At 60.7% G+C, this 57,213-nt stretch carries 52 protein-coding genes, 1 pseudogene and 1 riboswitch (1 of these 54 only partly in view); of the genes and pseudogenes, 27 read left to right on the forward strand and 26 right to left on the reverse strand.

Annotated elements, in window-relative coordinates; translation table 11 throughout:
* The first annotated feature begins 68 nt into the window (after positions 1-68).
* Positions 69-965: a GlxA family transcriptional regulator gene (locus M5B44_RS12755; RefSeq protein WP_170931599.1), complete on the forward strand. Its 897-nt coding sequence runs from the start codon at positions 69-71 to the stop codon at positions 963-965.
* 62 nt (positions 966-1,027) lie between these two features.
* Here M5B44_RS12755 and zapE read toward each other — a convergent pair whose 3' ends face one another.
* The 3 genes from zapE to M5B44_RS12770 all read right to left on the reverse strand — a co-directional run bounded on the left by zapE (position 1,028) and on the right by M5B44_RS12770 (position 4,222).
* The gene (gene zapE / locus M5B44_RS12760) at positions 1,028-2,122 is read right to left on the reverse strand and encodes a cell division protein ZapE (protein WP_045121816.1); all 1,095 of its coding nucleotides are present in this window, start codon (positions 2,120-2,122) and stop codon (positions 1,028-1,030) included.
* A 90-nt stretch (positions 2,123-2,212) separates the two neighbouring features.
* Complete coding sequence (locus tag M5B44_RS12765; RefSeq protein ID WP_248739352.1) at positions 2,213-3,568, reverse strand: tryptophan--tRNA ligase; 1,356 nt, start codon at positions 3,566-3,568, stop codon at positions 2,213-2,215.
* Between the two features lie 24 nt (positions 3,569-3,592).
* Positions 3,593-4,222 (reverse strand): alpha/beta hydrolase, encoded by a 630-nt coding sequence (locus M5B44_RS12770; protein ID WP_248739412.1) that lies wholly within the window; start codon positions 4,220-4,222, stop codon positions 3,593-3,595.
* A gap of 144 nt (positions 4,223-4,366) precedes the next feature.
* Here M5B44_RS12770 and M5B44_RS12775 point away from each other — a divergent pair, with 144 nt between their 5' ends.
* Complete coding sequence (locus M5B44_RS12775) at positions 4,367-4,801, forward strand: YhcB family protein (protein ID WP_085709336.1); 435 nt, start codon at positions 4,367-4,369, stop codon at positions 4,799-4,801.
* Positions 4,802-4,868: 67 nt separating this feature from the next.
* On the opposite strand, the gene M5B44_RS12780 is transcribed toward M5B44_RS12775, so the two are convergent.
* Positions 4,869-5,606, reverse strand: coding sequence for an OmpA family protein (locus tag M5B44_RS12780; protein ID WP_085709335.1), 738 nt, complete (start codon positions 5,604-5,606; stop codon positions 4,869-4,871).
* Positions 5,607-5,723: 117 nt separating this feature from the next.
* Positions 5,724-6,368 (reverse strand): MBL fold metallo-hydrolase, encoded by a 645-nt coding sequence (locus tag M5B44_RS12785; protein ID WP_248739353.1) that lies wholly within the window; start codon positions 6,366-6,368, stop codon positions 5,724-5,726.
* 338 nt (positions 6,369-6,706) lie between these two features.
* Here M5B44_RS12785 and M5B44_RS12790 point away from each other — a divergent pair, with 338 nt between their 5' ends.
* On the forward strand, positions 6,707-15,172 hold the full coding sequence (locus M5B44_RS12790; RefSeq protein WP_248739354.1) for a M10 family metallopeptidase C-terminal domain-containing protein: 8,466 nt from the start codon (positions 6,707-6,709) through the stop codon (positions 15,170-15,172).
* A 105-nt stretch (positions 15,173-15,277) separates the two neighbouring features.
* On the opposite strand, the gene M5B44_RS12795 is transcribed toward M5B44_RS12790, so the two are convergent.
* From M5B44_RS12795 to M5B44_RS12815, 5 genes are all read right to left on the reverse strand, one after another.
* Positions 15,278-18,013, reverse strand: a complete 2,736-nt coding sequence (locus tag M5B44_RS12795) for a LuxR C-terminal-related transcriptional regulator (RefSeq protein WP_248739355.1) — start codon at positions 18,011-18,013, stop codon at positions 15,278-15,280.
* 169 nt (positions 18,014-18,182) lie between these two features.
* Positions 18,183-19,547, reverse strand: a complete 1,365-nt coding sequence (locus M5B44_RS12800; RefSeq protein WP_248739356.1) for a DUF1329 domain-containing protein — start codon at positions 19,545-19,547, stop codon at positions 18,183-18,185.
* Between the two features lie 28 nt (positions 19,548-19,575).
* Positions 19,576-21,465, reverse strand: coding sequence for a DUF1302 domain-containing protein (locus M5B44_RS12805; protein WP_119426442.1), 1,890 nt, complete (start codon positions 21,463-21,465; stop codon positions 19,576-19,578).
* A gap of 336 nt (positions 21,466-21,801) precedes the next feature.
* A complete protein-coding gene (locus M5B44_RS12810) occupies positions 21,802-23,484 on the reverse strand; it encodes a fatty acid--CoA ligase (protein WP_114885447.1) in 1,683 nt (560 codons plus the stop codon).
* Positions 23,485-23,631: 147 nt separating this feature from the next.
* Complete coding sequence (locus M5B44_RS12815; RefSeq protein WP_248739357.1) at positions 23,632-24,816, reverse strand: MFS transporter; 1,185 nt, start codon at positions 24,814-24,816, stop codon at positions 23,632-23,634.
* A 98-nt stretch (positions 24,817-24,914) separates the two neighbouring features.
* Here M5B44_RS12815 and M5B44_RS12820 point away from each other — a divergent pair, with 98 nt between their 5' ends.
* Positions 24,915-25,688: an AraC family transcriptional regulator gene (locus tag M5B44_RS12820; RefSeq protein WP_248739358.1), complete on the forward strand. Its 774-nt coding sequence runs from the start codon at positions 24,915-24,917 to the stop codon at positions 25,686-25,688.
* Here M5B44_RS12820 and M5B44_RS12825 read toward each other — a convergent pair.
* The gene (locus tag M5B44_RS12825) at positions 25,672-26,301 is read right to left on the reverse strand and encodes a LysE family translocator (RefSeq protein WP_114885453.1); all 630 of its coding nucleotides are present in this window, start codon (positions 26,299-26,301) and stop codon (positions 25,672-25,674) included. The two genes, M5B44_RS12820 and M5B44_RS12825, sit on opposite strands and share 17 nt — an antisense overlap.
* A 179-nt stretch (positions 26,302-26,480) precedes the next feature.
* On the opposite strand from M5B44_RS12825, the gene M5B44_RS12830 reads away from it, so the two are divergent.
* From M5B44_RS12830 to M5B44_RS12840, 3 genes are all read left to right on the forward strand, one after another.
* Positions 26,481-27,446: a 2-hydroxyacid dehydrogenase gene (locus M5B44_RS12830; protein WP_248739359.1), complete on the forward strand. Its 966-nt coding sequence runs from the start codon at positions 26,481-26,483 to the stop codon at positions 27,444-27,446.
* A 33-nt stretch (positions 27,447-27,479) separates the two neighbouring features.
* Positions 27,480-28,478 (forward strand): class I SAM-dependent methyltransferase, encoded by a 999-nt coding sequence (locus tag M5B44_RS12835; RefSeq protein WP_085709324.1) that lies wholly within the window; start codon positions 27,480-27,482, stop codon positions 28,476-28,478.
* 40 nt (positions 28,479-28,518) lie between these two features.
* Positions 28,519-28,641: riboswitch (yybP-ykoY riboswitch) on the forward strand.
* Between the two features lie 88 nt (positions 28,642-28,729).
* The gene (locus tag M5B44_RS12840) at positions 28,730-29,314 is read left to right on the forward strand and encodes a TMEM165/GDT1 family protein (protein ID WP_085709323.1); all 585 of its coding nucleotides are present in this window, start codon (positions 28,730-28,732) and stop codon (positions 29,312-29,314) included.
* A gap of 44 nt (positions 29,315-29,358) precedes the next feature.
* Here the strand turns inward: M5B44_RS12840 and M5B44_RS12845 are convergent, their stop codons facing one another.
* A complete protein-coding gene (locus M5B44_RS12845) occupies positions 29,359-30,177 on the reverse strand; it encodes a M48 family metallopeptidase (RefSeq protein ID WP_096822780.1) in 819 nt (272 codons plus the stop codon).
* Between the two features lie 1,352 nt (positions 30,178-31,529).
* On the opposite strand from M5B44_RS12845, the pseudogene M5B44_RS29045 reads away from it, so the two are divergent.
* Positions 31,530-31,727, forward strand: a pseudogene (locus tag M5B44_RS29045) (HAMP domain-containing protein); the annotation flags it as partial.
* A gap of 111 nt (positions 31,728-31,838) precedes the next feature.
* Positions 31,839-32,582, forward strand: coding sequence for a methyl-accepting chemotaxis protein (locus M5B44_RS29050; protein ID WP_371320924.1), 744 nt, complete (start codon positions 31,839-31,841; stop codon positions 32,580-32,582).
* A 4-nt stretch (positions 32,583-32,586) separates the two neighbouring features.
* Here M5B44_RS29050 and M5B44_RS12855 read toward each other — a convergent pair whose 3' ends face one another.
* From M5B44_RS12855 to M5B44_RS12865, 3 genes are read right to left on the reverse strand one after another with little or no spacing between them, the layout of a single operon-like run.
* Entirely contained in the window at positions 32,587-33,210 is a 624-nt protein-coding gene (locus M5B44_RS12855) for an SOS response-associated peptidase (protein WP_248739361.1), read from the reverse strand.
* A 36-nt stretch (positions 33,211-33,246) separates the two neighbouring features.
* Entirely contained in the window at positions 33,247-33,507 is a 261-nt protein-coding gene (locus M5B44_RS12860) for a putative signal transducing protein (protein ID WP_085709319.1), read from the reverse strand.
* Between the two features lie 9 nt (positions 33,508-33,516).
* Positions 33,517-33,699, reverse strand: a complete 183-nt coding sequence (locus tag M5B44_RS12865; protein ID WP_085709318.1) for a CPXCG motif-containing cysteine-rich protein — start codon at positions 33,697-33,699, stop codon at positions 33,517-33,519.
* Positions 33,700-33,841: 142 nt separating this feature from the next.
* Here M5B44_RS12865 and M5B44_RS12870 point away from each other — a divergent pair, with 142 nt between their 5' ends.
* Positions 33,842-35,005 carry a 1-acyl-sn-glycerol-3-phosphate acyltransferase gene (locus M5B44_RS12870; protein WP_178083434.1) on the forward strand — a complete coding sequence of 388 codons (1,164 nt, stop codon included), beginning with the start codon at positions 33,842-33,844 and terminating at the stop codon, positions 35,003-35,005.
* A 49-nt stretch (positions 35,006-35,054) separates the two neighbouring features.
* On the opposite strand, the gene M5B44_RS12875 is transcribed toward M5B44_RS12870, so the two are convergent.
* Positions 35,055-35,327 (reverse strand): hypothetical protein, encoded by a 273-nt coding sequence (locus tag M5B44_RS12875; protein WP_114885469.1) that lies wholly within the window; start codon positions 35,325-35,327, stop codon positions 35,055-35,057.
* A gap of 193 nt (positions 35,328-35,520) precedes the next feature.
* Between M5B44_RS12875 and M5B44_RS12880 the strand changes: the two genes are divergently transcribed.
* Entirely contained in the window at positions 35,521-35,727 is a 207-nt protein-coding gene (locus M5B44_RS12880) for a hypothetical protein (protein ID WP_039766399.1), read from the forward strand.
* A 59-nt stretch (positions 35,728-35,786) separates the two neighbouring features.
* On the opposite strand, the gene M5B44_RS12885 is transcribed toward M5B44_RS12880, so the two are convergent.
* On the reverse strand, positions 35,787-36,371 hold the full coding sequence (locus M5B44_RS12885) for a YajG family lipoprotein (protein WP_134828069.1): 585 nt from the start codon (positions 36,369-36,371) through the stop codon (positions 35,787-35,789).
* 189 nt (positions 36,372-36,560) lie between these two features.
* On the opposite strand from M5B44_RS12885, the gene M5B44_RS12890 reads away from it, so the two are divergent.
* Positions 36,561-36,794: a hypothetical protein gene (locus tag M5B44_RS12890; RefSeq protein ID WP_039766297.1), complete on the forward strand. Its 234-nt coding sequence runs from the start codon at positions 36,561-36,563 to the stop codon at positions 36,792-36,794.
* Positions 36,795-37,494: 700 nt separating this feature from the next.
* Complete coding sequence (gene mqo, locus M5B44_RS12895; RefSeq protein ID WP_114885473.1) at positions 37,495-39,003, forward strand: malate dehydrogenase (quinone); 1,509 nt, start codon at positions 37,495-37,497, stop codon at positions 39,001-39,003.
* Between the two features lie 77 nt (positions 39,004-39,080).
* Here mqo and M5B44_RS12900 read toward each other — a convergent pair whose 3' ends face one another.
* From M5B44_RS12900 to M5B44_RS12910, 3 genes are all read right to left on the reverse strand, one after another.
* Positions 39,081-39,368, reverse strand: a complete 288-nt coding sequence (locus tag M5B44_RS12900) for a PA4642 family protein (RefSeq protein WP_007951679.1) — start codon at positions 39,366-39,368, stop codon at positions 39,081-39,083.
* A gap of 63 nt (positions 39,369-39,431) precedes the next feature.
* The gene (locus M5B44_RS12905; RefSeq protein WP_248739362.1) at positions 39,432-39,911 is read right to left on the reverse strand and encodes a hypothetical protein; all 480 of its coding nucleotides are present in this window, start codon (positions 39,909-39,911) and stop codon (positions 39,432-39,434) included.
* Between the two features lie 86 nt (positions 39,912-39,997).
* Positions 39,998-40,555, reverse strand: a complete 558-nt coding sequence (locus tag M5B44_RS12910) for a hypoxanthine-guanine phosphoribosyltransferase (protein WP_085709312.1) — start codon at positions 40,553-40,555, stop codon at positions 39,998-40,000.
* Positions 40,556-40,720: 165 nt separating this feature from the next.
* On the opposite strand from M5B44_RS12910, the gene upp reads away from it, so the two are divergent.
* Entirely contained in the window at positions 40,721-41,359 is a 639-nt protein-coding gene (upp, locus tag M5B44_RS12915; RefSeq protein WP_007951682.1) for a uracil phosphoribosyltransferase, read from the forward strand.
* 2 nt (positions 41,360-41,361) lie between these two features.
* Positions 41,362-42,636 (forward strand): uracil-xanthine permease family protein, encoded by a 1,275-nt coding sequence (locus tag M5B44_RS12920; protein WP_248739363.1) that lies wholly within the window; start codon positions 41,362-41,364, stop codon positions 42,634-42,636.
* Between the two features lie 47 nt (positions 42,637-42,683).
* On the opposite strand, the gene hemH is transcribed toward M5B44_RS12920, so the two are convergent.
* Together hemH and M5B44_RS12930 are read right to left on the reverse strand one after the other, a co-directional pair.
* Positions 42,684-43,706, reverse strand: a complete 1,023-nt coding sequence (gene hemH, locus M5B44_RS12925) for a ferrochelatase (protein ID WP_248739364.1) — start codon at positions 43,704-43,706, stop codon at positions 42,684-42,686.
* 13 nt (positions 43,707-43,719) lie between these two features.
* Positions 43,720-44,622, reverse strand: coding sequence for a TIGR01777 family oxidoreductase (locus M5B44_RS12930; protein WP_248739365.1), 903 nt, complete (start codon positions 44,620-44,622; stop codon positions 43,720-43,722).
* 197 nt (positions 44,623-44,819) lie between these two features.
* Between M5B44_RS12930 and M5B44_RS12935 the strand changes: the two genes are divergently transcribed.
* The 12 genes from M5B44_RS12935 (at position 44,820) to M5B44_RS12990 (ending at position 54,843) form a co-directional block, all read left to right on the forward strand.
* Positions 44,820-45,806, forward strand: a complete 987-nt coding sequence (locus M5B44_RS12935) for an NAD(P)/FAD-dependent oxidoreductase (RefSeq protein ID WP_248739366.1) — start codon at positions 44,820-44,822, stop codon at positions 45,804-45,806.
* Positions 45,803-46,018, forward strand: a complete 216-nt coding sequence (locus M5B44_RS12940; RefSeq protein ID WP_248739367.1) for a TIGR02450 family Trp-rich protein — start codon at positions 45,803-45,805, stop codon at positions 46,016-46,018. The genes M5B44_RS12935 and M5B44_RS12940 overlap by 4 nt, the downstream gene beginning before the upstream one ends.
* 111 nt (positions 46,019-46,129) lie before the next feature.
* Complete coding sequence (locus M5B44_RS12945; RefSeq protein ID WP_248739368.1) at positions 46,130-47,083, forward strand: YbgA family protein; 954 nt, start codon at positions 46,130-46,132, stop codon at positions 47,081-47,083.
* On the forward strand, positions 47,083-48,024 hold the full coding sequence (locus M5B44_RS12950) for a MerR family transcriptional regulator (RefSeq protein WP_248739369.1): 942 nt from the start codon (positions 47,083-47,085) through the stop codon (positions 48,022-48,024). Before M5B44_RS12945 ends, M5B44_RS12950 begins: the two co-directional genes overlap by 1 nt.
* Before the next feature lie 20 nt (positions 48,025-48,044).
* A complete protein-coding gene (phrB, locus tag M5B44_RS12955; RefSeq protein WP_248739370.1) occupies positions 48,045-49,490 on the forward strand; it encodes a deoxyribodipyrimidine photo-lyase in 1,446 nt (481 codons plus the stop codon).
* The gene (locus tag M5B44_RS12960; protein WP_248739371.1) at positions 49,483-49,905 is read left to right on the forward strand and encodes a nuclear transport factor 2 family protein; all 423 of its coding nucleotides are present in this window, start codon (positions 49,483-49,485) and stop codon (positions 49,903-49,905) included. The genes phrB and M5B44_RS12960 overlap by 8 nt, the downstream gene beginning before the upstream one ends.
* Positions 49,902-50,684: an SDR family NAD(P)-dependent oxidoreductase gene (locus M5B44_RS12965; protein WP_248739372.1), complete on the forward strand. Its 783-nt coding sequence runs from the start codon at positions 49,902-49,904 to the stop codon at positions 50,682-50,684. The genes M5B44_RS12960 and M5B44_RS12965 overlap by 4 nt, the downstream gene beginning before the upstream one ends.
* The gene (locus tag M5B44_RS12970) at positions 50,681-51,928 is read left to right on the forward strand and encodes an NAD(P)/FAD-dependent oxidoreductase (RefSeq protein WP_248739373.1); all 1,248 of its coding nucleotides are present in this window, start codon (positions 50,681-50,683) and stop codon (positions 51,926-51,928) included. Before M5B44_RS12965 ends, M5B44_RS12970 begins: the two co-directional genes overlap by 4 nt.
* A complete protein-coding gene (locus M5B44_RS12975) occupies positions 51,925-52,740 on the forward strand; it encodes a DUF1365 domain-containing protein (protein ID WP_248739374.1) in 816 nt (271 codons plus the stop codon). The genes M5B44_RS12970 and M5B44_RS12975 overlap by 4 nt, the downstream gene beginning before the upstream one ends.
* A complete protein-coding gene (locus M5B44_RS12980; protein WP_248739375.1) occupies positions 52,727-54,001 on the forward strand; it encodes an SAM-dependent methyltransferase in 1,275 nt (424 codons plus the stop codon). The genes M5B44_RS12975 and M5B44_RS12980 overlap by 14 nt, the downstream gene beginning before the upstream one ends.
* A complete protein-coding gene (locus M5B44_RS12985; protein ID WP_248739376.1) occupies positions 53,994-54,485 on the forward strand; it encodes a DUF2878 domain-containing protein in 492 nt (163 codons plus the stop codon). Before M5B44_RS12980 ends, M5B44_RS12985 begins: the two co-directional genes overlap by 8 nt.
* A gap of 52 nt (positions 54,486-54,537) precedes the next feature.
* Entirely contained in the window at positions 54,538-54,843 is a 306-nt protein-coding gene (locus M5B44_RS12990) for a YkgJ family cysteine cluster protein (protein ID WP_085709297.1), read from the forward strand.
* Positions 54,844-54,884: 41 nt separating this feature from the next.
* Here M5B44_RS12990 and M5B44_RS12995 read toward each other — a convergent pair whose 3' ends face one another.
* From M5B44_RS12995 to prmC, 4 genes are all read right to left on the reverse strand, one after another.
* Positions 54,885-55,403, reverse strand: coding sequence for an acyloxyacyl hydrolase (locus M5B44_RS12995; protein ID WP_134828084.1), 519 nt, complete (start codon positions 55,401-55,403; stop codon positions 54,885-54,887).
* Positions 55,404-55,513: 110 nt separating this feature from the next.
* Positions 55,514-56,305: a glutamate racemase gene (murI, locus tag M5B44_RS13000; protein ID WP_248739377.1), complete on the reverse strand. Its 792-nt coding sequence runs from the start codon at positions 56,303-56,305 to the stop codon at positions 55,514-55,516.
* On the reverse strand, positions 56,298-57,053 hold the full coding sequence (locus M5B44_RS13005) for a molybdopterin-synthase adenylyltransferase MoeB (protein ID WP_248739378.1): 756 nt from the start codon (positions 57,051-57,053) through the stop codon (positions 56,298-56,300). The genes murI and M5B44_RS13005 overlap by 8 nt, the downstream gene beginning before the upstream one ends.
* Positions 57,047-57,213, reverse strand: the 3' end of a protein-coding gene (prmC, locus tag M5B44_RS13010; protein WP_248739379.1) for a peptide chain release factor N(5)-glutamine methyltransferase. Its footprint extends 664 nt past the window's final position; the window shows 167 of its 831 coding nt (coding positions 665-831); the start codon falls outside the window, past its right edge; the stop codon is at positions 57,047-57,049. Before prmC ends, M5B44_RS13005 begins: the two co-directional genes overlap by 7 nt.

Consider the following 57,213-nt stretch of genomic DNA (forward strand, 5'->3'; position numbering starts at 1 on the left):
GCGTCAGCATCCTGGCGATCGACCGGGTTTTCGCTTCCACCCTCATGCAAGCCAAGGATTTCTTCCATCTGGCCAGCCTGCGTTACGGCAAACAACTGGGCCACGGCCTGACTCCGGCGTTCGAAACCCGCCTGGTCAGCCCCGACGGCAAACCGGTGAACAGTTTCAGTGACGTGGTCATGCCGGTGGACGGCGGTCTGGAAAACGCCGACGTCATCATCCTCCCGGCCTTCTGGGATGACTTCGACACGCTGTGCCAACGTTATCCACAGGTGCTGCCGTGGCTGCGTGAACAGCACGCCCGTGGCGCCGTGCTCTGCGGCGAGGCCACCGGGGTGTTCTGGCTGGCCGAGGCCGGCCTGCTCAACGGTAAGGAAGCGACCACCTACTGGCGCTTCTTCAACGCCTTCGCCGAGCGCTTCCCCAAGGTCTATCTCAATCAGGACAAGCACCTGACCGACGCCGACAACCTGTACTGCGCCGGCGGAACCACCTCGGCCTGCGACCTCTATATCTATCTGATCGAGCGTTTCTGCGGTGCCAATGTGGCGCAAGCCGTGGCCCGCGACATTCTTTATGAAGTGCAGCGCAGCTACTCACCGGGCCGCATCGGTTTCGGCGGGCAGAAGCTGCACCAGGACGTGATCATCCTGCAGATCCAGCACTGGCTCGAAGAGCATTTCGCCGACAAGTTCCGCTTCGAAGACGTGGCCCGCGAACACGGCATGAGCATCCGCAACTTCATGCGCCGCTTCCAGACCGCCACCGGCGACAAGCCGCTGCACTACCTGCAACGGCTGCGCATCGAGACCGCCAAGGGCCTGCTCTCCGGCAGCCGCAAGAGCATCAAGACCATCAGCTACGAAGTCGGCTACGACGATGCGAGCTTCTTCGCACGCCTGTTCCGCCAGCACACCGAACTGTCGCCGAACCAGTACCGACAGCAGTTCCAGCAAGCTGCCTGACGATTCGACCAGACACAAAAAAGGGCCTGCATCTGCAGGCCCTTTTTGTTTGCCGAATCCGCTTAAGGCTTGTGCGCCCGGGACAGGAATTCGTGGGATTGCATCTCCAGCAGACGGCTGAGGGTCCGCTGGAATTCGAACGTCAGACGCCCGCCGGTGTAGAGGTCTTTCAACTCGACTTCAGCAGAAATGATCAGCTTGACGTTACGGTCGTAGAACTCGTCGACCATGTTGATGAAGCGCCGGGCGATGTCATCGGTAGCGACGCTCATCTGCTCTACGCCACTGAGCAACACGGCGTGGAAGATCTTGCCCAGCTCGATGTAGTCGTTCTGGCTACGCGGGCCGTCGCACAGTTCGCGGAAGTCGAACCACGCCACATCATCGCAAGTACGCAGGGCGCGGATTTCGCGATTCTCGATGATCAGCACATCGTTTTCCACGGCAGCCGTGCATTCAGGCGTCAGCGCACGGAAGCTCTTGCGCAGGCTTTCGTGAGCGGCTTCATCGAGCGGGAAGTGGAACAGCTCCGCTTGTTCGAGGTGACGCAGACGATAGTCGACGCCGCTGTCGACGTTGACGATTTCGGTGTTCTGCTTGATCAGTGCGATGGCCGGCAGGAAGCGTGCGCGTTGCAGGCCATCTTTGTACAAGCCGTCCGGCACGATGTTCGATGTGGCGACCAGGGTCACGCCGTTCTTGAACAGCTCTTCCATCAGCGTGCCAAGAATCATGGCGTCGGTGATGTCGGAAACGAAGAATTCATCGAAGCAGATGACCCGCGATTCAGTCGCAAAACGCTTGGCGATGATGGTCAGCGGGTTTTTCTCGCCGCCGAGGGTCTTCATCTCTTCGTGCACGCGCTTCATGAAACGGTGGAAGTGGGTACGGGTCTTTTCCTTGAATGGCAGCGCTTCGAAGAAGGTGTCCACCAGGTAAGTCTTGCCGCGACCCACGCCGCCCCAGAAATACAGGCCCTTGACCGGCGTCTGATCCTTTTTGCCAAACAGCTTGCCCAGCAAACCCGGCTTGTTCTGCTCCGCCGCGATCAGATCGTCGTACAGGCGTTGCAGATGACGCACGGCAGTTTCCTGCGCCGCGTCATGAAAGAAGTCCGGGCGTTTCAGATCAGCTTGATATCGTTCTAGGGGCGTCATAATTCGTTAGCAAGGCAACAAAAACGGGCCGTCACTGTAGCGATGGCCCGTGGGAATGGCAATCGGCCCTTGGTCGGGCCGGCCCGTTGATTATTCCTGAACCGGTGTCAGAGCGATCCGCAAGGCCTCAATGGCCGCGTCCCGCGCAGCAGCGTCGGCGAACGCCGGGCTGTCACCGACACACTGGCCTTCCAGCCAGACGCTGAAGCTCAGGTCTTCGCTGCGCACATCCAGCGCCTGACCCGATTGCAGTTGCTTGGTCACCTGGCCGGCGGTCTTGCCGTCGGCAAAGTTGCGCGACAGCAGCAATTGCTCGCCGTCAGCCGCCAGCAGACGGAAACGGAAGCTGCCGTCGTCTTCACGGAAGCTGACGAAACGTGCAGCTTTCGCGGCTTTCTTCTTGGTGGTCGCGGCCACCTGAACCTGATTGACGAAGGAGCGCAGGCCGACCGCTTCACGCAGTTCGTTGAGGAACGGCGTCGCCACCGCACGGGCCTTTTTCGCGCCGTGTTGCAGGATGTCTTCCAGATCCGCCGGACGTTCGATCAACTGGTGGTAACGCTCGCGGGACTCGCCCAGCTCGTTGTCGAGCAACTGGAACAGACGGTTCTTCGCTTCGCCCCAACCCAGACCGCCCAGCAGCTCGCTGCGGAACTCGTCGGCCTGCGCCGGCGTGGCGAACGCCTGGAACAGGGTGAACAGGTGCGAGTTGTCCGGATCTTTCACTTCGCCCGGCGCACGGGAGTCGGTAACGATCCGCGAGATCGCGTCCTTCATGTCCTTGGCGCTGGTGAACAGCGGAATGGTGTTGTCGTAGCTCTTGGACATCTTGCGACCGTCCAGGCCCGGCAACGTGGCGACGCTTTCCTCGATCAGCGCTTCGGGCATGGTGAAGAACTCCTTGCCCTGGCCGAACAGGTGATTGAAACGCTGGCCGATGTCGCGGGCCATTTCCACGTGCTGGATCTGGTCGCGACCGACCGGCACCTTGTGCGCGTTGAACATCAGAATGTCCGCTGCCATCAGCACCGGATAGCTGTACAGGCCCATGGTGATGCCGGCATCCGGGTCTTCGCCGGTCTCGACGTTCTTGTCCACCGAAGCCTTGTAGGCGTGGGCACGGTTGAGCAGGCCCTTGGCGGCGACACAGGTCAGCAGCCAGGTCAGCTCGGGGATTTCCGGAATGTCGGACTGGCGATAGAAGGTCACGCGGTCCACATCCAGGCCACCGGCCAGCCAGGTCGCGGCGATTTCCAGACGCGAGCGCTGGATACGCAGCGGGTCATCGCATTTGATCAGGGCGTGATAGTCGGCCAGGAAGTAGAACGAATCGGCGTTCGTGTCACGACTGGCGACGATCGCCGGGCGGATGGCGCCAGCGTAGTTGCCCAGGTGCGGGGTGCCGGTGGTGGTGATGCCGGTGAGGATGCGGGTACGGTTCGTCATGGGTAATCGCTTGTCAGACTGCAATCAATTCGAGAGACGCGGCAGGATCAGATCCTTGAGATCGGTCAGCTTGCCATGAAAAAAGTGTCCGCATTCTGCCACTTTCAGCAGCTCATGGGGGCGCTGGAGTTTGTCGGACCATTCGTAGACCAGCTGCGGATCGATCACTTCGTCGGTTTCCGGCTGGATCACGGTCAGCTCGCCCTGCTGCGGCAACTGATCCTGATCGCCCAGGCGCATGACCGCAGGCGCGACCATGAACAGATGCTTGAGTTGCACGCCCTGCTCTTCAAGACGACCGCCGAGACTTGCTGCAACAAATCCGCCGAAGGAGAAACCGAACAGGGTCAGCGGCAGATCCGGGTGCTTTTCCAGAAGCCACGCGGCGGCAGCCTGAGCGTCATCGACTTCACCGCTGCCCATGTCATGGGAACCTTCGCTGGCACCGACGCCGCGATAGTTGAAACGCAAGGTGATCAGGCCCGCGTCGCGCGCGGTGCGCTGCAGGGTCGAGACGACCTTGTTGAGCATGGTGCCGCCCTGCACCGGGTTGGGGTGGCAGATCAGCGCGATGCCGCGTGGCTGCTCGTTATCCAGGTACAGGGATTCAAGTTGACCCACCGGGCCATCAATCACTACAGGGGTTTCACGCATCAGCAAGGAAGGAACTCCGTGACCTCGAATCGGGTCGACTCGTCTAGCAAATTGTCTGTGCCAATCTATTGCGAGTGAATCGCGGTATACAGCGCAGGTTCGAGCCGTTAACGTAAAGCAAAGCCGTTTATAGAGGAAGGACTCGTGGAACACTCGCTCTTAGTTTGGTTGTTACCGACTCTTGCCCTGGTTGTGGGTGTCGCCATTGGTTTCCTGATCGCACGCGTTGCGCCGAATGCCGCGCCCAGCCGCACACAGCGTCAACTGGACGACATTCAGGAGCGTTTCGACAGTTATCAGAATGAAGTGGTGACCCACTTCAACAGCACCGCCAATCTGGTCAAGAAGCTGACCCAGAGCTACCAGGAAGTGCAGGATCACCTCGCCGAGGGTGCCAACCGTCTGGCCCTGGACGAGCAGACCCGTCAGCGTCTGCTGGCTTCTCTGCACTCCGAAGCGGTTCAGGCTCCACGGGAGCGCCTGACGCCACCGCACAGCCAGGAGCCTCCGCGCGACTACGCGCCGAAGACCCCCAACTCGCCGGGCATGCTGGATGAGCATTACGGTCTGAAGAAGTAATCAGCCTTCGCACCAACAAAAAGCCCCCGGACAATCACTTGTCCGGGGGCTTTTTTGTACCTGTCGGTTACGGATACTGCTGAACCGTACCCGGCTGCTGTTGCTGCTGACCACCGTACTGCTGGCCCGGGATCGCCTTCAGGTTGACTTCAACGCGGCGGTTCTGCGCCCGACCATTGACGTCACCGTTGCTGGCAACAGGATTATCCGGGCCGGCACCACGGGCCGACAGGTTGGCACCGCTGACGCCTTGCGAAGTCAGGTAGGTCGCCACGCTCTGCGCACGACGCTGGGACAGGTCCATGTTGTGCTGGCGGCTGCCAGTGCTGTCGGTGTAGCCGACGATCTCGATCTGGTTCTGGTTGAATTCCCTGAGCGAGCCCGCCAGGTTGTTCAGCGGTTGATAGAAGCTTGGCGCGATGTTCGCCGAATCGGTGGCGAAGGTGATGTTGCCCGGCATGATCAGTTTGATCTGGTCACCCTGACGCTGTACCTCGACACCGGTGTTGGCCATGCTGGCGCGCAGTTTTTTCTCTTGCTGGTCGGCGTAGTAACCGTAACCGGCTGCCGAAGCACCGACGACGGCGGCACCGATCAGGGCGCCCTTGCCGCGGTTGTTGTGGTCGATGGCAGCACCGGCCAGCGCACCGGCCAGTGCACCGAGGCCGCCGTACTTGGCGGTTTTGCTCATGCCCTGGGAGCCACCGTCGGCCTGACCCTGATTGTCATACGGGTTGGGCGAGGCGCAGCCGGACAGTACGGCTACGGCAGTAGCGACAATAATCAAACGACGCGTGGTGAACATGGAGAGCTCCTACTTTTTTTGCATTCTGTGGTGCAACGGCCGTTTGGCAATGGACCTTTGCGGGCGTTGGATCATGACAATGCACAAAAATTCCGCCGGGCACTCGTGACAAAATGTTTAGGCGCGCACGAACGGATTTTCCCGCATTTCATCGCCCAGACGCGTATCCGGGCCATGTCCGGCCACAACGGTCGCGTCTTCGTCCAGTGTGTACAGCCGCTGCTTGATCGATCGCACTATGGTCGCCTGATCGCCGCCCCACAAATCCGTGCGCCCTACTCCGCGCCGGAACAACGTGTCGCCGGCAATCAACAGCTTAGCCTCGGAAAACCAAAAGCTCATGGAACCGGGTGTATGCCCCGGCGTGTGCAGCGCCACGCCGCAGCCACAGGCCAGTTCTTCGTCGTCGCTCAGCCAGCGATCCGGTGATGGCACCGGGGTGTAAGGCACGCCGAACATCTGGCATTGCATCTCCAGGTTGTCCCAAAGGAACTGATCTTCCTTGTGCAGATGCAGGGTCGCACCGGTTTTCTCTTTCATCTGGCCGGAGGCAAGGAAATGATCGAGGTGCGCGTGGGTGTGGATGATGCTCACGACTTGCAGGCCATGGGCTTCGAGGCGCGCCATGATCAGGTCAGGATTGCCACCCGGATCGACGACGATGGCTTTTTTTGTGATCGGATCACCGATGATGGTGCAGTTGCACTGAAGCGGGCCGACGGGAAAGGTTTCGCGGATAAGTGCCGGGGGGACAGAGGTCATGATCAATCCTGATAAGCGCTGAAAAAGCAGGCTGCAAAGTCTACTTCAACGGCCGATACAGTTAGCCAATCGGATATCTGACGAATAACGTTAAAAAGTAATGGCCATATGATGCCAAACGTATCCGTTCTGATGCAAAATCGACATTTTTGTAGCGGCCGCATTCAGGAAGGGCCTCATCATTCTCAGGAAATAAAATGCCTACCCCAACTGGTTCCACGCTTAGTTTTTATTCCTCGCTGACCGGCGTCAAACCTGTTGACAGCCTATTGTCCGGATCCTATTGGGCGGGATCCAATTGGCCACTGGGCGGGTCCACCAATCTGACCTACAGCTTCATGTCCGCCAGCACCTCCTACTTCGCGACCAACTACAGTGCCGACAATGAATACAACGCCATGTATGAACTGTCGACGTCGCAGCAAGGCGGAATCATCAGGGCGCTAGCCTCCTGGAGCTCGGTTGCCAATATCACGTTTACCAAAACCACTGACGACATTTCCAATGTCGGCGATTTGCGTTTTGGCGGTTATGCGTTGATGAAAGACCAGGCGGCGGCCTGGGCCTATACCCCATCCAACACACCCAAGGGTGGCGACGTCTGGATTGGTGATCCCGCCAACGAATTCCCGATCAATGGCTCTTACGACTATCTGACCTACATTCATGAAATCGGTCATGCCATTGGGTTGAAGCACCCGTTCTCCCCCAACTCATTGAACTCGACGATTCTCGACCCGTCGCTGGACGATGTCCGTTTCACCGTCATGAGTTACAACAACAACTACTCCTACCAGCCAACGACGCCGATGCTTCTGGACATCCTCGCGATCCAGGCACTCTACGGCGCCAATACCCAGTGGCAGGCCGGCGATACCGTCTACAGCTGGAAGCAGTACGACAAAATTTTCGAGACGATCTGGGATTCCGGTGGCAACGACACGATCGATGCCAGCAATCAGATGTCTTCGGTCAGCCTTGATCTGAATGAAGGTGCATTCAGTTCGATCGGCGTTGGCTTCTTCTACAACACGAACAACTTTTTCAACAGTGGCCTGGCCATTGCCTATGGTTCCAAAATCGAAAACGCCATCGGCTCGACGTTCAACGACCAGATTCGAGGCAACGCCCTGGACAACGTCCTGGATGGTCGTGAAGGCGCCGACTACATGGTGGGCGGAGCAGGTAACGATACCTACTACGTCGATAACAAAGGTGACGTGGTCGTCGAAACCGGTACGTCACCCACCGAAATCGACTCGGTGTTTTCAACGGTCACCTATGACCTGTTCGGCAGTCCAAACGTAGAAAACCTGACACTGCTGACCAACGCCAACCTCAACGCTTACGGCAACGCGTCGAATAACGTGATCGCCGGCAATGCCGGCAATAACATTCTCGACGGCCGCGAGGGTACGGACCTCTTGATTGGCGGTGCCGGTAACGACACCTACATCGTCGACAACGTCGGCGACGTGATTGTCGAATCCAGCACCCTCGCCACCGAGATCGACAACGTGCTGGCGTCGGTGACCTATACCCTTGGCGCCAACCTGGAGAACCTCACGCTGACCGGCAGTGCCAACATCAACGGCACCGGCAACACGCAGAACAACGTGATCACCGGCAACGACGGCAATAACCAGCTCGATGGTGGTGCAGGTGTCGACACCCTGATCGGCGGCAAGGGCAACGACGACTACAGTCTCGATCAGGCTGATGAACTGGCCCTGGTTCAGGAAAAGGCCAACGAAGGCAACGACACTCTGCACATCAGCTATGACGCCAACGCACAGACCAATGTCATCGACCTGAACCAAAACAACCTGGTGAACTTCGAGAACGTTCAGGTGCTGGGCAAGGGCGCGTTCAACCTCATTGGCAACAACCTGAACAACGTGTTGAGCGGCAACGACTCCGCCAACAATCTGCAGGGCGGTGCCGGCAACGATGTTCTGGACGGCGGCGCGGGGGCCGACACGCTGGTGGGAGGAACAGGCGACGATACTTACGTGATCGATCGCCTCGACGATACGGTCGTCGAACTCGCCAACGAAGGTCGCGACCTGGTACGCACGAGCGTCAGCTACACGCTCGGGGCCAATATCGAAGACGGCGAGCTGCTGGGCACAGCCTCGCTCAGCCTTACAGGTAACGAGTACAACAACGTCCTGACGGGTAACTCGGGCAATAACATCATCGATGGCGGCGTTGGCGCCGACACCATGCTCGGCGGCGCGGGCAGCGACACCTATTATGTCGACAACACCAACGATGTGATCATCGAGGACTGGTCCTACGACCATGACCTGGTCTATTCCTCCGTCACCTACACCCTTGGCAACTACATCGAAACCCTGACGCTTACCGGCACGGCCAACCTTAACGGCACCGGCAACTTCAGTGACAACCGGATCAATGGCAACAGCGGCAACAACATTCTCGATGGCGGATCCGGTGCCGACTGGCTCTGGGGCGGCGCGGGTGATGACGTCTACATCATCGACGACATCAACGACCGAGTGATGGAATTCAATGGCAATGGTCATGACGAAGTACGCACAACGGTCACCTACACCCTCTCCAACTTTGTGGAAGACGGTGTGCTGCTGGGCTCTGCATCCATCGACCTGACAGGCAACGACCTGGTCAACGTACTGACCGGCAACAGCGGCAACAACGTCCTGGATGGCGGTGCGGGTGCCGACATCATGACCGGCGGTGCCGGCAACGATACCTACGTGGTCGACAACGTGGGCGATGTGATCAACGAAACCAGCACCCTCGCCACTGAGATCGACACCGTTCGAGCTTCGATCGACTACACCCTCGGCGCCAATCTGGAAAACCTGACCCTCACCGGAACAGCCAACCTCAACGGCACCGGCAATGCGCTGAACAACGTCATCACCGGTAACGACGGCAACAACGTCCTCGACGGCGGCACGGGTGCCGACCTGATGGCAGGCGGGCTCGGCAACGATACCTACATCGTCGACAACGTCGGCGACGTGGTCAGCGAAACCAGCACCCTGGCCAGCGAGATCGACACCGTAAAAGCCTCGGTGGACTTCATCCTCAGCGCCAACCTGGAAAATCTGATACTGACCGGCAACGCCAATATCTATGGCATCGGCAATACCCAGAACAACGTCATCACCGGTAACGACGGCGACAACCAGCTCAATGGCGGTGCCGGTCTCGACACCCTGATCGGCGGCAAAGGCAACGATACCTACTTCCTCGATCAGGCCGGTGAACTGGCGCTGGTGCAGGAAAATGCCGGCGAAGGCAACGACACGCTCAATGTCGTGTATGCCGCCACGGCACAAAACAGCCTGATCGACCTGGGCCTGAGCAATCTGCAGAACATCGAAAACCTCACGGTGCTGGGCAGCGGTGCGTTCAACGTGACCGGCAACGGCCTGAACAACACCCTGACCGGCAACGCCTCCGACAACGTTCTCGATGGCGGTGCAGGGGCTGACCTGCTGATCGGCGGTGCCGGCAACGACACCTACGTGGTCGACAACATCGGCGACGTGGTAAGCGAAACCAGCACTTTGGCCAGCGAGATCGACACCGTAAAAGCGTCGATCGACTACACCCTCGGCGCCAACGTGGAAATTCTCACCCTGACCGGCACTGCCAACCTCAACGGCACCGGCAATGCGCTGGACAACGCGATCAACGGCAACGCCGGTGACAACATTCTCGACGGTGGCGCCGGCGCCGACCTGATGGTGGGCGGGCTTGGCAACGATACCTACATCGTCGACAACGTCGGCGACGTGGTCAGAGAAACCAGCACCCTGGCCAGCGAGATCGACACGGTAAAAGCGTCGGTGGACTACATCCTTGGCGCCAACCTGGAAAACCTCACGCTGACTGGCAACGCCAATATCTATGGCATCGGCAACGCCCTGAACAACGTCATCATCGGTAACGACGGCGACAACCAGCTCAATGGCGGCGCCGGGCTCGATACCCTCATCGGCGGCAAAGGCAACGACAGCTACTTCCTCGATCAGGCCGGTGAACTGGCGCTGGTGCAGGAAAATGCCGGCGAAGGCAACGACACCCTCAATGTCACTTATGCCGCGACGGCGCAAAACAACCTGGTCGACTTGAGCCTGAGCAATCTGCAGAACATCGAAAACCTCACGGTTCTGGGCAGCGGTGCGTTCAACATCACCGGCAACGGTTTGAACAACACCCTGACCGGCAACGCCTCCGACAACATCCTCGATGGTGGTGCCGGTGCTGACCTGTTGGTGGGCGGGCTCGGCAACGATACCTACATCGTCGACAACGTTGGCGACGTGGTCAGCGAAACCAGCACCCTGGCCAATGAGATCGACACCGTAAAAGCGTCGATCGACTACACCCTCGGCGCCAACGTGGAAATTCTCACCCTGACCGGCAACGCCAACCTCAATGGCACCGGCAATGCCCTGGGCAACGCCATCAACGGTAACTCCGGCGACAACATTCTCGACGGCGGCGCCGGTGCCGACCTGATGGTGGGCGGTCTCGGCAACGATACCTACATCGTCGACAACGCCGGCGACGTGGTCAGAGAAACCAGCACCCTGGCCAGCGAGATCGACACCGTCAAAGCCTCGATCGACTACATCCTCGGCGACAACCTGGAAAACCTCACGCTGACCGGTAATGCCAATACCTACGGCATCGGCAACGCCCTGAACAACGTCATCATCGGCAACGACGGCGACAACCAGCTCAATGGCGGCGCCGGCCTCGACACCCTGATCGGCGGCAAAGGCAACGATGCCTACTACCTCGATCAGGCCGGTGAACTGGCGCTGGTGCAGGAGAACGCCAACGAAGGCACCGACACCCTGAATCTGGTTTATGCCGCTACGGCTCAGACCCGACTTGTCGATCTGAGCCTGAGCAATCTGCAGAACATCGAGAACGTCTCGCTGCTGGGCGCTGGTGCCTTCAACATTACCGGTAACAGCCTGAACAACACCCTGACCGGCAACGCCTCGGACAACATTCTCGATGGCGGTGCGGGGGCTGACCTGCTGATCGGCGGTGCCGGTAACGACACCTACGTGGTCGACAACGTCGGCGACGTGGTCAGCGAAACCAGCACCCTGGCCAGCGAGATCGACACCGTAAAAGCGTCGATCGATTACGTCCTTGGCGCCAACCTGGAAAACCTCACGCTGACCGGCAATGCCAATACCTACGGCATCGGCAACGCCCTGAACAACGTCATCATCGGTAACGACGGCGACAACCAGCTCAATGGCGGTGCCGGCCTCGACACCCTGATCGGCGGCAAAGGCAACGACAACTACTTCCTCGATCAGGCCGGTGAACTGGCGCTGGTGCAGGAGAATGCCGGCGAAGGCAACGACACCCTGAATGTCGTGTATGCGGCCACGGCACAAAACAGCCTGATCGATCTGAGCCTGAGCAATCTGCAGAACATCGAAAACCTCACGGTGCTGGGCAGCGGTGCGTTCAACGTGACCGGCAACAGCCTGAACAACACGCTGACCGGCAATGCTGACGACAACGTACTCGATGGCGGTGCCGGCCTTGATACCTTGATCGGCGGTAAAGGTAACGACACCTACGTTCTCGATCAGGCAGGCGAACTGGCGCTGGTGCAAGAAAATGCCAATGAAGGCAGCGACACGCTCAATATCGTTTATAACGCCACCGCGCAGACAAGCCTGATCGACCTGACACTGAGCAATCTGCAGAACATCGAAAACGTCTCGCTGCTCGGCAGCGGTGCATTCAACGTGACCGGCAACAGCCTTAACAACCTGCTGACCGGTAACGCTGCCGACAACGTGCTCGATGGCGGTGTGGGCGCTGACCTGATGGTGGGCGGGCTCGGCAACGATACCTACATCGTCGACAACGTCGGCGATGTCATCCGGGAAACCAGCACCCTGGCCAGCGAGATCGACACCGTCAAAGCGTCGGTGGACTACATCCTCAGTGCCAACCTGGAAAACCTGATACTGACCGGTAACGCCAATACCTACGGTATCGGCAACGCCCTGAACAACGTCATCACCGGTAACGACGGCGACAACCAGCTCAATGGCGGCGCCGGGCTCGACACTTTAATCGGCGGCAAAGGCAACGACAGCTACTTCCTCGATCAGGCCGGTGAACTGGCGCTGGTGCAGGAAAATGCCGGCGAAGGTAACGACACACTCAATGTCGTGTATGCCGCCACGGCGCAAAACAGCCTCATCGATCTGAGTCTGAGCAATCTGCAGAACATCGAAAATCTCGCGGTGCTGGGCAGCGGTGCGTTCAACATCACCGGCAACGGCCTGAACAACACCCTGACCGGCAACGCCTCCGACAACATTCTCGATGGCGGTGCAGGGGCTGACCTGATGATTGGCGGTGCCGGCAACGACACCTACATCGTCGACAACATCGGCGACGTGGTCAGCGAAACCAGTACCCTGGCCAATGAGATCGACACCGTAAAAGCGTCGATCGACTACACCCTCGGCGCCAACGTGGAAATTCTCACCCTGACCGGCACCGCCAACCTCAATGGCACCGGCAACGCACTGGGCAACGCCATCAACGGTAACGACGGCGACAACATTCTCGATGGTGGCGCCGGCGCCGACCTGATGGTGGGCGGGCTTGGCAACGATACCTACATCGTCGACAACGTCGGCGACGTGGTCAGAGAAACCAGCACCCTGGCCAGCGAGATCGACACGGTAAAAGCGTCGGTGGACTACATCCTTGGCGACAACCTGGAAAACCTCACGCTGACCGGCAATGCCAATATCTACGGCATCGGCAACGCCCTGAACAACGTCATCATCGGCAACGACGGCGACAACCAACTCAATGGCGGTGCCGGTCTCGACACCCTGATCGGCGGCAAAGGCAACGATACCTACTACCTCGATCAGGCCGGTGAACTGGCGCTGGTGCAGGAGAACGCCAACGAAGGCATCGATACCCTGAGTCTCGTTTATGCCGCCACGGCTCAGACCCGACTCGTCGACCTGACCCTGAGCAATCTGCAGAACATCGAGAACGTCTCGCTGCTGGGCGCTGGTGCGTTCAACATTACCGGCAACAGCCTGAACAACACCCTGACCGGCAACGCCTCCGACAACATCCTCGATGGTGGTGCAGGGGCTGACCTGTTGATTGGCGGTGCTGGCAACGATACCTACATCGTCGACAACGTCGGCGACGTGGTCAGCGAAACCAGCACCCTGGCCAGCGAGATCGACACCGTAAAAGCGTCGGTGGACTACATCCTTGGCGCCAACCTGGAAAACCTCACGCTGACCGGCAACGCCAATACCTATGGCATCGGCAACGCCCTGAACAACGTCATCATCGGTAACGACGGCGACAACCAGCTCAATGGCGGTGCCGGTCTCGACACCCTGATCGGCGGCAAAGGCAACGACAGCTACTTCCTCGATCAGGCCGGTGAACTGGCGCTGGTGCAGGAGAATGCCGGCGAAGGCAACGACACCCTCAATGTCGTGTATGCCGCGACAGCGCAAAACAGCCTGATCGATCTGAGCCTGAGCAATCTGCAGAACATCGAAAACCTCACGGTGCTGGGCAGCGGTGCGTTCAACATCACCGGCAACGGCCTGAACAACACCCTGACCGGCAACGCCTCCGACAACATCCTCGATGGCGGTGCAGGGGCTGACCTGATGATTGGCGGTGCCGGCAACGACACCTACATCGTCGACAACGTCGGCGACGTGGTCATTGAAACCAGCACACTGGCCAATGAGGTCGACACCGTGCGCGCCTCGATCGACTACACCCTCGGCGCCAACGTGGAAATTCTCACCCTGACCGGCACCGCCAACCTCAATGGCACCGGCAACGCACTGGGCAACGCCATCAACGGCAACGACGGCGACAACATTCTCGACGGTGGCGCTGGCGCTGACCTGATGGTGGGCGGGCTCGGCAACGATACCTACATCGTCGACAACGTCGGCGACGTGGTCAGAGAAACCAGCACCCTGGCCAGCGAGATCGACACTGTTAAAGCGTCGGTGGACTACATCCTTGGCGCCAACCTGGAAAACCTCACGCTGACCGGCAATGCCAACATCTATGGCATCGGCAACGCCCTGAACAACGTCATCATCGGCAACGACGGCGACAACCAGCTCAATGGCGGCGCCGGCCTCGATACCCTGATCGGCGGTAAAGGCAACGATGCCTACTTCCTCGATCAGGCCGGTGAACTGGCACTGGTGCAGGAAAACGCCAACGAGGGTAACGACACCCTGAATGTCGTTTACTCGGCCACACCGCTGACCAACCTGATTGACCTGAGCCTGAGCAATCTGCAGAACGTCGAGAACGTCTCGCTGTTGGGCAGCGGTGCGTTCAACATCACCGGCAACAGCCTGAACAACACGCTGACCGGCAACAGCGCCAACAACGTTCTGAATGGAGGCGCCGGCGCTGACACGCTCATCGGCGGCGCAGGCGCGGACACCTTTGTTTTCAGCGCTGTCAACGAAATGGGGATCGGAGCCAATCGTGATGTCATCAGCGACTTCAGCAGCCTGCAGGGTGACAAGATCGATCTGAGCCACTTCGATGCCAATCTGTTGGCGGCAGGCCTCAATGGCTTCACCTTCATTGGCGCAGGTGAATTCACTGGAGCCGGGCAACTGCGATTCGTCGATCACATTCTGTCGGGCAACGTCAGCGGCAACGCCACGGCAGACTTCGAAATCCAGTTGGTGGGGGTCAATACATTCAGCGCCAACGATCTGGTGGCATGATGGTTTTACCGTAAAGCTGCAATCCGGCCTGTCTCACAGGCCGGATAAAAAAACGCCCCGATCGTATCGGGGCGTTTTTTTATGGCCGTGACCATTGAATATCCGCTAACACAACACGCCCAGCTCCTTGGCCCGCGCCACTGCCTGCGTGCGCCGCTCCACCCCCAGCTTGCTGTTGATATGGCTCGCATGGGTTTTCACGGTATGCAGCGAAATGAACAGTTGCTCGCTGATTTCCTGATTCGAACAGCCTTGGGCGATCAACCGCAAGACTGCCAGTTCCCGGCTGCTCAGTTGCTCCGCCGTCGGGAGCTCTTGAACGTTGCGCGATGCCACGAGAGGGAAATGCTCCAGCAATTGCTGGCTGACGAAGCCCGGCAACGTCAACAACAGCTGCCCGCGCAACCACTCGGCATGTTGTTTGACCAGGGCATCAAAGGGTTGCAGCACCCCGCCGCTGGCCGCTTCAATCGCCTGAGCCAATGCTTTTCGGGCTTCAGGTTCACGACTGCTCGCCAGCAGCAACGCCACTTTTTGCGTCAATGCCATCACGCTCAACAGCTGACGCCCGGTTTGCTGGCCGTTTTCCAGCAATACATTCAGCCGCCCTTCGGCGAGCATGGGTTGCCCCTGAATGACGTCCAGCAACGCCTGCTGCAATTCGACATGCAATGGCAATTGCGGGTGAAACTCCGGCGGAGCTGCGGCACGCTCGCCGGTATAAGTCTGACCCAGCCTCCCCAGCCAGGCCTCTGCCAGGTCAATGCGCCCCTGCGCCAGCCACAGTTCACATTTGACCAGGGTAATCATCGCCAGGTAGTAGATCGGCGGAACGTCCCAGATGTGCATCAGACGCTCGGCTTCGGCCAGCTCGGCAAAGGCCCTTGCGTAGTCGCCGCTGCTGCCGTCAAGTCGGGCGATGACGCAATGGCCGATCAACACGCTGATATCGCGACAGGCCCGTGCTTCGCTCAACCCCGCCTGTAATCGCTGGCGCGCCGCTTCGGGCTGCAAGCGCATGGCCAACAGAAATCCCTCATACAGCGTCAACCGCGCACGCACGGCGTACAAGCGCTGGGCCGATAATCCGCGCAGGCGCTCCAGGCCCTGTTGCACTTCATCGAGCGAACGCACAATTTCCCCACGCGCCTGCAAAACCCGGGCGCGGTCGTAATGGGCCAGTGCCTCGAACAGCGGGTTGCCGACCCGCTGCGCCAGCTCCAGGGATTCTCGGTTCAAGCCTCGTGCGCGCCACAGATCGCCATCGGCAATCGCCAGGTTGGACAGGGTCGACAGGCACATCAGGCGCTGGCCGTAACGCTTGGCCGGCAGGCTCTCGAGTGCTTCGCTGCAATACTCGATGGTCTGCTCGCGATGGCCCCGGCCTCGGGCGATGATGCCCTTGAGCGCCAGCCATTGAGCGAGCATGGATTTCTGTGCGGTGGCCGATGGCGCCGGCAGAAACCGGCTCAGGTGACTGGCAAGCTCCTCGGCCGCATCGAGCTGACAGGCAAGCCCAAGCGCCCAGCTGTACAACACGATCAGGCGCGGCGTGCTGATCAGCAGGCTATCGGGCAAGTCCATTTTCCAGCGCAGCAACATGCCGACGTTCTGCTCGGCGAGCAACTGCTCCTCGGACAGGTTCTGCACCAGATTCGCCGCCACATCCAGATGCCCTGCGCGCAGCGCCTGTTCCACGGCTTCGTCCAGCAAGCCTTGAGCATTGAACCAGCGGCAGGCGCGCAGGTGCAGCGTCGCGACAGGAACCACCGCCCGAGCGATTGGCCGACTGCGCAACAGATCGGAAAACAGATGATGGTAGCGATACCAGTGCCCATGCTCGTCCAGCGGCACCAGAAACACCTGATGGGCCAGCAGGAAGCGCAGAATTTCTGCACTGTCGTGGGATTCGCGCACCGCATCGCACAGCTCGCTGCAAAAACGTTCCTGCGGCGCGGTGTCGTAGAGAAACGCTTGCACCTCGGCCGGCAGGCAGTCGATGACCTCTTCCAGCAGGTAATCGCGGATCAGCCCTTCCCCGCCATTCAGTGCTTGAGGCAACGCCATATCACTGCCTGCCTCGGCAGCGGCCAGCAACCAGAAGCGCAGTCCGGCGACCCAGCCCTCACTACGATGAATCAGGTTCTCGAGGGCTTCGCCGCGCAGCGAGCTGCTGTGGCGATCAAGCAGGGCCAGGGCTTCGTCGTGAGTCAGACGTAAATCCTGTTCATGCAGCTCGAGCAATTGTCGCGACAGACGCAAGCGGGCGAGATGCCAGTCCGGCCGCTGGCGGCTGGTCACCATCACCAGCAAGCCATCGGGCAAATGATTGAGGAAAAATTGCAGACAACGGTCGAGCACCGGCCCTTGGGCGAGGTGGTAATCGTCCAGTACCAGCAACAGGGGTGAAGCGGGCTTCAGTTGCAATGCCAGCTCATCGAGCAGTCCGTCGAGCCACTCCTCGAAAGCGAACGGCTGATGGCGCTGGCGCATTTTCAACAGGCCGAGTGCACGGCTGCCCAGTTGCGGGAAGTAGTCCTGCAGACCTTCGAGCAAACGCTCGAGAAACCGCCCCGGATCGCTGTCCCGGGCGCTCAGTCCCAGCCACAGACTTTGCCAATGCGCCGGCAGACTTTGACAGAACTCCACGGCCAGCGAACTCTTGCCAAACCCGGCCGGGGCGCAGACCAGCAACAGACGTCCACCGAGCCCGGCTTGCAGTCGCTCGCAAAGGCGTGGCCGCAATACGTATCCGTCAGGCAAGGGTGGGCGAAAAAAACGCCCGTCCAGTGCCGCGACGGCAACGCTTGCAGGACCCGGAAGTGGGGACAGATCAGTCATGGCCGGCTCTTGTTCGAATGGCTGTTGGCGGCGTAGCAGATGTCCGCAGACTAGCCTTAAATGGCGTGCATATGAAGTTGTTGCTACAAATGGCTACAAAATCACCACGCAAAAAAAAGCCCCGAACCAGTCGGGGCGTTTTTTCGAGGATGCGGCCTCGGGTTACAGCTTAGCGGATACCGTCCTGGCCCAGGTTGCCTGGCTGGAATTCGCTCTTGGTGGCAGAGAAGCCGAAGTCATACGCCTGTTTCTCTTCGTTCTTCATGCCCAGTGCCAGGTAACGACCCGATTGCAGGTCGTACAGGGTTTCCAGCGCGTACCACGGCACTTGCTTGTCGTAGTAGTCCTCGGCATGGGCCTCGGCGACGCGCCACAGCTGACCACGACCGTCGTAATGGTCGATGACCGCTGCCTGCCAGGTATCTTCATCGATGAAGAAGTCACGTTTGGCGTAGATGTGACGCTGACCCGGTTTCAGGGTCGCCACCACGTGCCAGACGCGACGCAGCTCGTAACGGGTCAGGTCCTGATTGATGTGGCCGGCCTTGATGATGTCGGTGTACTTCAGCGTCGGCGAATCGATCTTGTAGCTGTTGTTGGCAATGTACATCTCTTTCTTGCCTTCCAGCTTCCAGTCATAACGATCCGGTGCGCCGTTGTACATGTCGAGGTTGTCGGAGGTACGCAGACCGTCCGCCGCAGTACCCGGACCGTCATAGGACACTTGTGGTGCCTGACGCACTCGGCGCTGACCGGTCGCATAGACCCAGGCCTTGCGCGGCTCCTTCACCTGGTCGAGGGTCTCGTGCACCAGCAGCACGGTACCTGCCAGGCGAGCCGGCGCGGTCACTTTCTGCTTGAAGTAGAACAGCACGTTGCCCGGGTTGGCCGGATCGTAATCCTTCATCTTGTCGCGGAACACGAACTGGTCCTGGAAATACACCAGGCTGAACGAGCCGTTGGTCTGTGGCGTCGCCTGGGTCACCAGACGGGTCACGCTGCCACCGCGATAGCGGGTGATGTGGTTCCAGATGACTTCCAGACCGTCTTTCGGGATCGGGAACGGGATGGCGGTCTGGAAGTTTTCCAGGCCGTTGCCGCCCGCTACCAGCGTGGTGGTCGTGGCGTTTTTCCTGATCGCGGCGAACACGTCATCCGGCACGGTGGCACCGCGATGGGACGGGTAGACCGGCATTTTGAAGGTATCCGGGTAACGCTTGAACATCGCGTACTGGCCCGGTGCAAGTTTGTCCTTGTACTGGTCAACGTTCTGCGCGGTGATGGTGAACAACGGTTTCTCACTGCCGTACGGATCGGACAGGAAGCCTTTGCTGTCGACGGTGCCGGCATTTTTCGCCAGTGGTTTCCAGGCCGGGATCGAACCGTCGGCGTTGCCCGCCATCTCGGCGCCCATCGGGGTCAGGCTCTTGCCCAGTTTGTCGGCCTCGGCGGCAGGGACTGCCGCCATCACGCTGGTCGCCAGCAGCGAAAGCCCCAGAACACCGGCGTGGAACAGATTCTTTGTTATTTTCATAGGTTTGTTCGTCCTGAAAAAACTGCGCTTAGAAGTTCACGCCAACACTGAGGGCAACGAAGTCGCGATCATCCACCGTGCTGTATTCGCCACCAAAGAAGTTGGTGTAGGCCAGGCTTGCGGTGTAGGTGTTCTGGTATTCGGCATCCAGCCCGAGGCTGATGGCCTTGCGGCCTTCCTCGAAGTTGCCGCCAGGGCCCGGGGAGTAACCCTTGACGTCGTGGGACCAGGCCACGTTCGGCTTCAGGTTCACGCCGGCGAACACGTCGCTGTAATCCCAGATGGCACGAGCGCGATAGCCCCAGGAAGTGGCGGTGGTGAAGCCGTTGTTGTCGCAATTGCTGGAGCGGTTGCTGGTCGATGCGCCAGGGCCGGCACCGTTGATGGTCGAGGTGTTGAGGATCTGCGAGCAGGTGTTCAGGCCGCCAGTAGACGGCAGTTCACCCGGACCGAAGACCGGATCGCGGCCGTAACGGGCCTCGGACTTGCTTTCCAGACCGCCGACGTGGGTCACGCCGACTTCACCCACCAGGGTCAGGCGGTTGGCGCCCATCACCTGATCGAAGAAGTGCGTCAGGGTGGTCTGCAGTTGGGTGATTTCCTTGCGGTTGTAACCGTGCAGGTCCTGGCCCGGAACGCCATTGAGGATCGAGGCGTTGGTCAGCGCGCCGCCCAACGGACGCACACCGGCGAACAGGATGTCGGTGGAGTTCAGTTGCACCGGCGCATTCGGCCGGTAGCTGACCTCACCGCTCCAAGCCGTACCGGTAGGCAGGGTGGTGGAGAAGCTCAGACCGTAGAGGCGAATGTCCTCTGGATACTCGATGAAGTACTCGGAGTTACCCGCCACCACCAGAGGGCCCAATGCCTGGAACGGGCCTGGAAGCGCCTTGACGCCGTTATAGATCGACTGTGGCGCACCGGTCGCGCTGAAGATCGGCGCACGGCTGTGGTAGTTCATGAAGTAGGCACCGAACTCGGTGGCCAGCGGATCGAACATGTACTTGGCGGACACGCCCCACTGCCCGCTGTCCCGCGCATTGCGGTTCGGGGAGCGACGCACCAGCACGCCTTCTTCGTTGACATCGACACCGGCAGCCGCCAGCGGGCCGAGGGCAACACCTGGAATGGTCGAGCGCTTGTTCAGCACCCGCAGGTTGTCGTCGCAACCGGTGGTGACGATGTCAGGCTGGGAGAAGAAGGTGCCGCAGTTGTCGGTCACGGTCTTCTGCCAGTCGATCTGGTAGAAACCTTCGGCCGACAGGTTTTCGGTGATGCTCTGGGACAGATAGAACATGTTGACCGGGATCAGGCCTTCCTTGATCTCGGCGCCCGGACGGCGAAATGCGGAAACGTCGATCGGGTTGATCGAGTTGATGCCGCCACCGATGAAGGTACTTTCACCCCAGTTCACCACCTGCTTGCCCAGACGCACCGAACCCGGCTCATCGGCAATCGCGTAGTTGTGGTAGATGAACGCATCGAGGATCTGGCCGCCCGAAGAGCGGGCTGCCACGTCACGGTTGTGGTTGCTGACGTCCTTGTATTCCAGGTCCTGGTTCTGCAACGCGAAGTCGTACCAGTACTTGCCCCGGACGAAGACACCGGTGTCGCCGTATTTCAGTTCGAGGTCATGGATGCCCTTGAAGATCTTCGAGAACGCTTGCCCGCTCTTGAAGTTCAAGTGACCGTCGTCGGAGGTCTGGGACAGGCCCCGGCCGCCGTTGTTGACACCAATAAGATCCTTGTTCGGCTGCTGGGTCGACACGCTCATGCCCAGGGAGAGCGAGGAGTCGAACTGGCCTTCGATTTCACCGACGTTGAAGCTGACGCCGAATGCGGGCCCGGCGAGCGTGGAGGCAAGACTGACCGCCAGAGGCAGTTTCGCCCGGCGCCAGAACTGGTTTACTGAGGTCATCGACGCTACTCCATGTGCATTATTGTTATGGCAGTGAGTACTTTTAAAAACGCCTGAAGGACCGGGCGCCAGAGGCCTCCCGAAATCGCTTCAAAGTTGCATCGCCCCGTTTGTGCGTGTGCCCCGTTTCTAAAAATCCTTGAGCGGACTATAGCCAGCAGGTGGTACTGCTTGATCCCTCTAAAGTGTGATTTGCAGCTGCCGGCCACTCTGGAACAGTCCTTTCGCCAGTCCGACACATGTCGGCCCGGCAAGGATGGCTGATTTTTCCGATTTCACAAGCCAAGCGCTTGCTTGGTGGGGCTGGCGCGCCGTTTTCGGCGCGCCAGAGGACACTCAAAGTGTCGAGAGGAAGGTGCTGTTGTTGGCCTGCCATTCGGTGATGTCGAGGCGGATGCGCTTCTTGTCGAGTTTGCCGACACTGGTCTTGGGAATTTCAGTAACAAGCGCGATCTGGCTCGGGATTGCCCACTTGCTCAGGTGCCCCAGTTCCACGAACGGCTTGAGGTGCTCCTTGAGCTCGCGCGCCCCGATGGCGTGCCCTTCGCGGATCACCAGCAGGGCAAACGGGCGCTCGCCCCACTGCGGATCGGCGATCCCCACCACTGCTACTTCACGTACCGCGACGTGGCGGCTTATCAGATCTTCGAGGTCCAGCGAAGAGATCCACTCACCACCGGTCTTGATCACGTCCTTGATGCGGTCGCGGATATCGATCACGCCCATGCTGTCGAGTGTTGCCACGTCGCCGGTGTGCAGCCAGCCGCCGGCCCACAGCTCGGCGCCCTTCTGCGGTTCGTTGAAATAGCCCTCGGTCAGCCACGGTGCACGCAGCACCAGTTCGCCCTGGGTTTCGCCGTCGGCGGGCAGGAAGTTGCCGTCGCCGTCGACGATGGCCGCTTCGACCAACGGCCCCGGCACGCCGGCCTTGATCCGGTAAGTGGTGCGTTCGTCTTCGGTGCCCGCCATCAACTCATCGTTCAGATGCGCACAGGAAACCAGCGGCCCGGTTTCCGACATGCCATAGGCCGCCGTCAGTTGAATGCCTTTGCTCTTGGCCGTTTCATACAGCGTGCGATTGAGCGCACTGCCGCCGATGACGATTTTCCAGCCTCCGAAATCGGTGCCCTGCGCGCCCTTGGCGTTGAGCACCATCTGCAGGATGGTCGGTACGCAATGGGAGAACGTGACCTTCTCCTTGCGCCACAACTCGACGAGGAACTCCGGGTCGTAACGCCCCGGATAAACCTGCTTGAGCCCGAGCATGGTCGCCACATACGGCAGGCCCCAGGCATGCACGTGGAACATCGGGGTGATCGGCATGTACACGTCGTTGGTGCCCAGCAGCCGCACGCTGTCGATGGCGCCCATGATGGTCGACACGCCCATGGTGTGCAGCACCAGTTGCCGATGGGTGAAATAGACACCTTTCGGATTGCCGGTGGTGCCCGTGGTGTAGAAGGTGGTGGCGACCGAGTTTTCGTCGAAGTCCTGGAAGTCGTACTGCGGGCTCGCGGACGCCAGCAGTTGTTCGTACTCGCCGACCAGATTCGGCAGATCCGCGGTTTTTTCCGGCAGATCGGTCAGCAGCAGGGTTTTCTCCACTGTGGTCAGATGCGGCGCGATGGCCTGGTACAGCCCGACGAACTCACTGTTGACCAGCACGAAGCGGTCCTCGGCGTGGTTCATGGTGTAGAGGATCTGTTCCGGCGACAGACGCACGTTGATGGTGTGAATCACCGCGCCGATCATCGGAATGGCGAACATGCATTCGAGGTAGCGATGGCTGTCCCAGTCCATCACCGCCACGGTATCGCCGGCCTTTACGCCGGCTGCCGTCAGTACGTTGGCCAGTCGCGCGACGCGCTCGATCAGCGTCGGATAGCTGTAGCGCAACTGGTCACGGTAGATGATCTCGCGGGTTTTCTCGTAACGGGCGCCCGACATCAGCAGCCGCTTAATCAGCAATGGATACTGGTAGGCCCCTTCGGCGGGCGGAATAACGCGAGTCTGCAACATAAGAATCCCTTTTCTGACTGCACGGTGTTGGCGTTGGAGTTTTGTACTCTAGAACCCTTATACGCCAGCCAAATCAGCCAAAGGAATGATTTGCAGAGCCGTACAAATGCTAGCTTTGCGCCAGCATTTGCCGGATTTCGTCACCGGTCAGGCCGTTTGCCCTACAGCCGCTTCGGAAGGCGTACGTGGGAAAGCCACCGCCGCGAGGAAAGTCAAAGCGCCAAACCCGGCCAGAATCAAGTAAAGGCCCACAAAACCATGGCGCGGTTCGACATAGGAAATCAGCGGAATCGCCGTCGCACTGGCACCGAACGATAAACAGTAACGCAAGGCAAACACCCGCGACTGCCATTGCGGCGCGACAAAATTGGCGACCATCGAATCGTTCACTGTTACCTGACCGAACACCACGAACATGAACGCCGCGCCGAACGCGATCACCGCCCAGCCATCGACGTAAGCCATGGCATAAAGCAGCGGTGCTTGAAACAGCGTCAGCACCACAAAAGGCCATTTCAGACTGACCCGGTGCAGCAATTGCCCGATGCTCAACTGCGCCACCGCACCGAACGCGTACGCCAGGCTCACCACCACACCAAGGGTCTGCGGCGAGGCGAACAAGTCATGCAAGCGCTCCTGGAACAGTTTCGGATAGGTCATGGTGGTGGCGTTGAACACCACGCCGCCGGTGGCCGTGGCCAAGGCCAGCACGCCGAATACCATGACCATCGAAATGCGCTGGCCGCCGGCGCCCTTGAGCGCGGTGTGCGAGCGTTTGGGAATTGGCTCCTCGCGCACCTGCAAGGCAAAACCGATCCCCAGCACGATGGCCACGGCACCCGGTATCAGGAATGCCGAACGCCAGCCGAACTGCGCCACCAGCAAACCGGTGATCAGCGCCGAGAACGCCACGCCCAGGTTGCCCCACATGCCGTTGATGCCGATTTCGCGGCCACGATTTTGCGCATAGGCCACCAGCATCGCCGTGCCGACCGGGTGATAGATCGCGGCAAAAATGCCGATCAGGGTCAGGCCGATGACCAGCATCGTCGGGCTGTTACTGAGGCCGGTAACGATTGCCGAAGCGCCGATACCGAAGAAAAACACCAGCATCATCCGTCGCCGGCTCCAGTGATCGCCGAGCCAGCCGGCCGGTAACGAACACGCACCGAATGCAATGAAACCGCCCAGCGACAGGCCGATCAGCGCGGCATAGTCGAGGGCGAAGGCCTGGGTCATGCCGAGCACGGCGGCGGGGAAAATCAGCATGAACATGTGATCGATCACATGGGCTGCGTTGATGTAGCGGATGACATTTCTGGATTGATTCATCGCGGCACGCTTTTCTTTTTATGAACAGGGAGTGTGTGAGCGCTTATGCTAAGTTGGCGAAAAAGCGCATTCCTGCCATACAAGTCAGCGAACCGGACATGTTGATCAGTCATTTTGAACACGGCCCGGTGAGCGCCTATCCCCGGGATTATCTCGACGGCGCACACCAGCCATTGCACCTGCATCGGGAGGCGCAGTTGCTGTATGCGGTGAGCGGCGTCATGCGGGTGGTCACGGCACAAGGTGCGTGGGTGATTCCCCCGACCCGCGCGGTGTGGATACCACCGGAGATCGGGCATGAGATCTTCATGTCCGGCGATGTGCAGATGCGTTCATTGTTCATCGCGCCCGAACTGTCGCCGGCCAGCCTGCAACACTGTTGCGTGCTGGCGGTGACGCCATTGCTGCGCGAACTGATCCAGCGCGCGGTGCAGGGTCCGCCCCACGCCGACAATCCACTGATCCAGCAGTTGATGCTGGAGGAACTGGCCGGTCTCGAAAACTTGCCGCTGCACATCCCGATGCCGAGCGACCGACGCCTGCAAAACATTTGCCTGGCGCTGCTGCGCGAGCCCGATCACCCCAACACTCTGGAAGACTGGGCACAGCAGGTCGGTGCCAGCTCACGCACACTGGCGCGGCTGTTCCAGCAACAACTGCAGATGAATTTCAATGCCTGGCGCCAACAACTGCGCCTGATGGAAGCCCTGCCCCGCCTGCTCGCCGGGGACAGCGTGCAGAGCGTGGCGCGGGATCTGGGTTACGGCAGCGCGCGGGCGTTCAGCGCGATGTTTCGCCGTTTGCTCGGGGACAATCCCCGGGAGTACCTCAACGCCCTGAATCAGCTCCGCTCGATCAATGCATCTCGGTGAATGCGAGCTTCACGCCGATTGCGATCAGCACCGCCCCCATGGTGCGGTCGAACCAATGGCCCATGCGGGCGAAACCGGCACGCACGCGCTGCTGGCTGAACAGCATCGCCACCAGGCAAAACCAGGTGGCGGTGGCGGCGGCCAGGTAAATCCCGTAACCGGCCTGCACCGCCAGCGGCGTATGTGGGTTGATCACCACGGTGAACAGCGACAGGAAGAACAGCGTGGCCTTCGGGTTCAAACCATTGGTCACGAAGCCTGAAGTGAATGCACCACGGGCGGTGCGTTCGCCGGCCTCTTTGTGCAGATCGTCGGTCACGGTCTTGGCCGGTTGCGCGCGCAGGGCCTTGTAGCCGATGTACAGCAGGTAAGCGGCGGCGGCCCATTTCAGGGCGTTGAACAGCACGATCGATTGCGAAACGATCAGGCCGATGCCCAGCAGCGAATAACCGACGTGCAGAAAAATCGCCGTGCCCACACCCAGTGCCGTCCAGGTGCCGGCGCGACGCCCGTGGGTCACGCTCTCGCGCACCACCACGGCAAAGTCCGGGCCGGGGCTGGCGACGGCCAGCAGGTGGATCAGTGCAACGGTCAAGAACTCGGTCCAGTACATGGGGGCTCCTCTGAGGTCATTACATTCCTGTGGGAGCGAGCCTGCTCGCGAAGAGGGAGTGTCAGTCACATCGTTGTTGTCTGACACAACGCCTCGCGAGCAGGCTCGCTCCCACAGGTGTTTCATCTGGTAGGCTCGGCAGATTACGCCTTCCCTTCAAAGCACAACAGGTACAGTTGATGACGAACGCCCACCGCGCCGTATTCCTCGATCACCCTTCCCTGGACCTCGGTGACCTTGACCTCGAGCCTTTGCGCGCCTGCTTCAGCGACCTGCAACTGTTCGCCCGGACACTGCCTGCGCAGGTTGCCGAACGCCTGCAAGGCGCGACCGTGGCCATCAGCAACAAGATCCTGATCGATGCCGCCGCCATGGCCGCCAATCCACAACTGAAACTGATCCTGATCACCGCCACCGGCACCAACAACGTCGATCTGGCCGCCGCCCGCGCCCACGGCATCACCGTGTGCAACTGCCAGGGTTACGGCACGCCGTCGGTGGCGCAGCACACGATCATGCTGTTGCTCAACCTCGCCACGCGTCTGGCCGATTATCAAAAAGCCGTCGGCGAAGGCCGCTGGCAGCAAGCGAAACAGTTCTGCCTGCTGGATTACCCGATCGTCGAGCTGGAAGGCAAAACCCTCGGCCTGCTCGGGCATGGTGAACTCGGCGGCGCGGTTGCTCGCCTGGCCGAAGCCTTTGGCATGCGCGTGTTACTTGGACAGATTCCGGGACGCCCTGCCCGTCCGGACCGTCTGCCGCTGGATGAACTGCTGCCACAGATCGACGCCCTCACCCTGCACTGTCCGCTCAATGAACACACCCGGCACTTCATCGGTGCCCGCGAGCTGGCGTCGATGAAACCCGGGGCTTTCGTGGTCAACACCGCCCGTGGCGGACTGATCGACGAACAGGCTCTGGCCGATGCCTTGCGCAACGGTCATCTGGGTGGCGCGGCCACCGATGTGTTGAGCGTCGAACCGCCAACCCACGGCAATCCGCTGCTGGCCGCCGACATCCCGCGCCTGATCGTCACCCCGCACAACGCCTGGGGCAGTCGCGAAGCGCGGCAGCGAATCGTCGGCCAACTGGTGGAAAACACCCAGGCGTTCTACAGCGGTAAGGCGCTGCGGGTCGTCAGTTGATAAACTGCGGCACTTTTTTTCACAGGAGCAGTTATGGATCCGCGCAGTGAAGTACTGCTTCGTCAGGTCGAGTTATTCCAGGGTTCGCTGTTGCTGGCCGGTCTGCCCGCCGACGACCTGCTCGGGCGCCTGCCCAATGCCTTCGGCTGGTGCTGGCATGCCGGCGATCAGGCGGCGCTCGATGCCCGCTTCGAAGGTCGCAGCCATTTCGGCGTGAATGTGCCGGAGCGCGAGTTCGACAGCGCGGTGGTGTTCCTGCCCAAGTCCAAGGACCTGACCGACTACATCCTCAATGCCGTGGCCTCGCGTCTGGCCGGGCGCGAAGTGTTTCTGGTCGGGGAAAAGCGCAGCGGCATCGAGGGTGCATCCAAGCAGCTCAACCCGTTCGGCAAGCCACGCAAGCTCGACAGCGCGCGTCATTGCCAACTCTGGCAAGTGACGGTGGCCAACGCTCCAGAAGCCAAATCCCTGGAAAGTCTGGCCCAGACTTACGAACTGCCGCTGGCCGAAGGCCCGCTGAAAGTCATCAGCCTGCCGGGCGTATTCAGCCATGGCCGACTGGATCGCGGCAGCGCCCTGCTGCTGGAGCATCTGGACAAACTGCCGAGCGGTCACCTGCTGGACTTCGGTTGCGGTGCCGGCGTGCTTGGCGCAGCGGTCAAACGTCGCTACCCGCACAACCAGGTCACTCTACTCGACGTTGATGCCTTCGCGGCCGCCAGCAGTCGCCTGACTTTGGCCGCCAACGGTCTGGAAGCCGAAGTGTTGACCGGTGACGGCATCGATGCCGCGCCGATGGGCCTGAACGCAATTCTGAGCAATCCGCCGTTCCATGTCGGCGTTCACACCGATTATTTCGCGACCGAGAACTTGCTGCGAAAAGCGGCCAAACATCTGAAAAACGGCGGCGAACTGCGCCTGGTGGCAAACAGCTTCCTGAAGTATCAACCGCTGATCGAAGAGCATCTGGGCGTGTGTGCGATCAAGGCCGAAGGCAATGGTTTCCGGATTTACCGGGCCAAGCGCGGCTGAAAATTAGCACTTGCCGAATGGATTGCGCCTAGGCAGAATCCGCTCCGTCCTAGGGGAGTAGTCTCCCACGAGCGCCATGCTCGTCCGGCATACGTCAACATACTTGATCCTCAGATCATGGCGTATGCGACCCAAGCGTCCGCAGCAGACGGATCGCAGGGTTTGACAAGACCTATGACACGCACACCTTACCCGGGGCGGGAAGGCTGTACGTGTCATAGCCGTGTCGACCCGCCCCTTAGGAAATCCTGATGCTGGACTCGTTACTCGTTCCCACCGCAATCGTTGCCTTGGCCGAAATCGGCGACAAGACGCAACTGCTCGCGCTGATTCTCGCCGCTCGCTTTCGCAAACCCTGGCCGATCATTGCCGGTATCGTCGCGGCGACCCTGGCCAACCACGCCGCAGCCGGTGCGGTAGGCGCCTGGTTCGGCAGCTTCTTCTCCGATGCGGTCCTGCACTGGATTCTCGCCGCAAGCTTCACCGCCACCGCCCTGTGGACGCTGGTGCCGGACAAGATGGACGACGATGAAGCCAGCACCGCCCGCAAGTTCGGGCCGTTCCTGACTACGCTGATCGCGTTCTTCCTGGCGGAAATCGGTGACAAGACCCAGATCGCCACCGTGATGCTGGCCGCGCAATACCCTGAGCTATGGCTGGTGATCATCGGCACCACGGCGGGCATGCTGATTGCCAACGTGCCGGTGGTTCTGGCGGGTAATTTTGCGGCGGAGAAACTGCCGCTGACCCTGATCCGTCGCCTGGCCGCCTCGGCGTTCATGATTCTGGCGATCGTCGCGGTGTACAAGGCAATGCAGAGCAGCGGCTGGGTCTGATCCGGCAGATCGCTCCCACACTCAGTGCGGGAGCGATCATTGCTTCAGGACTTTGGCGCTTTTTCGTAGAGCGGCATGACCTTCGGAATTGCCGCCTGCAGCGAGGCAATCCGGCTGGAGGATGCCGGGTGAGTGCTCATGAACTCCGGCGGTGCACCTTCGGACGCCTTGCTCATCTTGTTCCACAGAGTGATCGCGGCGTTCGGGTTGTAACCGGCGCGAGCCGCCAGTTCCAGGCCGATCAGGTCGGCTTCGTTCTCGTTGGCGCGGCTGTTGGGCAGCGTCATGCCGTAGTTGGCCACGGTATCGGCCAGCGCCAGGCTATCCTGACCCAGACCGAGCAACGCGCCAGCGCCCTGCTTGGCCATTTCGATGCCATAGGCCTTGGACATCGCTTCACGACCGTGCTCACGCAGGGCGTGGGCGATTTCATGGCCCATGACCGCGGCGATTTCATCGTCGGTCAGTTTCAGGCTGTCGATCAGCCCGGTGTAAAAAATGATCTTGCCGCCAGGACCACAGTTGGCGTTGAGCTCGTCACTCTTGATCAGGTTCACTTCCCACTGCCATTGCGCGGCATCCGGACGGAAGTTCGGCGCCTGGGCGATCAAGCGGTTGGCAATCGCCTGAACCCGCTTGGCTTCGTTGCTGGTCTTGTCCAACACACCTTTGCTGGACGCCTCGCCAACGGTCTTCTGATAGGACTGGGCATACATCTGGTCGACCTCTTGCGAGGACAGCATGCTGAACATGTACTGCTTGCGCTCCACGCCCACGGCACCGCCGCTGGTGGTGTTGACCGACTGACAACCGGCCAGCAACAGCGCCGCGCTCAGTGCACTTACAACCAATGTCTTGTTCATTCAAAAGCTCCCTGAAAACATGCCGCGTATCCTAGGCGGGTAATTGTATCGACGCCAGATACAACGGACGTGCTGCACCCACTTTCAGAAGTAGTCCGCCGGCCCTGTAGGAAAAAATTCACATCCACCGACAAGCCCTCTGCAACTGCGTCGCGCACTGATCCATTTGCGACATCCGCCTTCAATTGCGCGCTCTTCGCCTCATGGCGCAATAGTGGCTGCCGATACAGCAGCGCAGACGTCCTCTTGCGTGCGGAGCTTCCATGAAATTCAAGTCGATCCAGTTTTCCGTGGCGGCCCTGGCCGGCGCCATCGTTCTCAGCGTGGTGGCTGCGCTGGTGCTGTATGCGCTGTTCTCCGGCGCCCGCACCCAAGAGATGGTCCAGCAGCGGACCCAGGACCAGTTCGAACAAGTCATTGAACAACGCCTGACTTCCCTGGCGCAGACCCAGGTCAGCCAGATCCAGCGCGAGCTGGAAGCGCCGCTGCTGATTGCCGGCGGGCTGGTGCGGGTCAACGCCCTGCTCGGCACGCCCGGCGCCGATGGCCAGCCACGACTGACCGTCAGCCGCGAGCAGCTGATCAGCCTGATCAAGGAAAACGTCGAAAAGAACCCGAAGATTCTCGGCACCTACATCGGCTGGGAAAAGAACGCACTGGACCACAACGACGCGGCCTACATCGGCACCAGCGTGGTCGGCATCGACGCCGCCAACGGACGCTTCCTCCCGTGGTGGTTCCGCAATGACGACGGCACTCTGGGCCTGGACAAACTGGTAGACGTCGACGACCAGAAAGTCCTGTCCACCGGCGTGCGCGCCAGCGAGTACTACCTGTGCTCGAAGGAAACCAAAAAATCCTGCGTGATCGATCCGGCGCCTTACAAGGTCGGCGACAAGATCGTCATGCTCGCCTCGTTCATTGAACCGATCATGCTCAACGGCGCCTTCCAGGGCATCGTCGGTGCCGACCTGTCGGTGAACTTCATCCAGGAAATGCTTCTGGGCGCGAACCAGAAACTCTACGGCGGCGCCGGGCAAATGGCCCTGATTGGCGGCAACGGCCGGATCGTCGCCTACACCAAGGACCCGAGCAAATTCGGCGAGAAGGTCAGCGACATTCTCGACGCCCAGCAGATTGCCAACATGGCCAATCTCAAGCGCGGCGAAGTGACCTATTCCGTCAATAAAGAGGCGGGCCGGATCGAGCTGTACCTGCCGTTCGGCATCGGCCAGACCGACGCACGCTGGACCCTGATGCTGCAACTGCCACTGAATGCGGTGATGGCCGATCTGCAAAAACTGCAAGGCGACCTCGACGCCCAGCGCAAATCCGACACTTTTGGCATGGCCATGGTCGGCCTGATCATTGCCGGCCTCGGCCTGCTGGTGATCTGGCTGGTGGGCCACGGCATCGCCCGACCGCTGAAGCAAATGGTGACCATGCTCGATGACATTGCCCAGGGCGAAGGCGACCTGACCCGTCGCTTGAGCAGTGACCGCAAAGACGAACTCGGTTCAATCGCCAAAGGCTTCAATACCTTCCTCGCCAAACTGCAGGCGATGATCACGCAGGTGGTGTCGTCGGTGCAGAGTGTCAGCGACTCTTCGGAACACACGGCCGACATCGCGATCCGTACCAATATCGGCATTCAGAAGCAGATGGCCGAGATTGATCAGGTCGCCACGGCCGTGCAGGAAATGACTGCCACCGCGCAGGACGTGGCGCGCAACGCGACCCAGGCCGCACAAGCCGCCAGCCATGCCGATCAGGCCGCCAGCCAGGGCATGCAGATCGTGCGCGACACGTCGAATTCGATCGGCGTGCTGGCCGTGGAAATCGGCAAAGCGGTGGACGTGGTGCAGACACTGGCCAAGGACAGCGAAAACATCACTGCCATCCTCATCGCCATTCGCGGGATCGCCGAACAGACCAACCTGCTGGCCCTCAACGCCGCCATCGAAGCGGCCCGTGCCGGCGAGCAGGGTCGCGGGTTTGCCGTGGTGGCCGACGAGGTGCGCAACCTGGCGCAGAAGACCCAGAAGGCCACCGAAGAAATCCAGAGCATGATCCAGCAACTGCAACAGGGCACCCGCGATGTGGTGCGGGTCATGGAAGACAGCCAGAACCGCACCGACGAAAGTGTGCAGCACGCGGCCAAGGCGGCCGAAGCGCTGGAGACCATCACCCAGGCCGTGTCGGTGATCAACGACATGAACACCCAGATCGCCAGCGCCGCCGAGGAACAGAGCGCGGTGGCCGACGACATCAACCGCAACGTGATCAACATCGGTCAGGTGGCGAATGAGGTGGCGGGTGGTGCGGATGAGTCGAGTTCGGCGAGTGCAGACCTGACCAAACTGGCGGAGCAACAGCGGCGGTTGATCAATCAGTTCAAGGTCTGACCGATCACGCCGGGGTCAAACACTCCGGCCCGTTGAGTTTCGGATCATTGACCAGGTTCGCCAGCACCCGCTCGCGCAAGGCGGCGGGTTCGCTGGCGAGCAGGCCTTGCAGGACATGCAGCGGCGTCTCGGGATCGAGCCATGCCGCCTGCCCCGCCTCGTCGAGAATCAACGGCCGGCGCTGACTGGCCGCCGGTTGCGTAATCACCGCGGTACTGAGCCAGACCTGCTCCTGCACCGGATACGCCTCCCAGATCGCCGCAAAAAACAGCGAAGAACCTTCCCCCGGCGTCAGCCAGTACGGCTGCTTGCGCACATTACCGCGCCATTCGTAGAAACCGTTGGCCGGCAGCAGGCAACGGCGCAGGCGAAGGGCTTCGCGAAACATCGGTTGTTCGGCGACGGTTTCGGCCCGGGCGTGGGCCGGGGTGCGCGACAGATCGGTCAGCCATGGCGGCGTCAGGCCCCAGCGGGCGCGGGCCAGGGTGCGCTGGCCGTCAGGCTCGGCACGCAGCATCAACACCGAATCGTTGGGGGAAATGTTCCACTGCGCCTGCTGATCGGCGGGAAAACCTGGCAGCGCCGCGAAGTCGCGGCTCCAGCGAAACAGGGCATAACGTCCACACATGGGGCAGCACGACTCAAGAATAAAACGAACGCCAGCCTAACAGACCAGCGTACCGGGGAAGCTCTCCGGTTCATCGCCGGGCAGCGGCAGCGCGGCATTGTACGCGCTGATCAGTTCGCGGGCGTATTCGGCCTGATCGTTCTCGACCGAAAGCCCCAGCAGGCCGAAGATCGGCAACTCGCCCGTGCCACCGAGCAAATCGCGCCCGACGAGATGCGCCTCGATGCCTTCGCTGGCGAGCATGCCCTTGAGCATTTCGCCCTCCATCAGGTTTTCCGGCTCGTAGATTCGCTGCATGGGCGCACCTCACTCGTTTTCGCTGAACACTTCGAGAAACCAGTCCTGACCATCGACCTGCAACACAAAGGTGATCGGCCGGCAACACACCTGACAGTCTTCTATATAAGTCTGATCACCCGCCGACAGATCCACTGTCGTCTCGACTTCCTCCCCACAGTACGGACATTCATACAGTGCGCTTTCCAGCATCGCGGTCTCCCGGGTGACTTGTGCGTATAATCGCCGGTCTATTTGCAGGGCTAATTTTGTCTGGCTACTTTTTCAGACCGTGCCCCGTTGGTTTTCGATCAAAACCTTTACTTACCCTAGCCGTTTCCAACAAGAGAGCATGATGGGCGAATTCGATGCCATCCGACCTTACGACGACAGCGAAGTACCTGCGGTACTGGCAAGACTGCTCGGCGACAAGGCGTTTCTAGATATCCTCACCCACTTCCGCTTCCCGCGTTTCGCCGGTGCCTTCGGCTGGATGCTCAAACCACTTATAGCCCATCGGCTGCGTCGTGAGTTCGCCGACGTGACCTCCGTGGCGACTTTGCAGGACAAGGTCGAGTTCTACGTCGACCACACCATCGAGCGCGCCACCGACGGCGTGACTTACACCGGTGTCGAGCAATTCAAGTCCGGCAGCGCCTATCTGTTCATCGCCAACCACCGCGACATCGTGATGGACCCGGCCTTCGTCAACTACGCGGTGTATCACGCCGGCCTGCCGACGCCGCGCATCGCGATTGGCGACAACCTGCTGCAAAAGCCGTTCGTCAGCGACCTGATGCGTTTGAACAAGAGCTTCATCGTTCACCGTTCGATCACCGGACGCCGCGAGAAAATGGCCGCGTACCAGTTGCTGTCGGCCTACATCAACCACTCGATCCGCAACGACTGCGCTTCGATCTGGATCGCTCAGGCTGAAGGCCGCGCCAAGGACGGCGACGACCGTACCGAGTCGGCGATCCTCAAGATGTTCCACATGAGCCGCAAGGACGAGCCGTTCGGCGAGGTCATCCAGTCGCTGAACCTGACGCCGGTATCGATCAGCTACGAATACGACCCGTGCGACCAGGCCAAGGCCCGCGAGCTGTACATCCGCGCCACCACCGGCACCTACAGCAAGGCGCCGGGCGAGGATGACGTGAGCATTGCCAAGGGCATCACCGGCTACAAGGGCCGGGTGCACGTGAATTTCGCCGCGCCGATCACCGAACTGTTCGAAGACACCAAGCAACTGGCGGTCGAGATGGACAAGCAGATTCTCGGCGGCTACCGGTTGTTCCCGGTGCATTACCTGGCGTATGCGCAGTGGGCGGATGCCGATCCGCAGTTGAACGTGCCGAAGGCTGCCGACGTGTTCGGTGCCGAGGAACTGGCCAAGGCCCAGGAAGAATGGCAAAGCCGTCTGGATGCCTGCCCTGAGGAGCATCGTCCGTATCTGGTGCTGCAATATGCGACGCCGGTGCGCAATCAGTACCGGGTCAAGGCTGGCTTGCCGCTGTAAGCGGTGTCGAGCGGATACAAAAACGGCGCCTTCGGGCGCCGTTTTTCGTTCAGTAGCGGGTACTGATCCAGGAAATCAGCAACGCCAGTCCCAGACAGGCGAAACCGAAACGATAGAAAAACCGGTTCATGCGCAGGGTCGCCCAGTCCAGCACCGGCTCCTGATCCGGCTGGCTCTGGCGCTGGGCCGCGATACTGGCCATCGCCCGTTGCTCACGCCGACGGGTCGCGTGCAGCAGCCAACTGCCCGGGAAGGCCAACAGCAGGGCCAGCAGGTTGATCAGTTTGGCGGGATGGGCGGTAAACAGCGTCATCAAGTGCATCACAGACCTCAATCTAAACCGGAATGGCGAACGCCAGACCGACGACCGCGGCGCGGATTCTACCGAAACCCTCCCCCGGTGCCCTACCCTTTGCGACAAATTACCCATCAATCGACCGATGGCTGTCCTGTGTCACGGCATCGTCATTTGTTTCGGCCACCCTGCGCGCCTCGAAACGTAAACGGAATGCGACATGCTTCACGCTGAAAACCAGGATCGCCTGTACCTCATCTCCCCGTCCGACGAACAACAGACCCTCGTCGGCAGCCTGGCCTTCAATGTTCAGGACCGTCACTGGCTGGTGTATTGCGCCCTCGGCGGGCACCAGCATGCGGACTTGCCCGAGACCGATCTGCTGACCGGCGTCAGCGTCCTCGACTTCTACTCGCAAGCCGCCTGAATGAAAAAAGCCCGGGACCATCGCTGGCCCCGGGCTTTTTTTCACATCTGGCGAACGCTTTATTCAGCGAGGATCTGGCCGATGGACGGATCCTTGAACACACGGGTCAGCGCGTCGCTCAGTACGTCGCTGACCAGTTTGGTATTGGTTTCCTGGTTCGGCGCCATGCCGAAACGCTGGTCCAGCGAGGCACCGTAACGGCCGCTGTAGCGACGGTTGCCGCTCTGCACGTCGGAGCGGAAAGTCGCGCCGATGGTGGCTTCGGTCACGTACATGCCTTCTTTCGGCGACTGGTATTTCAGTTCAGTCAGAGTCACGGTCAGTTGCGGAGCATTCATCGCACCGCTGGACGGGGTGAAGCCCAGCAGACGCACGGCCGCTTCGGCCTGGGCCTGCAACTTCGGCACGATCTGCTCGCGCTGGACGGTGATGGCGCTGGTTTCCGGGTACAGGCCACCGCGGGTGCCCAGGGTTGGCGACGGACGACCGTCGACCACACGAACCACGACTGGCTGGCCATGGCCGACCGGTGCCAGCTGAGTGGTCAGCTTCGGTTCCGGGCTCAGTTGTTGCGGGCTGTGGGCGCAGCCAACCAGGGTCAAACTGGTCACAGTGATCAAACCGAACAACAGGCGTTGCAACATGCTCTTCTCTCCAGAATCAGGCACAGACAGGCCCGCAGTATAGCGGTGGGCCACTGCGGGTCACCAGCACTGAAATCTCAGACAAACCCCGCTGCACACGGTTCCTGTCACAGATTGTTCACCCTCCATACATGTTCGCTTCACGGTCCTTTGACAATCTTCGTCACAGATCTCCAGAAGGAACACACTATGCGCTATCTGATCTCGTTGTTCGCTCCACGCCCGCTGCACCGCAGCTTCGCCCTGCTCGACCGCAACGGCCATTGCCAGGCTTTCAAGCAGTGCAGCCTGCAGCCAATGGGTGACGGCTGGGTCGAAATCGAGGAAATCCGCCTCAACTGGTTGCATCAGCCCTTGCCTGCCAGTGCCCGGGTCGAGCAGCAGCGCCCTCGCGCACGTGCCCAGGCGATGTTGAGCATCTGACCGGATGCCTAATAAAAGTCATTAAACTCGACCAACTCCCCGCATTTCTTCGATACAATCTCCCCCCGATTATAAGGACGTCTCCTGATCGGGCCCCGCAACAGCGTCAATGCGCTTGCATTGGCATCCAAATCGCCCACAGAGAGCCGCCCACACAGATCGAGTGAAGCTGGCGTGCTTGCTGTTTCCCTGGCAAATCCCCGCTTTTCGCGAATCTGCAGAGCTGTCATGACGCTCGGTCACTGAGTTGTTTGCCCCTCCGGGCACGGTGCCAGCCGGGACAGCCCTTTTTGAGGTTCACGTCTTCAAAAGAGCGTGAAAAAAACGGGTTTTCACAACTTCACAAGAGTGTGGCGAGCAAATGAATAGTTTTGCGTCTGAACATGCACCATTAGCGTCTGAAACAGCCCAACGACACAGGAACGGGTACGCCTCGAATACCGGAGCCTGAAGCCTGTCCGCTACGGATTTGGTTGCACAAACGGATGTCTCGACCATAAGTCGAATTGCCAGCCACGTGCTGAAATGAGTTCATGTGACTCTTGAAGCCAGGCCGCACGCATCCGTCGAAGTTGCGAAAAATTGCGAAGATTCGGACATGGCAAACCTGGCCATGGGTACCTGGGGCGTAACTGACCTGCCCCGGACACCTGGCAGCCATGCCGACAATTTGGTGCTGCAGATTTTGGAGACGCGTTAAATGGCGCATAACGAAGCAGTCGACGTAGTTCTGGTTGGGGCCGGCATCATGAGTGCCACCCTTGCAGTGCTGCTCAAGGAACTCGACCCGGCGATCAAGCTGGAAGTCGTCGAACTGATGGATTCCGGTGCCGCGGAAAGTTCCAACCCGTGGAACAACGCCGGTACCGGCCACGCCGGCCTCTGCGAGCTGAACTACACGCCGCAGAATGCCGACGGCACCGTCGACATCAAGAAAGCCGTACACATCAACACCCAGTTCGAGGTGTCGAAGCAGTTCTGGTCGTACCTGACCAAGAAAGGCACGTTCGGCTCGTGCAAATCCTTCATCAGCCCGGTCCCGCACCTGAGCTACGTCGAGGGTGAAAAAGGCGTTTCGTTCCTCAAGGAACGCTTCAACACGCTGCACAAGCATCACGCCTTCGCCGACATGGAATACACCGAAGACAAGGCGAAGATGGCCGAGTGGATGCCATTGATGATGCCGGGCCGTCCAAAGGACCAGGTGCTCGCCGCCACCCGCGTGATGAACGGCACCGACGTCAACTTCGGCGCGCTGACCAATCAGTTGCTCAAGCACCTGACCAGCGCCCCGGATGCCCAGGTCAAATACTGCAAGCGCGTGACCGGCCTCAAGCGTAACGCCAACGGCTGGACCGTCAGCATCAAGGACGTCAACAGCGGCAGCAGCCGTGAAGTCGACGCCAAGTTCGTGTTCCTCGGCGCCGGTGGCGCGGCCCTGCCGCTGCTGCAAGCCTCGGGCATCGAAGAGAGCAAAGGCTTCGGCGGCTTCCCGATCAGCGGCCAGTGGCTGCGTTGCGACAACCCGGAAGTGGTCAAGCATCACCAGGCCAAGGTTTACAGCCAGGCCGCCGTGGGTTCGCCACCGATGTCCGTGCCGCACCTGGACACCCGAGTGGTCGATGGCAAGAAGTCCCTGCTGTTCGGGCCATACGCCGGTTTCACCACCAAGTTCCTCAAGCACGGCTCCTTCATGGACCTGCCGCTGTCGGTGCGCGCCGGCAACATCGGCCCGATGCTGGCTGTGGCCAAGAACAACATGGACCTGACCAAGTACCTGGTCAGCGAAGTGATGCAGTCGATGGAACAGCGCCTGGAATCCCTGCGTCGTTTCTACCCCGAGGCGAAAGCCGAAGACTGGCGCCTGGAAGTGGCCGGCCAACGGGTGCAGATCATCAAGAAAGACCCGAAAAAAGGCGGCATCCTGCAGTTCGGTACCGAACTCGTCGCTGCGAAGGACGGCTCCCTCGCCGCCCTGCTCGGCGCTTCGCCAGGTGCTTCGGTGACCGTCTCGATCATGCTGGAACTGATCGAGAAGTGCTTCCCGGCCAAGGCCAAGGGTGAGTGGGCTGCCAAACTGGCGGAAATCTTCCCGGCCCGTGAAAAGGTCCTGGAAACCGACGCTGCGCTGTATCGCAAGATCAACGCGCACAACAACGTCGCGCTGGAACTGGTTGAAGCCAGCAACGAGACCGAAAGCTACGCCTGATTCGGCTCCATGAAAAACGCCCCGCACTCGATGAGTGCGGGGCGTTTTTTTATGCCTCGGGAAAACCGCGGGGATTATCAGCCGCGCGCTTTCTCGATCAGCTCGATGTATTCCGGGGCGTTGCGTTGATCGCGGATCTGGTCGACGAAAGTCTTGCCATGCTCGTCCTTGCCGTCCACGTCATAACCGGCTGCAACGAAGAACGTCAGGAAACGCTCGAAATCGTCGATGCGCAGGCCACGGTAGGCCTTGACCAGTTTGTGCAGCGACGGCGAGGTGGCGTCGACCGGCTCAAAATCGAGGAACAGCTTGATCTGCTCATCGCCGATCTCGTCACCAATCACTTGCTTCTTATCTTTACGCATTGCCGACTCCAGCTCGCAGACATTTCACGGGGCGGGCAGTTTACCCCCGCCCGGGCACAGGGCTCAACGCGCACGCGTGCTGCCGGTGTGCAGATCGGCCCAGATGTGGCCGTTGGCGTAGCTGAGGAATTGCACATACACGGTGTCATTGCGCAGCAGATCGATGATCACCCGGTATTGGGCCAGCGGATAGAACAGGGTCAGGGTCTTGCGCTGGTCGTCGTACACCGGTTTTTTCAGGCTTTTGCTTTCGCCATCGAAGCTGACCAGCACCTGACTGATCGTCGCGCCCTTGTTCAGGGACTTGCCCTTCAGGCGGATCATCAATGGCGAAGTGACCGGTATCGGCTGCTGGTTGGACTGACGTTGAGCGCCGACCACCACCGAATAGTCGGTGACCTGCAGAAGTTGCTGCTGCTCGGGTTCGGCATCGCGCAGGGTGAGGTCGTCGGGCGGCAGGAATTGGCTGTGCATCGGCGCGGCGGCCAGGGGCAGGCAGAGGGTCAGCAACAGGGCGGCGCAGCTGCGGATCAAGAGGCTCATGACAGGCTCCGGAGGGCGGGGCCGAGCACTTTAGCAGCCTTTAAAAGCAAAAGATCGCAGCCGGGGCTGCGATCTTTCAGGGGTTCTTACATGCCTTTGACGGCGAAGATCCCGTTGGCGTTGCGCCAGTAGCCTTTGTAGTCCATGCCGTAACCGAAGATGTAACGGTCGACGCACGGCAGGCCGACGAAATCGGCTTTCAGGTCAGGACGGGCCTTGCGGTCGTGATCCTTGTCGATCAGCACGGCGGTGTGCACGGCACGGGCACCGGCGTGTTTGCAGAAGTCGATGATCGCGCCCAGGGTGTGACCTTCGTCGAGGATGTCGTCGATGATCAGCACGTCACGGTCGATGAACGAGACTTCCGGCTTGGCTTTCCAGAACAGGTCGCCGCCGCTGGTTTCGTTGCGATAGCGGGTGGCGTGCAGGTAGGAAGCTTCCAGCGGGAACTGCAGATGGGTCAGCAGCTTGCCGGAGAAAATCAGCCCGCCGTTCATCACACAGAACACCACCGGGTTGCTCTCGGCCAGTTGTTCGTTGATTTGTGCACCGACGCGGGCAATGGCAGCCTCGACTTCAGCTTCGGTGTACAGGCAGTCAGCCTCTCGCATGATTTGACGGATATGCTCGAGATCAGCGGACATGGCGCTCTCCAAGGGGGGTCTGTTTCGGAAAAGCGGGCAAAGGTACGCATCCCGCACGGCCGAATCAAGCATTTGTGGACTAACGTACTGTATGTCCTATAGGACATCACCCTCGGATAGATTAATCTAGGCCGGTTTTTTTGCCCGCCGCCGGAGCCTTTCCCCATGTCCATCCAAGAGATCCGCCATCCGCTGATCCGTCACAAACTTGGCCTTATGCGCCGTGCAGACATCAGCACCAAGAATTTCCGCGAGCTCGCTCAGGAAGTCGGCGCCCTGTTGACCTATGAAGCTACAAAAGACCTGCCGCTGGAAACCTACGATATCGAAGGTTGGTGCGGCACGGTGTCGGTCGAGAAAATCGCCGGCAAGAAGATTACCGTCGTGCCGATCCTGCGTGCCGGCATCGGCATGCTCGAAGGCGTACTCAGCCTGATCCCGGGCGCGAAAGTCAGCGCCGTCGGCGTTGCCCGTAACGAAGAAACCCTGCAGGCCCACACCTATCTGGAAAAACTGGTTCCGGAAATCGACGAACGCCTGGCGATGATCATCGACCCGATGCTGGCTACCGGCAGTTCCATGGTCGCAACCATCGACCTGCTGAAGAAGGCCGGTTGCAAGGACATCCGTGCGATGGTGCTGGTTGCCGCGCCTGAAGGCATTGCCGCTGTCGAGAAAGCTCACCCGGACGTGATCATCTACACCGCGTCCATCGATCAGAAACTCAACGAGCACGGTTACATCATTCCTGGGCTTGGCGATGCCGGTGACAAGATCTTCGGCACCAAGCAGAAGGATGCTTGACCATGCAGGATGAGTTCAACGATCCGCTCTGGCGCACGGTGCTGTCCGGCGCGCAGATGCTGTTCGTGGCTTTCGGCGCCCTGGTGCTGATGCCGCTGATCACGGGCCTTGACCCGAACGTGGCACTGTTCACCGCAGGTCTTGGGACGATTCTGTTCCAGATCGTCACCGGGCGTCAGGTGCCGGTGTTCCTCGCGTCGAGCTTTGCCTTCATCACCCCGATCATTCTCGCCAAGGGCCAGTTCGGCCTCGCCGCGACCATGGGCGGCGTGATGGCGGCCGGTTTCGTCTACACCTTCCTCGGCCTGGCCGTGAAGATCAAAGGCACCGGGTTCATCGACCGTCTGCTGCCACCGGTGGTAATCGGTCCGGTGATCATCTCCATTGGCCTGGCCATGGCGCCGATTGCCGCGAACATGGCGATGGGCAAGGCCGGTGACGGCTCGGAGCTGATCCACTATCAGACCGCGATGATGATCTCGATGCCGGCGCTGCTGACCACGTTGATCGTGGCGGTGTTCGGCAAAGGCATCTTCCGTCTGGTGCCGATCATCTCCGGCGTACTGGTGGGTTTCGCCATGTCGTTCTATTTCGGTGTCGTCGACACCGCGAAGATTGCGGCAGCCCCGTGGTTTGCACTGCCTCACTTCACCGCGCCGGAGTTCAACTGGCAGGCGATCCTGTTCATCGTCCCGGTGGCGCTGGCCCCGGCCATCGAGCACATCGGCGGCGTGATTGCAGTCGGCAGCGTGACCGGTCGCGACTACTTGAAGAAGCCGGGCCTGCATCGCACCCTGCTCGGCGACGGTATCGCTACCACGGCAGCCGGCCTGTTCGGCGGTCCGCCCAACACCACGTACGCCGAAGTGACTGGCGCGGTGATGCTGACCAAGAACTACAACCCGAAAATCATGACCTGGGCGGCGATCTTCGCCATCGCCCTGGCGTTCATCGGCAAGTTCGGCGCCCTGCTGCAAAGTATTCCGGTGCCGGTGATGGGCGGGATTCTGTGCCTGTTGTTCGGTTCGATCGCGGCGGTGGGGATGAACACCCTGATCCGTCACAAGATCGACCTGGGCGAAGCACGCAATCTGGTGATCGTTTCGGTGACCCTGGTGTTCGGGATCGGCGGTGTGCTGGTTGGCACCGGCACAGGTCCCGACGACTTCGGCCTCAAAGGCATCGCGCTGTGCGCGGTGGTGGCGATTGCGCTGAACCTGATCCTGCCGGGCAACGACAGCTGGAAACACAAGAAGGCGGATGAGCCGCTGCTCTAAGCCTTGAGCGTTGATCGTTCCCACGTTGCGTGGGAACGATCATGTTTTCAGAGGGCCAACGGCGCCCGCTCACACAACGTCGCCAATGCCTTCGCCCATTGCGGGTCATCGTTCAGGCACGGCACCAGCACCAGCTCCTCCCCTCCCGCTTCGCGGAACTGTTCCTTGCCGCGATCGCCGATCTCTTCCAGGGTCTCGATGCAATCGGCGACAAACGCCGGGCACATCACCAGAATCTTCTTCACGCCGCTTTTGGCCAGTTCATCCAGCCGCGCTTCGGTGTACGGCTCGATCCATTTTGCCTTGCCCAGCCTCGACTGAAACGACACCGACCATTTGCCATCCGGGATGCCCATGCGCTTGGCAAACTCGGCTGCCGTGCGCAGGCACTGGCCGCGATAGCAGGTCGCAACCACTTCCGGCGGCGCACCGGCGCAGCAATCGCCGCCGCCCTCGAAACTGTGCCCCGGATTGAGTTTGGTCAGGTGCCGTTCCGGCAAACCGTGGAAGCTCAGCAACAGGTGATCGTAATCCTGCTGCAAGTGCGGTCGGGCACTCGCCACCAGGGCATCGAGGTATTCCGGTTGATCGTAGAACGGCTGCAACACCGACAGTTGTACGTCGAGTTTCTTCTCGCGCACCACCCGCTTGGCTTCTTCGATCACCGTGGTCGTGGTGCTGTCGGCGAACTGTGGATAAAGCGGTGCGAGGGTGATGCGTTTGTGTCCCGCCGCCACCAGCTTCAGCAGGCCTGTCTCAATGGACGGCTCGCCGTAACGCATGGCCAGTTCCACCGGGCCGTGGGTCCACTGCGCCTTCATCTGCTGTTGCAGTCGACGGCTGAGCACCACCAGCGGCGAGCCTTCATCCCACCAGATCGAGGCGTAGGCGTGGGCCGACTGCTCGGGACGCTTGATCAGGATCAGCGACACCAGCAGACGCCGCACCGGCCATGGCAGGTCAATCACGTACGGGTCCATCAGAAATTGATTGAGGTAGCTGCGCACGTCGGCCACCGAAGTGGAAGCCGGCGAACCCAGGTTGACCAGAAGCAAGGCGTGATCGGTCATGCAACGTCCTATTTCAGAGGCGGCTGGAAAGATCGTCCAGGGCCGCGCGTAAATCCGTGAACCGGAAACTGAATCCGGCTTCCAGCAAGCGTGCCGGCGTGGCCCGTTGACCACCCAGCAACAGCAATGACATCTCGCCGAGCCCGACCTTCAGGGCCAGAGCCGGCATCGGCATGAACGCCGGGCGGTGCAGCACGCTGCCCAGCGTCTTTGCGAATTCGCGATTGCGCACCGGGGTCGGCGCGCACGCATTATAAGGACCACTCGCCTGATCGCGGTGCAGAAGAAAATCAATCAGGGCGATTTGATCGTCGATATGAATCCAAGGCATCCACTGCCGGCCATTGCCCAAAGGCCCGCCCAGCCCGAGTTTGAACGGCAGCAACAGGCGCGACAAAAAACCGCCCTCGGCCGACAGCACCAGCCCGGTCCGCACCAGCACTACGCGGATGTCCATCGCTTCGGCGCGTTGCGCGGTTTCCTCCCAGGCAATGCACAGCTGGCTGGCGAAATCGTCGACCACCGGTGGCGACTCTTCGGTCAACTCACGCTCGCCGCCGTCTCCGTACCAGCCCACGGCCGAGCCCGAGATCAATAGTGAAGGTTTCTGCCCGCGATGTTCCAGCCACGCCAGCAACGTCTCGGTGAGCGTGATCCGGCTGCTCCACAGCAACGCCTTGCGCCGATGGGTCCACGGCCGGTCGGCAATCGGCGCGCCGGCAAGGTTGACGATCACGTCGACCGGTTCATCGCCAAGGTCTTCCAGACGCGCGATGCCACGCACTTGGGCGCCGCAGATTTTCGCGACCTTTTCCGCACGACGACTCCACACGGTCAACCGGTGGCCCTGACCCGACCAGTGCCGGCAGAGCTGACGTCCGATCAATCCAGTACCGCCGGTCAGCAATATGTGCATGACATCTTCCTCGCGTGGCGTTTTACTTCGATCACTAGTCTATTTTTATAAGCAGGGATCTTTTCTATCGGACAGGCTCTATTGTTTAACAATAGGCCAAGCTGTCAGAACGAAAACGCTGGAAGTTATACCAGAAAACAAAATTGTACAGGTTTCATCCACGGCGTAGTCTGTACAGAAAGGTAAACGAGGCCCCTATGACTGTACCTATCGCAATCATTGGCACCGGCATCGCCGGACTCTCCGCCGCCCAGGCCCTGACCGAGGCCGGGCACACCGTCCAGTTGTTCGATAAAAGCCGCGGCAGCGGCGGGCGCATGTCGAGCAAGCGCAGTGACGCCGGCTCGCTGGACATGGGCGCGCAATATTTCACGGCCCGCGACCGGCGCTTCGTCACCGAAGTCCAGCGCTGGCAAAGCAACGGCTGGGTCGCCGAGTGGGCGCCGCAGCTCTACACCTATCACGGCGGACAACTGAACCTGTCGCCGGACGAGCAGACCCGCTGGGTGGGCTCGCCGCGCATGAGCGCCATCACCCGTGGTTTGCTCGATGGCCTGGAAGTGCATTTCGCCTGCCGGATCACCGAGGTCTATCGCGGTGAAGAGCACTGGCATCTGCAAGACGCCGAAGGCTTCACTCACGGCCCCTTCAGCCATGTGGTGATCGCCACCCCGGCGCCTCAGGCCACCGCATTGCTGGCCGCTGCACCGAAACTCGCCGGTGCCGCTGCCGGTGTGAAGATGGACCCGACCTGGGCCGTCGCCCTCGCCTTCGATACGCCGCTGGATACCCCCATCGAAGGCTGCTTCGTACAGGACAGTCCTCTCGACTGGCTGGCCCGCAACCGCAGTAAACCCGGGCGCGACAACACGCTCGACACCTGGGTCCTGCACGCCACCAGCGCCTGGAGCCGGCAGCACATCGACCTCTCCAAGGAAGCCGTGATCGAGCAGTTGCACGGCGCCTTTGCCGAGTTGCTGCACAGCGCCATGCCGGCGCCGACCTTCAGCCTCGCCCACCGCTGGCTCTACGCCCGCCCGGCCACCAGCCATGAGTGGGGCACGCTGGCGGATGCCGACCTGGGTCTGTATGCGTGCGGCGACTGGTGCCTGTCGGGCCGAGTCGAAGGCGCGTGGCTCAGTGGCCAGGAAGCTGCACGCCGCCTGCACGAACACCTGCAGTGAACCGCATCAATCCGCAAAAACTGCTGCTGTCGAAATGGACAGCAGCCCTTCCGCAAAACCGTGAGAAACATTTTCTGGTGACCGAGCTGCTCCGCGACGAGGATGGCGTAGTGCTGGAGGTCGAATTGCAGGCCGTGCTGACTCGACGCAGTCAACAAGTGGACTGGCATGCATTGCAGGACGATGCACACTGGAAAATGGGCTGGCGCTAGCTCCCGCCAAAATCTTGTACAAATAATTTGACTTGTACACCTTTGAATCTATGCTGAAGGAATGTTGTACAGAAAAAATATTCTGTACAAATTCAGATTCGAGGTGCCGTCATGTCCGAACAGTCCCCACCCAAGATCGCCATCAGCGCCTGCCTGATGGGAGCCGAAGTGCGCTACAACGGCGGACACAAGGCATCACGGCTGTGCACCCACACACTCACTGAATATTTCGATTTTGTCCCGGTGTGTCCGGAAGTCGCGATTGGCCTGGGCATCCCCCGCGAGCCGATCCGGCTGGTGGGCGATCCGGATCATCCTCAGGCCCTCGGGACGGTTCACCGCGAAACCGACGTCACCGATGCGCTGTCCGCCTATGGCGAGAAAATGGCCGTCGAGCTCGACGGCATCTGCGGCTACATCTTCATGCAGCAATCGCCATCCTGTGGACTGGAACGGGTCAAGGTCTATCACACCAACGGCGCACCGATCGGCAGCGGGCGCGGGATCTATGCCCAGGCCTTCTGCGCCCGGCACCCGGACCTGCCGGTCGAAGAAGCCGGGCGCCTGAACGATCCGGTCCTGCGGGAAAACTTCATCACCCGGGTATTCGCCTACAGCGATTGGCAGCAAGTGCTCCGGCAAGGCCTGAGCCGCCGAGCCCTGACCGACTTCCACTCGCGCTACAAATACCTGCTGATGGCCCACAACCCGGTGCAATACAAGGCGCTGGGCAATCTGCTGGGCAACATGGGGCAGACCGAACCCGTGGAGCTCGGCCCGCGCTACTTCAGTCAGTTGATGGCGGCACTGAGCACCTGCGCCACACGTCGCACCCACAGCAACGTGTTGCAGCACATCAGCGGTTACCTGAAACGGGCCATCAGCGCAGAAGACAAACAGGAGATGCAGCACGTCATCGGCCAGTACCGTCACGGCATCGTGCCGCTGGTGGTGCCGCTGACACTGCTCAAGCATCACTTTCGCCAACACCCCGATCCGTACATCGCGCAACAGGTTTACCTGCAACCGCACCCGGAAAACCTCAGCCTGCGAAACGCCATTTGATGAACGACACACCCGACACCAGCGCCCGCGAAGACCTCGGCGCCGACTTCAAGAAAGCCCTCGACGAAGGCTGGCTGCCGATTCGCGAGGTTGCGCGCCAGACCGGCGTCAATGCGATCACCCTGCGTGCCTGGGAGCGCCGTTACGGATTGATCGTGCCGCAACGTACGCCCAAGGGGCATCGCCTGTATTCGGCCGAGCATGTACAGCGTATCCAGCACATCCTCACCTGGCTCAACCGTGGCGTGGCGGTCAGTCAGGTCAAACCGCTGCTCGACACACCGCAAACCGTCAACGAGCCGCTGGAAAACGAATGGCAGCCCTTGCACCAGGCCACACTGCTGGCGGTCACGCAATTGAACGAGCGCAGCCTCGACGACAGCGTCAACCAGGCGATGGCGCTGTACCCGCCACGAACCCTGTGCGAGCAATTGCTGATGCCGTTGCTGGCGGACCTCGAGCAACGCTGGCAAGGCCAGTTCGGTGCGCAGATGGAACGGGTGTTCTTTCACGCCTGGCTGCGTAGCAAATTCGGCGCACGCATCTACCATAACAATCGTCAGTTGCGTACAGCACCGCTGCTGCTGGTCAACCAATCGGATTTACTGCTGGAGCCGCACCTGTGGCTCTGCGCCTGGCTGATAAGCAGCGCCGATTGCCCGGTGCAGGTGTTCGACTGGCCGTTGCCGGCCGGGGAGCTGGCATTGGCAGTCGATCACCTGCAAGCCCGTGGCGTACTGCTGTATTCCAGCAAGGCCATGAATCTTGCGCAGTTGCCGAAACTGTTGAATGGCATCAGTTGCCCGAAAATGATTGCCGGACCAACGGTGTGCATCCACCACGCCGAGTTGTCCGTAAGAACTTCCGAGATCGCTGATCTGTACCTGGCCGAAGATCCCTTGTCGGCGCATCGGGCACTCCTTCAGCGTGGGTTGATTTAATGATTCGTGCAGAGAACACCATGCAATTGATCTGGCTGCGCAGCGACCTGCGCCAACATGACAACACAGCCCTCACGGCCGCCGCCGAGCGTGGCCCGACTGTGGCCGTGTACCTGTTGAGCCCGGAGCAATGGCAGGAACATGACGATGCACCGTGCAAGGTCGATTTCTGGCTGCGCAACCTGCGGGAATTGAGCAAAACCCTTGGCGAACTGAACATCCCGTTGTTGATCCGCAGCGCCCCGCGCTGGGATCAGGCTCCGGCGGTGTTGCTTGAGTTGTGTCGGCAGTTAAATGTCGAAGCCGTTCACGTCAATGAGGAATACGGCGTCCACGAAAGCCGCCGCGATGCGGCCGTTGCCCGGGCATTGCAGGCCGAAGGGATCGCGTTTCACAGCTATCTCGATCAGTTGTTGTTCAAGCCCGGCAGCGTACTGACCAAAACCGGCACCTACTTTCAGGTGTTCAGTCAGTTCCGCAAGGTCTGCTATGAACGCCTGCATCGTTCGATGCCGTCCTTGATAAAGGCGCCGTCCGCACAGGCTCCGCTGAACATTGCCAGCGATCCGGTACCCGATTCCATCGAGGGTTTCCCGACACCCGGCCAAGCGTTGCGCAACCTGTGGCCCGCCGGCGAAGCCGAAGCCCGGCGCCGTCTCGACACCTTCGCCGACGTGCAGATCGACTACTACAAAAGCGAGCGCGACTTCCCGGCCAAACCCGGCACCAGCCAGCTCTCGGCCTATCTCGCTGCGGGGGTGATCTCGCCGCGCCAATGCCTGCATGCCGCGCTGCAAAGCAATCAGGGCGAATTCGAAAGCGGCAAGGTCGGCGCGGTTACCTGGATCAATGAACTGCTCTGGCGCGAGTTCTACAAGCACATTCTGGTCGGCTACCCACGGGTTTCCCGGCATCGCGCGTTCCGCCCGGAGACCGAAGCCCTGGCCTGGCGCGAAGCGCCCCAGGAACTGGCGGCCTGGCAGGAAGCACGCACCGGTCTGCCGATCATCGACGCGGCCATGCGCCAATTGCTTGAAACCGGCTGGATGCACAACCGGCTGCGGATGGTGGTGGCGATGTTCCTGACCAAGAACCTGCTGATCGACTGGCGTGAAGGCGAGCGTTTTTTCATGCGCCACCTGATCGACGGCGATCTGGCGGCCAACAACGGCGGCTGGCAGTGGAGCGCATCGACCGGCACCGATGCGGCGCCGTATTTCCGGATTTTCAACCCGATCAGCCAGTCGGAAAAATTCGACAGCGAAGGCCTGTTCATCAAGCACTGGCTGCCTGAACTGGCCGGGCTGAACAAGAAAGAAGTGCACAACCCGGCGAGTGCCGGCGTGCTGTTCGGCGTGGCGGACTATCCGCCGCCGATCGTCAACCTGAGCACTTCACGGGAACGGGCACTGACCGCGTTCAAGAACCTGCCCTCCCGTACGTCTGTCGGAGAAGGCCATGAGTGAATTCCTGCGCCGTTTCGCCCGCCAGTTCGCGCAGTTGAACAAGGACAACCTGCACAGCCTGGACGCGCTCTACAGCGAGGACATTCATTTCACCGATCCACTGCACGAAGTACAGGGACTGACGCAATTGCGCGCCTACTTTAGCGAGCTGTACGCCAACGTCAGCGAGTTGCGGTTCGACTTCCATGGCTTCGACCAGATCGGCGACTGCGAAGGCTACCTGCGCTGGGTCATGAGCTACCGCCACCCGCGCCTGGCCGGCGGACGACTGATTCGCGTCACGGGCTGTTCGCACCTGCTCTGGCGTGACAAGGTTTATCGCCACCGGGATTACTTCGACGCCGGGGCGCTGCTTTACGAACATTTACCCATATTGGGCCGGGTAATCGCCTGGCTGAAAAGGAGACTGGGATGAGCCGTTCAACGCCACGCCGTTATTGGCTGACCGGTGCCAGCAGTGGCATCGGTGCAGCAATGGCTGAAGAAATTCTGAAAAGCGGTGCGCACCTGGCGGTCAGTTCCCGCCAGGTCGAACCGCTCAAAGAGCTGTCGCAACGCTACCCGGGCCAGGTACTGGTCGTGGCCGGGGACCTCACCAATAGCCAGACCGTACGGGAAATCGGTGAGCAGATCGCGCTGGACTGGGGGACGCTGGACAGCGTGATCCTCAACGCCGGCACCTGCGAATACGTCGATGCAAAACAGTTCGACGCTACGATCGTCGAACACGTGGTACGCACCAACCTGCTCGCCAGCAGCTATTGCATCGAAGCCGCCCTGCCTCTGCTGCGCAAAGGAACTGCGCCGCATCTGGTGGGCATGGCCAGCTCCGTCACCTACGTGCCGCTTCCCCGGGCCGAAGCGTACGGTGCGTCGAAAGCCGGGCTGCGTTATCTGTTCGAGTCATTGCGCATCGATCTGGCGGACGAAGGCATTGAAGTCACCATCATCAGCCCGGGCTTTGTCGAAACGCCACTGACCGCCAAAAACGACTTCCCGATGCCATTGAGCTGGCCTGCGGAAAAAGCCGCGAGTCACATTTTCGGCAGGCTCAAGGACCGGCCACTGGAGATTGCCTTTCCGGCACTGTTCATGGCGGCGCTCTGGCCGCTGTCGAAAATGCCCGCACAAGTACAACTGGCGATCGGCAAGCGCATGGTGCGCAGCACACCACCCTTGCGGGATCCGACGTGAACATCGCCATCGTCGGCAGCGGAATCGCAGGCCTGACCTGCGCCTACCTGCTCGGTCGCCGACATGACGTCACGGTGTTCGAGGCCGGCGCCTGGGTCGGCGGCCATACCCACACCGTACAAGTCACGGTGGAGGGTCGCGAATATGCCGTGGACACCGGGTTCATCGTGTTCAACGACTGGACCTACCCGAACTTCATACGCCTGCTCCGCCAATTGGGTGTGAGCAGCAAAGCCACCGAAATGAGTTTTTCGGTGACCGACCCCGATACCGGCCTGGAATACAACGGCAACAATCTCGACAGCCTCTTCGCTCAGCGCAGCAATCTGTTGTCGCCGGGGTTCTGGGGCATGCTGCGCGACATCCTGCGCTTCAACAAGGAAGCCCGGCGCGATCTCGCCGAACAGCGGATCGCCAGCGACACCACACTGGACGACTACCTCAAGGCCGGCGGCTACGGCGAGCGTTTCATCCTGCATTACATCGTGCCGATGGGCGCGGCGATCTGGTCGATGCCGATGGCCGAGATGCTGAATTTTCCGCTGCAGTTCTTTGTGCGTTTTTTCGAGAACCACGGCTTGTTGTCGGTCAGCAATCGTCCGCAATGGCGAGTGATCGAGGGTGGCTCCAGTGCCTACCTCGCACCGCTGACCGCGTCATTCAAAGAGCGGATCCGCGTGAACTGCCCGGTAAACCGGATCGAACGCAACGAACACGGCGTGGTTATCCACAGTCCCGTCGGCATCGAACACTTCGACAAAGTCGTGCTGGCCTGCCACAGCGATCAGGCATTGCGTCTGCTGGCCAACCCGAGCCATGCCGAACGGGAGGTTCTCGGAGCCCTGCCCTACGCCGACAATGAAGTAGTGCTGCACACCGACACCCGTCTGCTGCCGATGCGCAAGCGGGCCTGGGCCAGCTGGAACTATCGCCTCGGTGGAGCCGGCCATACCCAGGCCGCAGTGACCTACGACATGAATATCCTGCAAGGCATCCAGAGCGACACCACGTTCTGCGTCAGCCTCAATCAAAGCGCCGGGATCAGCCCGTCCAAAGTGCTTGCCCGTTTCACCTACGCCCATCCGCAATTCAGCCTCGCGGCAGTGGCGGCCCAACAGCGCTGGGCCGAACTTGACGGTGCGCAACACACCCATTATTGCGGCGCCTACTGGGCCAACGGTTTTCATGAAGACGGCGTGGTCAGCGCTTTACGCGTCGCCGCCGCGTTCGGAGAAAGCCTGTGAACAGCGCGCTCTACAGTGGCTGGATCGCCCACCGGCGCTTCGCCCCGCGTCGGCATGAGTTCCGCTACCGGATCGGACTTCTGTATCTCGACCTGGCCGAACAGGACGCTGTGCTGAACCTCTCGCCACTGTCCGGTGCGAGCCGCTTTGCCCCGTTCTCGTTTCGCGAGACCGACTACCTCAAGACGTTTACCGGTCGCGGTGTGCGACTGATCGATGCCGTGCGTCTGCAGGTCGGCGCGGCCCTCGGTCACGAGCCGCAGGGCTCGATCTGCCTACTGACCCAGCCCCGCAGTTGGGGCCTGGCGTTCAACCCGGTGAGTTTCTTTTATTGCCACGAAGCCGACGGGCAACTGGCGGCAATTCTCTGCGAAGTCAGCAACACGCCGTGGCGCGAGCGCTATCACTATGTGCTGCCGGCGCGGGCACCGACCAGCGTGCGCGACTTCCACCAGCACTTTGCCGTGGCCAAGGCGTTTCACGTGTCGCCGTTCCTGCCGCCGGACCTGGAATACCGCATGAGCTTCAGTCCCGCCGCGCAAACCCTCGGCGTGCACATGGCCGACTGGCAGGGCGAACGCAAACTGTTCGACGCCACGCTCAACCTGAAACGCGAACCTCTTGATCGACGCAACCTGCACCGGCATCTGTGGCGCTTTCCGTGGATGACCGCGAAAACCGCCCTCGCGATCTATTGGCAGGCCCTGCGTCTGCTGCTCAAGCGCACCCCGCTGTTTCCCCATCGGACGGCTGACGACAGCTTTCGAACCGCCACTGCGTCTCCCGAGGAGCACCGCCATGAAATCCTCTAGCGTTTCGGCCAGAGCCGCCATCCCGTTCAGTACCCACGGCATCACCGGCTCGCTGCTGCGTCGCGGTGTCCTGCGTCAGCTCGCACAGCTCAAGCATGGGCAACTGGTGGTGATCGAGGACGGCGAACGCCAGGTCTTCGGCACGCCGGGCAGTGCGTTGCTGGGCGAGATTCATGTCCTCGATTCGGCAGTGTGGGGCATGGTCGCGGGCAACGGCTCGATTGGCGCCGGGGAAGCGTTCATTCACGGCTACTGGAGTTCACCGGACCTTACCGCCGTGGTACGCGTCTTCGTCAGCAACCTTGAAGTGCTCGATGGCATGGAGGGCGGACTGGCGAAAATCGGCCGGCCGCTGGTGCGCGGGCTGCACTGGCTCAACCGCAACACGCGCAAGGGCTCGCAGAAAAACATCGCCGCCCACTACGACCTCGGCAACGATCTGTTCGAGCAGTTTCTCGACCCGACCATGATGTATTCGGCGGCGCAGTTCCTTCGCCCCGACGACAGCCTGGAACAGGCGCAACTGAACAAACTGGAGCGGATCTGCCAGAAACTCGCGCTCGAGCCTGGCGATCACTTGCTGGAGATCGGCACCGGCTGGGGCAGCATGGCGCTGTATGCCGCGCAGCACTATGGCTGCAAAGTCACCACGACCACCCTGTCCAAAGAGCAATACGCGTTCACCGCCCGGCGCATCGAAAGCCTCGGCCTGCAGGACCGGGTGACGCTGTTGCTCAAGGACTACCGCGACCTCACCGGTCAGTACGACAAACTGGTGTCGATCGAAATGATCGAAGCGGTCGGTCATCGCTTCCTGCCGACCTATTTCAAGCAATGTGCACACCTGCTCAAGAGCAACGGCCTGATGCTGCTGCAAGCGATCACCATTCGGGACCAGCGCTACGAGCAGGCGAAACGCGGTGTGGATTTCATTCAGCGTTACATTTTCCCCGGCGGCGCCCTGCCCTGCGTGCAGAAGATGCTCGAAATCGTCAGCCGTGACACCGACATGAACCTGCTGCACATGGAAGACTTCGGCCTGCACTACGCCCGTACCCTGCGCCTGTGGCACGAGAATTTTCGCCACGCCCACGGTCGTTTGAGCGAATTGGGCTACGACGATTATTTCCTGCGGCTGTGGGAGTTTTATCTGTGCTACTGCGAGGGCGGCTTCCTCGAACGCACCATCGGCACCGCGCAATTGCTGTTGGCCAAACCGGCGGCGATGCCGGCACCGCTGCTCGGACGCTTCGATGCTTGAGCGGATCGCCAACGCGGTTCTGTTCCAGATCGGCTGGCTGGCCTGCGTGCTCGGCGGCAACAGCCTGTGGCTGCTGGTGGCGCTGGCGGTATTGGTGATTCATCTGCGCTGGATCAGCAGTTGGGCGGCTGAGGGCCGACTGATTCTCGGCGTGGTGATTCTGGGCACCGCCGTGGACAGTGGCCTGCGCGGTCTCGGGGTCTTTGAATTCAAGGACCTGTCGCCGCTGATTCCGCTGTGGCTGATGCTGTTGTGGGCACTGCTGGCCACGACATTGCGCCATTGCCTGCAATGGAGCGCCCGGCCATGGTGGCTGGCGAGTGTGCTCGGGGCTGTCGGTGGCGCGTTATCGTACTGCGCCGGTGGACGACTGGCCGGGGTGCAGTTTCCCTATGGCGAGTTACCGACTTTGATCGGCATCGGCCTGTTGTGGGCGCTGCTGTTTCCGTTGTTGCACCTGTTGTCGAGACGTCTGGTGCAGTAATCGTCCGTCAGGGCTTTCACACGCGCGCGGGTCACTGCCGTACACTGCGCCCATGAAAACCATTCCCCTGCAGCCAATCGACGAGCCCGCCGTCACCTGTTCGACTTGCGCGGCCTGCTGCTGTCAGCTCGAAGTCATGCTGATCACCGACACTGGCGTACCCGAGCGTTATATCGATACCGATGAATGGGGTGGGGAAGTCATGCTGCGTCTGGACGACGGCTGGTGCGCGGCGCTGGATCGCGACACGATGATGTGCACCATCTACGAAAAACGCCCGCTGATCTGCCGCGAATTCGAAATGGGCGCGCCGGAATGCATCGAGGAACGCCTGGGGATTGCCACGGCGTACCGTTGAATACAAAAAAGGAGCGCCAGGCGCTCCTTTTTTCATGGGTGTTACAACGGCATCGTGTAGTGCAGCGAGTAGCTTTCTACCCCGTCGTTGTTGCTCGACATGCCGGCGTTGGAATAGTGGGTCGCACGGATCCCCACCTCGTGCCCGCCATGGAAGCGCAGACCGAAACCGATGCGGTCTTCGAACTGGAAGGCCTGGCCGATCTTGTTGCCTTCGTAGTCGGTGTTGGAGAACACCGCGGCGCCGATGCCGGCCTCGACATAGGGTTTGATCGACTCGCCGGAAAACTCGTAAACGAACACCGGCGAGAACGACAGGCTGTTGTTGCTGGAGCCCTTGTCGCCTTCCCAGTAGGTGTAGGCGCCGCTCCAGTAACCGGTCAGACGACCGACATCGCTTTGCAGCCAGCTCTTGTCCCAGTCGAAATTCATCCCCAGGCGATAGGTCATCGTTGAATCGCTGGTGGCCCCAACCCCGAATTCCACGCCAGCGGCCTGTGCAGTAAAACTTTGCCCCATCAGTGCGGCCGCAATCGCGGCCAAGCAGAATAGTCGCTTCACTTGAAACATCCTTTTCCTAACGGTCGTATGGTTTTTAGTGTGCTTGACGCTTATAGAAATCGGCGCTTGAACAGAAGTTCAGCTGATTTTTCAGTTATGACACAACTTTTTTACATCGCGAAGCTTTGCACATCGCCGGGCGTTTGTCCCAGCAGCGGCAGGATGTTTTTCAAGGATTGCGGATCGGCGCTGGTCCAGAATCTGGCGGGGCGATTCTGACCCTCGGCAAGCAGATCTCGCTCGGCCAGCAGGCGCTGAAGTTGCCGGGCCACGGCGGCGCCGGTGTCGATCAGGCTGATGTCGTCGGGGAGCATCGTCATGAGCAGCGGCTTGAGGAACGGGTAGTGGGTGCAGCCGAGAATGATCGTGTCGCAACCCGCGCCCAGCAGCGGTTCGACATAGCGGTGAAGCAGCTCGCGCAACTCGGCGCTGTGCAGGTCGCCGCTTTCGATCAGCTCCACCAGCCCCGGGCATGGCTGGGTGATGACCCGGATATCGGTGGCAAAACGGTCGAGCAAAGCCGCGAACTTCGCGCTCTGCAAGGTGCCGGTGGTGGCGAGGACGCCGACCACGCCGCTGCGAGTGGCGGCAGCGGCCGGTTTGACCGCCGGCTCCATGCCGACAATCGGCCAGTCGGGGAAATCGCGCCGCAGATCGGCAACGCCGGCCACGGTCGCGGTGTTGCAGGCAATCACCAGCGCCTTGGCACCCTGCTCGCGGAAAAAACCGGCCATCACGCTGCAACGCTGGCGGATGAACTCCGGGGTTTTCTCGCCATAAGGAATGTGGCCGCAATCGCCGAGGTACAGCAGCGATTCATGGGGCAGCAACTGCTGGATTTCCGCCAGCACCGACAGGCCACCGACGCCGGAATCGAATACGGCGATCGGCGCCTCACGCATGGTGCGAACCACAGACGCTGCATCCCGGATCCCGCTTGACCCGCAGCTCACGGAATCGCGAGCCCAGTGCATCGATCAACAGCAGGCGCCCCACCAGTGGCTCGCCGAAACCCGCCAGCAGCTTCAAGGCTTCCAGCGCTTGCAGGCTGCCGACCAGACCCACCAGCGGCCCGACCACGCCGGCTTCGCTGCAGGTCAGTTCGGCTTCGCTGCCGTGACCGTACAGGCAGTGATAGCACGGGCTCTCGGCACGACGCGGGTCGAATACCGACAGTTGTCCTTCGAGGCGGATCGCCGCGCCGCTGACCAGCGGTTTGCGCGCCGCCACACACGCGGCGTTGACCGCTTCGCGGGTGGAGAAATTGTCCGAGCAGTCGAGCACCAGATCCACCGCTGCCACGGCGGCGGCGAGGGAATCCTCGTCCAGTGCCTGACGATGGGGCACCAGTCGGATTTCAGGATTGATCGCGCTCAGGCGCTTGAGCGCCGAGTCGACCTTGGTCATGCCGACGCTGTCGGTGTCGTGGATGATCTGGCGTTGCAGGTTGGTCAGGTCGACCGTGTCGAAATCCGCCAGATGCAGCTCGCCGATGCCCGCCGCCGCCAGATACAAGGCCACCGGAGCGCCGAGACCGCCGAGGCCGACGATCAGCACGCGGCTGTCCTTGAGCTTCAACTGGCCATCGATGTCGATGTGTTGCAGGAGGATCTGCCGACTGTAGCGCAACAATTCCTGATCATTCAGCACGGCAGGCGCCCCAGGCTGATCCGTTGATGGCCGCCCAGATCGGTGCGGCTGTGGACTTCTTCGAAACCTTGCGTCAGCAACAGATCGCGCACGGCCTCGGCTTGATCATAGCCGTGTTCGAGCATCAGCCAGCCACCGGCCTCCAGATGTGCCGGCGACT

The organism is Pseudomonas sp. MWU12-2029 (genome assembly GCF_023242425.1).
GTDB classification, from domain to species: Bacteria; Pseudomonadota; Gammaproteobacteria; order Pseudomonadales; family Pseudomonadaceae; genus Aquipseudomonas; species Aquipseudomonas kribbensis.

What these genes read in the sequence shown, in the direction of transcription:
- zapE (WP_045121816.1), bottom strand. Translation starts at nt 2,122, where the DNA reads ATGACGCCCCTAGAACGATATCAAGCTGATCTGAAACGCCCGGACTTC.
- M5B44_RS12765 (WP_248739352.1), bottom strand. Translation starts at nt 3,568, where the DNA reads ATGACGAACCGTACCCGCATCCTCACCGGCATCACCACCACCGGCACC.
- M5B44_RS12770 (WP_248739412.1), bottom strand. Translation starts at nt 4,222, where the DNA reads ATGCGTGAAACCCCTGTAGTGATTGATGGCCCGGTGGGTCAACTTGAA.
- M5B44_RS12780 (WP_085709335.1), bottom strand. Translation starts at nt 5,606, where the DNA reads ATGTTCACCACGCGTCGTTTGATTATTGTCGCTACTGCCGTAGCCGTA.
- M5B44_RS12785 (WP_248739353.1), bottom strand. Translation starts at nt 6,368, where the DNA reads ATGACCTCTGTCCCCCCGGCACTTATCCGCGAAACCTTTCCCGTCGGC.
- M5B44_RS12790 (WP_248739354.1), top strand. Translation starts at nt 6,707, where the DNA reads ATGTCCGCCAGCACCTCCTACTTCGCGACCAACTACAGTGCCGACAAT.
- M5B44_RS12795 (WP_248739355.1), bottom strand. Translation starts at nt 18,013, where the DNA reads ATGACTGATCTGTCCCCACTTCCGGGTCCTGCAAGCGTTGCCGTCGCG.
- M5B44_RS12800 (WP_248739356.1), bottom strand. Translation starts at nt 19,547, where the DNA reads ATGAAAATAACAAAGAATCTGTTCCACGCCGGTGTTCTGGGGCTTTCG.
- M5B44_RS12805 (WP_119426442.1), bottom strand. Translation starts at nt 21,465, where the DNA reads ATGACCTCAGTAAACCAGTTCTGGCGCCGGGCGAAACTGCCTCTGGCG.
- M5B44_RS12810 (WP_114885447.1), bottom strand. Translation starts at nt 23,484, where the DNA reads ATGTTGCAGACTCGCGTTATTCCGCCCGCCGAAGGGGCCTACCAGTAT.
- M5B44_RS12815 (WP_248739357.1), bottom strand. Translation starts at nt 24,816, where the DNA reads ATGAATCAATCCAGAAATGTCATCCGCTACATCAACGCAGCCCATGTG.
- M5B44_RS12820 (WP_248739358.1), top strand. Translation starts at nt 24,915, where the DNA reads ATGTTGATCAGTCATTTTGAACACGGCCCGGTGAGCGCCTATCCCCGG.
- M5B44_RS12825 (WP_114885453.1), bottom strand. Translation starts at nt 26,301, where the DNA reads ATGTACTGGACCGAGTTCTTGACCGTTGCACTGATCCACCTGCTGGCC.
- M5B44_RS12830 (WP_248739359.1), top strand. Translation starts at nt 26,481, where the DNA reads ATGACGAACGCCCACCGCGCCGTATTCCTCGATCACCCTTCCCTGGAC.
- M5B44_RS12835 (WP_085709324.1), top strand. Translation starts at nt 27,480, where the DNA reads ATGGATCCGCGCAGTGAAGTACTGCTTCGTCAGGTCGAGTTATTCCAG.
- M5B44_RS12840 (WP_085709323.1), top strand. Translation starts at nt 28,730, where the DNA reads ATGCTGGACTCGTTACTCGTTCCCACCGCAATCGTTGCCTTGGCCGAA.
- M5B44_RS12845 (WP_096822780.1), bottom strand. Translation starts at nt 30,177, where the DNA reads ATGAACAAGACATTGGTTGTAAGTGCACTGAGCGCGGCGCTGTTGCTG.
- M5B44_RS29050 (WP_371320924.1), top strand. Translation starts at nt 31,839, where the DNA reads ATGGCCGAGATTGATCAGGTCGCCACGGCCGTGCAGGAAATGACTGCC.
- M5B44_RS12855 (WP_248739361.1), bottom strand. Translation starts at nt 33,210, where the DNA reads ATGTGTGGACGTTATGCCCTGTTTCGCTGGAGCCGCGACTTCGCGGCG.
- M5B44_RS12860 (WP_085709319.1), bottom strand. Translation starts at nt 33,507, where the DNA reads ATGCAGCGAATCTACGAGCCGGAAAACCTGATGGAGGGCGAAATGCTC.
- M5B44_RS12865 (WP_085709318.1), bottom strand. Translation starts at nt 33,699, where the DNA reads ATGCTGGAAAGCGCACTGTATGAATGTCCGTACTGTGGGGAGGAAGTC.
- M5B44_RS12870 (WP_178083434.1), top strand. Translation starts at nt 33,842, where the DNA reads ATGGGCGAATTCGATGCCATCCGACCTTACGACGACAGCGAAGTACCT.
- M5B44_RS12875 (WP_114885469.1), bottom strand. Translation starts at nt 35,327, where the DNA reads ATGCACTTGATGACGCTGTTTACCGCCCATCCCGCCAAACTGATCAAC.
- M5B44_RS12880 (WP_039766399.1), top strand. Translation starts at nt 35,521, where the DNA reads ATGCTTCACGCTGAAAACCAGGATCGCCTGTACCTCATCTCCCCGTCC.
- M5B44_RS12885 (WP_134828069.1), bottom strand. Translation starts at nt 36,371, where the DNA reads ATGTTGCAACGCCTGTTGTTCGGTTTGATCACTGTGACCAGTTTGACC.
- M5B44_RS12890 (WP_039766297.1), top strand. Translation starts at nt 36,561, where the DNA reads ATGCGCTATCTGATCTCGTTGTTCGCTCCACGCCCGCTGCACCGCAGC.
- mqo (WP_114885473.1), top strand. Translation starts at nt 37,495, where the DNA reads ATGGCGCATAACGAAGCAGTCGACGTAGTTCTGGTTGGGGCCGGCATC.
- M5B44_RS12900 (WP_007951679.1), bottom strand. Translation starts at nt 39,368, where the DNA reads ATGCGTAAAGATAAGAAGCAAGTGATTGGTGACGAGATCGGCGATGAG.
- M5B44_RS12905 (WP_248739362.1), bottom strand. Translation starts at nt 39,911, where the DNA reads ATGAGCCTCTTGATCCGCAGCTGCGCCGCCCTGTTGCTGACCCTCTGC.
- M5B44_RS12910 (WP_085709312.1), bottom strand. Translation starts at nt 40,555, where the DNA reads ATGTCCGCTGATCTCGAGCATATCCGTCAAATCATGCGAGAGGCTGAC.
- upp (WP_007951682.1), top strand. Translation starts at nt 40,721, where the DNA reads ATGTCCATCCAAGAGATCCGCCATCCGCTGATCCGTCACAAACTTGGC.
- M5B44_RS12920 (WP_248739363.1), top strand. Translation starts at nt 41,362, where the DNA reads ATGCAGGATGAGTTCAACGATCCGCTCTGGCGCACGGTGCTGTCCGGC.
- hemH (WP_248739364.1), bottom strand. Translation starts at nt 43,706, where the DNA reads ATGACCGATCACGCCTTGCTTCTGGTCAACCTGGGTTCGCCGGCTTCC.
- M5B44_RS12930 (WP_248739365.1), bottom strand. Translation starts at nt 44,622, where the DNA reads ATGCACATATTGCTGACCGGCGGTACTGGATTGATCGGACGTCAGCTC.
- M5B44_RS12935 (WP_248739366.1), top strand. Translation starts at nt 44,820, where the DNA reads ATGACTGTACCTATCGCAATCATTGGCACCGGCATCGCCGGACTCTCC.
- M5B44_RS12945 (WP_248739368.1), top strand. Translation starts at nt 46,130, where the DNA reads ATGTCCGAACAGTCCCCACCCAAGATCGCCATCAGCGCCTGCCTGATG.
- M5B44_RS12950 (WP_248739369.1), top strand. Translation starts at nt 47,083, where the DNA reads ATGAACGACACACCCGACACCAGCGCCCGCGAAGACCTCGGCGCCGAC.
- phrB (WP_248739370.1), top strand. Translation starts at nt 48,045, where the DNA reads ATGCAATTGATCTGGCTGCGCAGCGACCTGCGCCAACATGACAACACA.
- M5B44_RS12960 (WP_248739371.1), top strand. Translation starts at nt 49,483, where the DNA reads ATGAGTGAATTCCTGCGCCGTTTCGCCCGCCAGTTCGCGCAGTTGAAC.
- M5B44_RS12965 (WP_248739372.1), top strand. Translation starts at nt 49,902, where the DNA reads ATGAGCCGTTCAACGCCACGCCGTTATTGGCTGACCGGTGCCAGCAGT.
- M5B44_RS12980 (WP_248739375.1), top strand. Translation starts at nt 52,727, where the DNA reads ATGAAATCCTCTAGCGTTTCGGCCAGAGCCGCCATCCCGTTCAGTACC.
- M5B44_RS12985 (WP_248739376.1), top strand. Translation starts at nt 53,994, where the DNA reads ATGCTTGAGCGGATCGCCAACGCGGTTCTGTTCCAGATCGGCTGGCTG.
- M5B44_RS12990 (WP_085709297.1), top strand. Translation starts at nt 54,538, where the DNA reads ATGAAAACCATTCCCCTGCAGCCAATCGACGAGCCCGCCGTCACCTGT.
- murI (WP_248739377.1), bottom strand. Translation starts at nt 56,305, where the DNA reads ATGCGTGAGGCGCCGATCGCCGTATTCGATTCCGGCGTCGGTGGCCTG.